The sequence below is a fragment of the Streptomyces sp. NPDC008150 genome (genome assembly GCF_042956945.1).
In the GTDB taxonomy this organism is placed as follows: domain Bacteria; phylum Actinomycetota; class Actinomycetes; order Streptomycetales; family Streptomycetaceae; genus Streptomyces.
On sequence record NZ_JBIBHJ010000025.1, the window covers coordinates 14910 to 69866 of the forward strand.

General features: G+C 72.7%; 53 protein-coding genes and 1 riboswitch (1 of these 54 cut by a window edge). Of the genes, 21 read left to right on the top strand and 32 right to left on the bottom strand.

Translation table 11 applies throughout. From position 1 onward, the window contains the following. Positions 1–104: 104 nt before the first annotated feature. A complete protein-coding gene (locus ACFZA0_RS36670) occupies positions 105–3752 on the bottom strand; it encodes a LamG-like jellyroll fold domain-containing protein (RefSeq protein ID WP_391025085.1) in 3648 nt (1215 codons plus the stop codon). Positions 3753–4366: 614 nt separating this feature from the next. Between ACFZA0_RS36670 and ACFZA0_RS36675 the strand changes: the two genes are divergently transcribed. From ACFZA0_RS36675 to ACFZA0_RS36685, 3 genes are all read left to right on the top strand, one after another. After that, positions 4367–4861, top strand: a complete 495-nt coding sequence (locus ACFZA0_RS36675) for an anti-sigma factor antagonist (RefSeq protein ID WP_391025087.1) — start codon at positions 4367–4369, stop codon at positions 4859–4861. Between the two features lie 368 nt (positions 4862–5229). After that, positions 5230–5595, top strand: a complete 366-nt coding sequence (locus ACFZA0_RS36680) for an anti-sigma factor antagonist (protein WP_391025089.1) — start codon at positions 5230–5232, stop codon at positions 5593–5595. A gap of 41 nt (positions 5596–5636) precedes the next feature. Further along, positions 5637–6053 carry an ANTAR domain-containing protein gene (locus ACFZA0_RS36685; protein ID WP_391025091.1) on the top strand — a complete coding sequence of 139 codons (417 nt, stop codon included), beginning with the start codon at positions 5637–5639 and terminating at the stop codon, positions 6051–6053. A 32-nt stretch (positions 6054–6085) separates the two neighbouring features. On the opposite strand, the gene ACFZA0_RS36690 is transcribed toward ACFZA0_RS36685, so the two are convergent. Continuing rightward, on the bottom strand, positions 6086–6520 hold the full coding sequence (locus ACFZA0_RS36690; protein WP_391025093.1) for an ATP-binding protein: 435 nt from the start codon (positions 6518–6520) through the stop codon (positions 6086–6088). Between the two features lie 279 nt (positions 6521–6799). On the opposite strand from ACFZA0_RS36690, the gene ACFZA0_RS36695 reads away from it, so the two are divergent. Both ACFZA0_RS36695 and ACFZA0_RS36700 read left to right on the top strand, forming a co-directional pair. Continuing rightward, the gene (locus tag ACFZA0_RS36695; protein WP_391025095.1) at positions 6800–8038 is read left to right on the top strand and encodes an MFS transporter; all 1239 of its coding nucleotides are present in this window, start codon (positions 6800–6802) and stop codon (positions 8036–8038) included. Then, on the top strand, positions 8035–9225 hold the full coding sequence (locus ACFZA0_RS36700; RefSeq protein ID WP_391025097.1) for a family 1 glycosylhydrolase: 1191 nt from the start codon (positions 8035–8037) through the stop codon (positions 9223–9225). Before ACFZA0_RS36695 ends, ACFZA0_RS36700 begins: the two co-directional genes overlap by 4 nt. Before the next feature lie 22 nt (positions 9226–9247). Here ACFZA0_RS36700 and ACFZA0_RS36705 read toward each other — a convergent pair whose 3' ends face one another. The 9 genes from ACFZA0_RS36705 to ACFZA0_RS36745 form a co-directional block, all read right to left on the bottom strand. Further along, entirely contained in the window at positions 9248–9799 is a 552-nt protein-coding gene (locus ACFZA0_RS36705; RefSeq protein ID WP_391025099.1) for a TetR family transcriptional regulator, read from the bottom strand. A 212-nt stretch (positions 9800–10011) separates the two neighbouring features. Next, positions 10012–11349, bottom strand: coding sequence for an MFS transporter (locus tag ACFZA0_RS36710; protein WP_391025101.1), 1338 nt, complete (start codon positions 11347–11349; stop codon positions 10012–10014). A gap of 17 nt (positions 11350–11366) precedes the next feature. Beyond that, positions 11367–12722 carry a guanine deaminase gene (gene guaD / locus ACFZA0_RS36715; RefSeq protein ID WP_391025103.1) on the bottom strand — a complete coding sequence of 452 codons (1356 nt, stop codon included), beginning with the start codon at positions 12720–12722 and terminating at the stop codon, positions 11367–11369. A gap of 247 nt (positions 12723–12969) precedes the next feature. Beyond that, on the bottom strand, positions 12970–14709 hold the full coding sequence (locus ACFZA0_RS36720) for a CocE/NonD family hydrolase (protein WP_391025105.1): 1740 nt from the start codon (positions 14707–14709) through the stop codon (positions 12970–12972). Next, a complete protein-coding gene (locus ACFZA0_RS36725) occupies positions 14706–15665 on the bottom strand; it encodes an MBL fold metallo-hydrolase (RefSeq protein ID WP_391025107.1) in 960 nt (319 codons plus the stop codon). Before ACFZA0_RS36725 ends, ACFZA0_RS36720 begins: the two co-directional genes overlap by 4 nt. Before the next feature lie 37 nt (positions 15666–15702). Further along, a complete protein-coding gene (locus tag ACFZA0_RS36730; RefSeq protein ID WP_391025109.1) occupies positions 15703–16626 on the bottom strand; it encodes an alpha/beta hydrolase fold domain-containing protein in 924 nt (307 codons plus the stop codon). A gap of 2 nt (positions 16627–16628) precedes the next feature. After that, positions 16629–17747 carry an FAD-dependent monooxygenase gene (locus ACFZA0_RS36735; protein ID WP_391025111.1) on the bottom strand — a complete coding sequence of 373 codons (1119 nt, stop codon included), beginning with the start codon at positions 17745–17747 and terminating at the stop codon, positions 16629–16631. Between the two features lie 12 nt (positions 17748–17759). Beyond that, positions 17760–18716 (bottom strand): phosphotriesterase, encoded by a 957-nt coding sequence (locus tag ACFZA0_RS36740; RefSeq protein ID WP_391025113.1) that lies wholly within the window; start codon positions 18714–18716, stop codon positions 17760–17762. 48 nt (positions 18717–18764) lie between these two features. After that, complete coding sequence (locus ACFZA0_RS36745; protein WP_391025115.1) at positions 18765–19733, bottom strand: phosphotriesterase; 969 nt, start codon at positions 19731–19733, stop codon at positions 18765–18767. A 246-nt stretch (positions 19734–19979) separates the two neighbouring features. Here ACFZA0_RS36745 and ACFZA0_RS36750 point away from each other — a divergent pair, with 246 nt between their 5' ends. The 4 genes from ACFZA0_RS36750 to ACFZA0_RS36765 are packed head-to-tail and all read left to right on the top strand — an operon-like array spanning position 19980 to position 23407. Continuing rightward, a complete protein-coding gene (locus ACFZA0_RS36750; RefSeq protein ID WP_391025117.1) occupies positions 19980–21152 on the top strand; it encodes a cytochrome P450 in 1173 nt (390 codons plus the stop codon). Further along, positions 21149–21337, top strand: coding sequence for a ferredoxin (locus tag ACFZA0_RS36755; protein WP_391025119.1), 189 nt, complete (start codon positions 21149–21151; stop codon positions 21335–21337). Before ACFZA0_RS36750 ends, ACFZA0_RS36755 begins: the two co-directional genes overlap by 4 nt. Further along, positions 21334–22473, top strand: a complete 1140-nt coding sequence (locus ACFZA0_RS36760; RefSeq protein WP_391025121.1) for an FAD-dependent oxidoreductase — start codon at positions 21334–21336, stop codon at positions 22471–22473. The genes ACFZA0_RS36755 and ACFZA0_RS36760 overlap by 4 nt, the downstream gene beginning before the upstream one ends. A 10-nt stretch (positions 22474–22483) precedes the next feature. Beyond that, on the top strand, positions 22484–23407 hold the full coding sequence (locus tag ACFZA0_RS36765; protein ID WP_391025123.1) for a LysR family transcriptional regulator: 924 nt from the start codon (positions 22484–22486) through the stop codon (positions 23405–23407). A 19-nt stretch (positions 23408–23426) separates the two neighbouring features. Here ACFZA0_RS36765 and ACFZA0_RS36770 read toward each other — a convergent pair whose 3' ends face one another. The 8 genes from ACFZA0_RS36770 to ACFZA0_RS36805 all read right to left on the bottom strand — a co-directional run bounded on the left by ACFZA0_RS36770 (position 23427) and on the right by ACFZA0_RS36805 (position 30601). Then, the gene (locus ACFZA0_RS36770) at positions 23427–24035 is read right to left on the bottom strand and encodes a TetR family transcriptional regulator (RefSeq protein ID WP_391025125.1); all 609 of its coding nucleotides are present in this window, start codon (positions 24033–24035) and stop codon (positions 23427–23429) included. Positions 24036–24155: 120 nt separating this feature from the next. After that, the gene (locus ACFZA0_RS36775) at positions 24156–24818 is read right to left on the bottom strand and encodes a 3-oxoacid CoA-transferase subunit B (RefSeq protein ID WP_391025127.1); all 663 of its coding nucleotides are present in this window, start codon (positions 24816–24818) and stop codon (positions 24156–24158) included. Beyond that, a complete protein-coding gene (locus ACFZA0_RS36780) occupies positions 24818–25510 on the bottom strand; it encodes a 3-oxoacid CoA-transferase subunit A (RefSeq protein ID WP_391025129.1) in 693 nt (230 codons plus the stop codon). The genes ACFZA0_RS36775 and ACFZA0_RS36780 overlap by 1 nt, the downstream gene beginning before the upstream one ends. Beyond that, complete coding sequence (locus ACFZA0_RS36785; protein WP_391025131.1) at positions 25507–26700, bottom strand: acetyl-CoA C-acyltransferase; 1194 nt, start codon at positions 26698–26700, stop codon at positions 25507–25509. Before ACFZA0_RS36785 ends, ACFZA0_RS36780 begins: the two co-directional genes overlap by 4 nt. Beyond that, positions 26697–27950 carry an FAD-dependent monooxygenase gene (locus tag ACFZA0_RS36790; RefSeq protein ID WP_391025187.1) on the bottom strand — a complete coding sequence of 418 codons (1254 nt, stop codon included), beginning with the start codon at positions 27948–27950 and terminating at the stop codon, positions 26697–26699. The genes ACFZA0_RS36785 and ACFZA0_RS36790 overlap by 4 nt, the downstream gene beginning before the upstream one ends. Before the next feature lie 28 nt (positions 27951–27978). Next, on the bottom strand, positions 27979–28614 hold the full coding sequence (locus tag ACFZA0_RS36795) for a maleylpyruvate isomerase N-terminal domain-containing protein (RefSeq protein ID WP_391025133.1): 636 nt from the start codon (positions 28612–28614) through the stop codon (positions 27979–27981). Further along, the gene (locus ACFZA0_RS36800; RefSeq protein WP_391025135.1) at positions 28611–29438 is read right to left on the bottom strand and encodes a fumarylacetoacetate hydrolase family protein; all 828 of its coding nucleotides are present in this window, start codon (positions 29436–29438) and stop codon (positions 28611–28613) included. The genes ACFZA0_RS36795 and ACFZA0_RS36800 overlap by 4 nt, the downstream gene beginning before the upstream one ends. A 2-nt stretch (positions 29439–29440) precedes the next feature. Further along, the gene (locus tag ACFZA0_RS36805) at positions 29441–30601 is read right to left on the bottom strand and encodes a cupin domain-containing protein (protein ID WP_391025137.1); all 1161 of its coding nucleotides are present in this window, start codon (positions 30599–30601) and stop codon (positions 29441–29443) included. A 66-nt stretch (positions 30602–30667) separates the two neighbouring features. On the opposite strand from ACFZA0_RS36805, the gene ACFZA0_RS36810 reads away from it, so the two are divergent. From ACFZA0_RS36810 to ACFZA0_RS36830, 5 genes are all read left to right on the top strand, one after another. Then, a complete protein-coding gene (locus tag ACFZA0_RS36810) occupies positions 30668–31444 on the top strand; it encodes an IclR family transcriptional regulator C-terminal domain-containing protein (RefSeq protein ID WP_391025138.1) in 777 nt (258 codons plus the stop codon). Positions 31445–31677: 233 nt separating this feature from the next. Beyond that, a complete protein-coding gene (locus ACFZA0_RS36815) occupies positions 31678–33324 on the top strand; it encodes an MFS transporter (protein WP_391025140.1) in 1647 nt (548 codons plus the stop codon). Between the two features lie 487 nt (positions 33325–33811). Next, positions 33812–33979, top strand: a complete 168-nt coding sequence (locus ACFZA0_RS36820) for a hydrophobic protein (protein ID WP_391025142.1) — start codon at positions 33812–33814, stop codon at positions 33977–33979. Positions 33980–34463: 484 nt separating this feature from the next. Continuing rightward, positions 34464–34835: a BlaI/MecI/CopY family transcriptional regulator gene (locus ACFZA0_RS36825; protein ID WP_391025144.1), complete on the top strand. Its 372-nt coding sequence runs from the start codon at positions 34464–34466 to the stop codon at positions 34833–34835. Then, positions 34832–35773, top strand: a complete 942-nt coding sequence (locus ACFZA0_RS36830; protein WP_391025145.1) for a M48 family metalloprotease — start codon at positions 34832–34834, stop codon at positions 35771–35773. The genes ACFZA0_RS36825 and ACFZA0_RS36830 overlap by 4 nt, the downstream gene beginning before the upstream one ends. A 165-nt stretch (positions 35774–35938) precedes the next feature. On the opposite strand, the gene ACFZA0_RS36835 is transcribed toward ACFZA0_RS36830, so the two are convergent. Then, positions 35939–36247: a WhiB family transcriptional regulator gene (locus ACFZA0_RS36835; protein WP_391025147.1), complete on the bottom strand. Its 309-nt coding sequence runs from the start codon at positions 36245–36247 to the stop codon at positions 35939–35941. Between the two features lie 395 nt (positions 36248–36642). On the opposite strand from ACFZA0_RS36835, the gene ACFZA0_RS36840 reads away from it, so the two are divergent. The 3 genes from ACFZA0_RS36840 (at position 36643) to ACFZA0_RS36850 (ending at position 40933) form a co-directional block, all read left to right on the top strand. After that, complete coding sequence (locus ACFZA0_RS36840; protein ID WP_391025149.1) at positions 36643–37254, top strand: flavin reductase; 612 nt, start codon at positions 36643–36645, stop codon at positions 37252–37254. 154 nt (positions 37255–37408) lie between these two features. After that, entirely contained in the window at positions 37409–38791 is a 1383-nt protein-coding gene (locus ACFZA0_RS36845; RefSeq protein ID WP_391025151.1) for an ATP-grasp domain-containing protein, read from the top strand. Between the two features lie 90 nt (positions 38792–38881). Then, positions 38882–40933, top strand: coding sequence for a CocE/NonD family hydrolase (locus tag ACFZA0_RS36850; protein ID WP_391025153.1), 2052 nt, complete (start codon positions 38882–38884; stop codon positions 40931–40933). A gap of 101 nt (positions 40934–41034) precedes the next feature. Here the strand turns inward: ACFZA0_RS36850 and ACFZA0_RS36855 are convergent, their stop codons facing one another. Both ACFZA0_RS36855 and ACFZA0_RS36860 read right to left on the bottom strand, forming a co-directional pair. Further along, entirely contained in the window at positions 41035–41568 is a 534-nt protein-coding gene (locus ACFZA0_RS36855) for a DoxX family membrane protein (protein ID WP_391025155.1), read from the bottom strand. A gap of 121 nt (positions 41569–41689) precedes the next feature. Continuing rightward, entirely contained in the window at positions 41690–42187 is a 498-nt protein-coding gene (locus ACFZA0_RS36860; RefSeq protein ID WP_391025156.1) for an ATP-binding protein, read from the bottom strand. 193 nt (positions 42188–42380) lie between these two features. Here ACFZA0_RS36860 and ACFZA0_RS36865 point away from each other — a divergent pair, with 193 nt between their 5' ends. Continuing rightward, positions 42381–42710 (top strand): anti-sigma factor antagonist, encoded by a 330-nt coding sequence (locus tag ACFZA0_RS36865; protein WP_391025158.1) that lies wholly within the window; start codon positions 42381–42383, stop codon positions 42708–42710. Between the two features lie 22 nt (positions 42711–42732). On the opposite strand, the gene ACFZA0_RS36870 is transcribed toward ACFZA0_RS36865, so the two are convergent. From ACFZA0_RS36870 to ACFZA0_RS36880, 3 genes are all read right to left on the bottom strand, one after another. Continuing rightward, positions 42733–43242, bottom strand: coding sequence for an OsmC family protein (locus tag ACFZA0_RS36870; RefSeq protein WP_391025160.1), 510 nt, complete (start codon positions 43240–43242; stop codon positions 42733–42735). Between the two features lie 115 nt (positions 43243–43357). Beyond that, a complete protein-coding gene (locus tag ACFZA0_RS36875) occupies positions 43358–44080 on the bottom strand; it encodes an alpha/beta fold hydrolase (protein ID WP_391025162.1) in 723 nt (240 codons plus the stop codon). Positions 44081–44154: 74 nt separating this feature from the next. Further along, positions 44155–45126, bottom strand: a complete 972-nt coding sequence (locus ACFZA0_RS36880; RefSeq protein WP_391025164.1) for an alpha/beta hydrolase fold domain-containing protein — start codon at positions 45124–45126, stop codon at positions 44155–44157. A gap of 404 nt (positions 45127–45530) precedes the next feature. Between ACFZA0_RS36880 and ACFZA0_RS36885 the strand changes: the two genes are divergently transcribed. Beyond that, positions 45531–46265: a DUF1275 family protein gene (locus ACFZA0_RS36885; protein ID WP_391025166.1), complete on the top strand. Its 735-nt coding sequence runs from the start codon at positions 45531–45533 to the stop codon at positions 46263–46265. On the opposite strand, the gene ACFZA0_RS36890 is transcribed toward ACFZA0_RS36885, so the two are convergent. Beyond that, a complete protein-coding gene (locus ACFZA0_RS36890; protein ID WP_391025168.1) occupies positions 46249–47112 on the bottom strand; it encodes a helix-turn-helix domain-containing protein in 864 nt (287 codons plus the stop codon). The genes ACFZA0_RS36885 and ACFZA0_RS36890 overlap by 17 nt on opposite strands. Before the next feature lie 314 nt (positions 47113–47426). Next, on the bottom strand, positions 47427–48800 hold the full coding sequence (locus ACFZA0_RS36895; protein WP_391025169.1) for a helix-turn-helix domain-containing protein: 1374 nt from the start codon (positions 48798–48800) through the stop codon (positions 47427–47429). A gap of 330 nt (positions 48801–49130) precedes the next feature. On the opposite strand from ACFZA0_RS36895, the gene ACFZA0_RS36900 reads away from it, so the two are divergent. Beyond that, positions 49131–50102 (top strand): pirin family protein, encoded by a 972-nt coding sequence (locus ACFZA0_RS36900; RefSeq protein WP_391025170.1) that lies wholly within the window; start codon positions 49131–49133, stop codon positions 50100–50102. Between the two features lie 144 nt (positions 50103–50246). Here ACFZA0_RS36900 and ACFZA0_RS36905 read toward each other — a convergent pair whose 3' ends face one another. The 3 genes from ACFZA0_RS36905 to ACFZA0_RS36915 form a co-directional block, all read right to left on the bottom strand. Then, positions 50247–51005, bottom strand: a complete 759-nt coding sequence (locus ACFZA0_RS36905; RefSeq protein ID WP_391025172.1) for a CbtA family protein — start codon at positions 51003–51005, stop codon at positions 50247–50249. 21 nt (positions 51006–51026) lie between these two features. Then, complete coding sequence (locus ACFZA0_RS36910; protein WP_391025174.1) at positions 51027–51248, bottom strand: CbtB-domain containing protein; 222 nt, start codon at positions 51246–51248, stop codon at positions 51027–51029. Positions 51249–51284: 36 nt separating this feature from the next. Beyond that, positions 51285–51439, bottom strand: a riboswitch (cobalamin riboswitch). A 25-nt stretch (positions 51440–51464) separates the two neighbouring features. Continuing rightward, complete coding sequence (locus tag ACFZA0_RS36915) at positions 51465–52226, bottom strand: DeoR family transcriptional regulator (protein ID WP_391025175.1); 762 nt, start codon at positions 52224–52226, stop codon at positions 51465–51467. A gap of 89 nt (positions 52227–52315) precedes the next feature. Between ACFZA0_RS36915 and ACFZA0_RS36920 the strand changes: the two genes are divergently transcribed. Then, positions 52316–53551, top strand: a complete 1236-nt coding sequence (locus ACFZA0_RS36920) for an MFS transporter (RefSeq protein ID WP_391025177.1) — start codon at positions 52316–52318, stop codon at positions 53549–53551. Between the two features lie 53 nt (positions 53552–53604). Here the strand turns inward: ACFZA0_RS36920 and ACFZA0_RS36925 are convergent, their stop codons facing one another. Further along, positions 53605–54606 (bottom strand): zinc-binding dehydrogenase, encoded by a 1002-nt coding sequence (locus tag ACFZA0_RS36925; RefSeq protein WP_391025179.1) that lies wholly within the window; start codon positions 54604–54606, stop codon positions 53605–53607. A gap of 87 nt (positions 54607–54693) precedes the next feature. Beyond that, positions 54694–54957, bottom strand: partial view of a TetR family transcriptional regulator gene (locus ACFZA0_RS36930; protein WP_391025181.1) — the end only. 435 nt of this gene lie beyond the right edge of the window; only the last 264 of its 699 coding nucleotides appear in the window; its start codon lies beyond the right edge, outside the window — the gene reads right to left on this strand; it ends in the stop codon at positions 54694–54696.

The window sequence follows — 54957 nt, forward strand, 5'->3', positions numbered from 1 at the left end:
CGGGCGGGGGGGGGGGGGGGGGGGGGGGGGGGGGGGGGGGGGGGGGGGGGGGGGGGGGGGGGGCGGGGGGGGGGGGCCGCCCCCCCCCCCCCCCACCCCGGGGGTCAGTCGCCGTCCAGGGCGCCGACCTGGCTGTCGTTCATCGCGCCGACCCACAGGCGGAGGTCGTCGATCCGGCCGGGCATCCAGTGGCCCCAACCGGTCTCCCCGGCGGCCTGGGCCTCGCCGACGGTGAACAGTCCGCTGCCCGCGTCGGCGGTGTAGGGATGGACGGCGTCGGCACCGTTCTCGCTGTCGCCGAGGTAGAAGTGGACGGCGGCGGACGGACCGTCGTAGGTGCCGGTGAGCCGCACGGGGCTGCCGAGGTCGGCGGGTTCGTCGGACACCACTCCGTCGAAGTTCCCGTCCGCGGTCAGCCTGCCGAAGTACCAGGTGCCGACGGGGACGGTCAGGTCGTCGCCGCCGTCCGGGTCCGGCACGGTCTCGGTGCCGGCCACCTTGTACCAGAAGCCCCACGAGGAGCCGTCCGCGCTGCGCTGCCCGGCGATCTGGACGGTGGTGCCGACCGGTTTCTTCGCCAGCGCGGCCGGGTCCGGGTCGGCGGTCGCGGTCACGGTGAACGAGGCCGTGCCGTCCACCACCGGTCCGGCCGCGGTGGCCGCGCCGCTGCCGCCGTCGAGGACGAGCGAGGAGCCGTCGAGCGAGGCCCCGCCGGACAGCGCGAGCGACCGGGCGTACGGGCTGGTGGTGTCGTTGAGGACGGTGCCGGTGGCGCCGTCCGGGTTCCAGTCCGCCGCCAGGGCGACGGCGGGCGCGCCGTCGGCGTCGGGCAGCCGGTCCTCGGTGGCGATCTCGTCCGGGGTCAACGCCCGCTGCCAGACGGCCACTTCGTCGTCCCGGCCGCGCATGTAGTTGTCGAACACGCCGTAGGTCGAGCTGTTGCGGCCGAACTCCAGGAGTCCGTCCGCGGCGTGCGCGGCGGCCGCGGCGGGCAGCGTGACGGGCGCGCCCTGGAGCCGCCCGTTGACGTAGAGGCCGAGGGTGCCGGCCTCGGAGTCGTAGACGCCGGTGAGGTGGGTCCAGGTCTTCAGCGGTACGCCCGCCGTGCCGTTGGCCCCCAGGTACTTGCGGGCGCCGCCCTCCTGCCAGTTCCAGAGGAAGACCCAGCGCTGGATGTTCGGCGAGTAGTAGAGGGAGAACCCCGAACTGTCGCTGCCGGTCTCGGAGAGCACCGTCCGGAAGGCGGACTCGTCGGTCAGGTAGGCCCACGCGGAGACGGTGAACGACGACTCGGTGTTCACCACGGGCTGCGAAGTGGCCGCGTACCCCTGCTGGTTGGCGGTCACGGAGGTGTCGTTGAGCCACAGCGAACGGTCGCCGGAACCGGTGCGGGCGAAGGACGACCAGCCCGTGCCGGCGGTGTACAGCGTGGCGGGGTGACGGGTCCCCTCGGTCGCCGTGTCGGCGGCCGTGACGACCCCCGAGCCGGGCGCGGCGTCGTCGAAGTGCCAGCGCCCGATGGGGCCCTGGCCCTCCTGGACGTTGAACTTCACCGTCTGGGTCTGCCCCCAGCCGGCCGCGTCCTGGCCCCGCACCAGCAGCAACTGGGTGCCGGCGAGCTGCGGAGTGATCTTCGCCTGTACGGAGTTGCCCTTGATCGCCGCCGACCAGGCCGGGGACGAGGCGAGTTTGTACTCGTAGGCGGTGTTGGTGTCGCCGGAGGCAGGTCCGAAGGAGAAGGTGCCGGGCGTTCCCGGCCCGCCGGCCGCCGCGCAGGCGTCCGCCGTGCACACCGAGTACGGGCTGCCGACCGTCACCACGGGCGGCTTGGGCGCGGTCTTGTCGATCTTGAAGTAGCACCAGCCCTTGGTGGTCAGCGTGGAGTGCGACTGCACGTACCCGCCGTCGTAGTAGGACCGGGTGAAGACCGCCAGCCGGTAGAGGGAGTTCTCCGCGAGGGTGATCGGGGACGGGTCGGTCTCGGTGGTCCCGCTGCCCAGATAGCCGCTCAGGGGCCGCACCGGTTCGGTGGCGACCGCCCAACTGCCGTCGCCCGCCTGCTTCTCCACGTAGAAGTACGCGCGCAGTTGGGCTCCGCTGCCGCCACCGGAGACGGCGGCGACCTTCGCGGTGAAGTCCGGGGTCGCGTCACCGGTGATCTGCGGGTCGGAGGCGCTGGTCTCGCAGGTCACACCACTGCCCGACACGAGCCCGGCGGAGGTCGGCACCGCGGGCAGCCCCACGTAGGTCACCGACAGGACGGCGTCGTCGCGGAACCGCTTCCAGTCGCTGGTCGCGCTCTCGTCGCGTGCCTTGAGCAGCAGCGTCAGCCGGGAGAACCTGCCCGCCGCGAAGTCGGAGACCTGCGTCGTCAGCCGCGAGTCGTGGAACTCGACGGGCGCGGCCGGCTGGGAGGGGCTGCACTCCGAGCCGCGGCCGGCCGACACGTCGCGGCTGGCGACGGTGCCCAGGTTGCTGGGGCGGCCCGCCCAGGTGGTGGCGGAGCTGATGTTGCTGGTCCGTTCGACGTCGACCCAGGAGGCGTCGCAGGTGAACGACCATGACTCGGTGTCCCGGAACGTCGCGTCCAGCACCTTCTTGCCGGCCAGAGTGGTGGGCGCGAACTGGTAGTAGATCCGCTCCGTGTACCCGGTGCCGCAGTAGTAGCCGGCGTACGACGAGCAGTGGCCGACGCCCTTGCCCTCGTTGTTGGTGCCGTTGGTGAACTCGAAGTCGGTGGCGCCGTCCGACCGGATCTGGGTGCGGGCGGTCTGGCTGAGGCCGACGGTGGGGTCGATGTAGAGCGGGTAGGCGGCGGCGTCGGTCCGGGCCAGCATCGCGGCGTCCGGCACGACGGCCAGCGAATCGGCGTCGACCTTCACCGGGAGTACCGCGGAGGCGTCACCGTCGCCGGGCCCCGTGGTCGGGTCGTCGTCGGCGGGGTCCGCCGCGCCGGCCGGGGCAGGGGCGGAGGCGGTCGGCGTGGCGTCCCCGGTGCCCGCGGCGGCGGCCCGCGCGGCGGCCCGGGGCGTCGCCGCCGAGGCCTTCGCGGTGGCCGCGCTCGCGCCCTCCGCCGTGCCGGGACCGCTGGAGTCCCACATGAGGGCCGCGGGTGCGGAGAAGACCGGCGCGGCGGTGTCGGAGTCGACGGCGGTCATGCCGCCTCCGCCGGCCTGCCGGACCGCGAGGCCGTCGGCGCGCACCGAGAACTCGACCCTCGCCAGCGCGGGGTCGGCGGCCGCCTTCGGTGTCCTTACGACGAGCAGTTCCCGGTAGCCCTCCGTGGTCGCGGTCAGCCGCAGGTCCACGTCGGGCAGCACATCGGGGTAGGTGGCGTTCGCCCCGTCCAGCACGGGTTCCGGCAGCGTGCCGGACCACCCCAGCGCCAGCGAGCGGCCGTCGTGGCCGATGTCGACCAGGCCCGCGCCGTCACCGCCGCCGGAGAAGGAAAGCCGCACGACCGCCGCTTTCGGCCCCACCGTTCCGTCGGAACGTCTGACGAGCGTCGTGTCCGGTGCCGTCCAGGCACCGTCACCGGTCCTCACCCGTACGGGCACCGCGGACTGCTCCAGGGTGAAGGAGGTTCCGTCCGGGTCGGCATACGTCGTGTCGTATTCCGTCCGGTCGGCCTCCACCTCCACCCGCTGCCCGGTGGACCGCGCCTCGGCCGCGGCCGCCCGCTCCGCCGGGAGGGGCGCTCCCGTCCCGTCGTCCGCCGCCGCCGGCGCGGCCGCCGGGAGCAACGGGAGCACCGCCGCCAGGACGACGCCGGCCAGGGCAACCGCCGTTCCCCGCCCAGGTCTTGCACCGCGTGTGCCGACCGTGCGACACACTTCGCCCCACCCCATGAATCCCCCACCCAGGTGCCGCAGAAAGCTGATCATCGAAGAGCCAGCGAAATGTAGGTGAGAAATTGATGAGTGGTCCATGGACGCGAATGTCGAATTAGTGGACATGCCGTCACCTGTACGGCCCGCACAAACCTATGACACACATCACAGTAGGGAATGCGGTAAGAAATCCTTACGGAATGCGCGTACACGGCGGACCCGTCGGTTAACCCCGGGAAAACACGCTTCAAAATTGCGGGGCGCCGGGCAAACCGCATTTCCGCGGTCCGGACGGCGGCCACGACCCGGCGCACGGCACGGCACGGGCCGGCGCCGGGGGCCCCGCCGCCCGGCCTCCACCCGAGGGGCCGGGATGTCAAGGTTGTGCAATAAATTCCACTCGCACGGGTGGATGATCGATTGGCGATGACAACGCGCACGCCTGCGTTTCCTACGGTGTGGAGAAGTTGCCCCTGTCCCTGGTGACGGCCCGACAACCACGCCCCTCCATCGGGGGTACCAGGTCAGGAATCACCATGAGTGCTCGGGAGACGAACGGTGCCGCGGGGCAGCATCACGGTCGACGGGATCGGCCCGTGCCGGGGAGGCCGCCGGTACCGGCGAGGCTGCCCGCGCCGGGGAAGCCGCCCGCCCCGGGTCGGCACGCGCGGAGTTACGACGTCCGCGGCCTCACCGTGATCGAACTCCGCGGAGCCATCGACCTGAGCAACGTCCCCGAGATCCGGGCACTCGCCGATGCCGTGACCGCCCGGCCCGGCGTCCGCGTGGTCATGGACCTGCGACCGGTGGAATTCCTCGACGGTTCCACCCTCGGCCTGCTCTGCCGGACCCGCCGCCGGGCCCTCGACCAGGGCGGCCACCTGACCCTCGTCTGCGTCCGGCCCTGGCACCTGCGGATCCTCAGGGCCGCCGGGCTCGGCACGGTCTTCGCGCCGTTCGCCACCCTGGAAGCGGCCCTCGAAGCCACCCTGGGAGCGGCGAGCGGAACGCCGCCACCGCACGGCGGGTAGCCGGTCCCGCGCGGGACGCCCCCTCACCGAGGCGACCGTGCCCACCCACGCCCACTACAGCGACACGCCACGCGCCGAGCGCCATGCACCCACCGCCCGTTGTCCCTCGACCGTGTGAACCGGGCCGGGTGGGTGCCGGGCCCCCGGCAGGCAGGCGGGGAACGGCTTCCGAGGCACCGTCCGGGCGGAGAAGCCCCGCGGACGCACAGGCCACGGCAATAGACTTGTCGCCGTCGGCCGTTCGGACCCAGCGGCCGACCCGCACGTCCCCCTCGGGGACGGGCGGAAGCATTCTGTGTGCGGCACTTGGGAGGGTCCTCCCCGTTCCGGGGCCGTGCGGGAGTCGAAAACGACCTTGCGAGGACCCAGTGCCCCCTGCCGAGAACGGCATCTCTCCCGACAACCTCAGCATCCACACCGCCACCCGCGACGGGATCCAGGTCGTCACCCTGACCGGAGAGATCGACTACCACGTCAGCGGCCCCCTCCACGACGTGCTTCAGGACCACGCGCAGAACACCGGCCGCCTCGTCGTCGACTTCGCGGGCGTCTCCTTCATGGACTCCACCGGTGTCCGCGCGCTGCTGTCGACCGCGCAGTCCCTGTGGGACCGGCCCGACACCTGGATGAGGATCGCCGCTCCCAGCGCCCCCGTGCGGCACGTCCTGGAACTCGTCGGCCTCGACACCGTCCTCGCCGTCTATCCGACGGTGTCCGCGGCCCTCACCGCCTGACGGGGAATTTCGCCCCTCCTCCGCCGGGAGTACGGGAGGGAATGACGGACATGAGGGGTTCGCTGTTCCTTCTCGTCGACGGGCTCGGTGACCTGATGGCCTCCTCGAAGGTGCCCGAGCCCAGCCTCGGCGGACCGCGCGATTCCGACGAACTGGCCGCCGAGGCGGGCCAACTGCGGTCGGAGAACCAGCAGTTGCGCCAGGCACTGGCCACGCACGCTGTCGTCGACCAGGCTGTCGGCGTCGTCGTCGCCCTCGGGCGCGTCAGCGCGGACGACGGCATCGCCGTGCTGCGGGAGGTCTCCCGGCGCACGAGTACCGCGTTGTCGGAGGTCGCCGAGTACCTGCTGGGGTTCGCCCGGGGAGCGTCCCTGCCGGACGCACTGCTGGTCGCGACGAGGTCGGCGATCGCCCGCCGCACGCCGGGCGCCGGGCCCGCGGAAGGTCCCGGCGGCTGAGCACACGGCGCGGCAGGGGCGCGGCAGGGCTTTCAGGCCATGGCGATGTGACCGGTGATCCGTTTGCCCATGCCTTCGGGACGGATCTCGAAGCGCTGGACGAGGGCCTTGACGATCTCCAGCCCGTGCCGTCCGATCCTGCGGGGGTCGGCGGCGCTGACCTGCGGCATGTCCGGGGCGGTGTCCCAGACGGTCACCTGCACCGTCCGGTCCACCACCCTCAGATGCAGCAGGACCAGGCCGGGGGCGTACTTGCGGGCGTTGGTCACCAGCTCACTGACCACGAGCAGGGTGATCTCGACAGCGGGCGACGGCACGGTGATGCCGTGCGTCTCGTGCAGGCGGGCCAGGAAGCCGGCGGCGCGGTGGCGCGCCTCGGAGATCGCCGCGTTGTCCCGCAGGGTGAACGTCACTTCGGGCGCACCGTCCGTCGGACTGCCGCTCTGGTCGCCCGGCCGTGCCTTCACGCAGTCCGCCTCCACACCGTTCCCCCGAAGTCACGCGGCGGGTACCCCTGAAGGAACGGCCTGCACACGCCGGTGCGCCTTTTGAACGCCGAGGCGCCGCTCCCCCTGCGCGGATCGTCGCGCGGGATGCCCGGCCGGGCCGCCCCCGGGCGCCTTCCGCGCCCTCCTCCCGCCGGCACCGGCACAGGCCCCGGACCGACCGCCGCCACGACCTGAGAGGCGACGAAGTCGTCGCACACCCCTTCCGTCCGCGAAAACCAAGTGATACTTAGTTTTAGCATGACGGACATCACCGATCCCTCCACCGACCGCCCCGCGGCCGGGGCTTCGCCGGTGCGGCTTTCCCGCGTCGGGCTGCTTCTCCTGGTCGGGCAGTTGGCCTGGGCGCTGCCCGCGACCGCCTCGGTGACGCTGCTCCAGTCGCTGGCCGACGACGTCGACCCCCTGCACAAGGTGCGGGTGGTGGCCCTGATCGGTACCGCAGGAGCGGTGACCAGCGCGATCGGCACCGTCGGCGGCGGGCTGCTCTCGGACCGGACGCGCAGCAGGCTCGGCCGCAGGTCGCCGTGGCTGATCGGTTCCGCCCTGCTGGCCGCGGCGGCACTCGCGGCCTGCGGGACGACCACGGACCTGGTGGCGGTCGGCGCGTTCTACGCCGTCTTCCAACTGGGCATCGGCACCTGGGTCGCCGCGCTGTCCGCGCTCCTGCCCGACCATGTCGCGCCGGGGTCGACGGGCCGCGCGTCGGCCTTCGCGGGGATCGGCTACCTGCTCGGGCAGACCGCGGGCGGCGTGCTGGGCGGACTGTTCGTCCCGCATCCGGGCCGCGGGATGGCGCTGGCACCCTGGCTGATGGTGCTCGCCGCGCTGCTCGTCGCCGTCCGCCTGCCCGCGGCCGACAACCGGAACGCGCCCCGGCCGCCGCTCCGCGGCAGCGAGCTGCGCCCGCCGGGCACCCGGGACTTCTGGCTGGCCTTCGCGGGACGGTTCCTGTTCATCCTCGCGATCGTCCTGGTCACGCAGTACCTGCTCTACGTGTTCACCGACCACCTCGGGCTGGCCAAGGACGACGCCGGGCGGGCCGCCGCCGCGGCGACCGGGCTCGTCGGGGTGCTCGCCGCCCTCACGACCGTCGGCGGAGGTCTGCTCAGCGACCGGCTCGGCCGGACGAAGATCTTCGTCGGCGGGGCGCCGCTGCTGCTCGCCGCCGGCGCGGTGCCCGTGCTCGTCGCACCCGGCACGGCCACCATGTTCGTCTTCTGCGCCGCCGTCGGCCTGACGCTCGGTACGTACCTCTCCGTCGACCAGGCGCTGATGGTGGCCGTACTGCCGGACGCGGAGAACTCCGCGCGGGACCTCGGCATGCTGCAGATCGGCTCGACCCTGCCCGGTGTCGTCGCGCCCGTCGTGGGCGGCGCGCTGATCGGCTCGGCGGGCTACTCGGTCCTCTTCGTCGTCTCACTCGTCCTGGCCGTCGCCGCGGCGGCCGTGATCACCACCATCAGGAGCGTACGTTGACCAGCGAACCGACCTCGGAATCCCTGCCCTCGTTCCCGCCCGGCTTCCTCTGGGGCACCGCCATCGGCGCACACCAGTCCGAGGGCAACAACCTCGCAAGTGACTGGTGGTTCGCGGAGAACCAGCCCGGCTCACGCGTGGCGGAACGCTCCGGAGACGCGATCGACAGCTACCACCGCTGGCCGGAGGACCTGGACCTGGCCGCGGGGGCGGGCTTCCTCGACCACCGCTTCGGCATCGAGTGGTCCCGCGTCGAACCGGCGGACGGCAGGATCTCGCTCGCCGCGGTCGAGCACTACCGGCGCGTCGTGGAGGGAGCGGTGGCCCGCGGGCTGCGTCCGATGGTGACGCTGCACCACTTCACCGTGCCGCTGTGGTTCGCGGCCGGCGGCGGCTGGACCCGCGAGGACGCGGTGGAGCGCTTCCTCCACTACGTCGACGCGCTGGCACCCGTGCTGGACGCGGGCGCCGTACGGGTCGAGACCATCAACGAGCCCAACATCGTCGCCGTACTGCCGCAGTTGGCGACAGGACAGGCCGATCTCGCCGACGGGCTCCCGCTGCCGGACGAGGCTCTCACCCGGGCCATGATCCGCGTGCACCGCGCCACCGTCGGACGGTTGCGTGCCCGGCACCCCGGGCTCGACGTGGGCTGGGGCGTCTCCGTGCAGGACTACCAGCCCGAGCCGGGGGCCGAGGACGTGACCGAGACGTACTGCGAGCCGCGCGACCAGGTGTTCCTGCGGGCCGCCGAGGGCGACGACTTCATCGGCGTGCAGACGTACACGCGCGGCCGGATCGGCGCCGACGGCCGGGCAGTTCGCGTCGCGGGGGCCCAACTCACGCAGACCGGCTGGGAGTTCTACCCCGCCGCGCTGGGCGGTGCGGTGCGGCGGGTGGCCCGGGTCGTCGGCGGCGTGCCCATCGTCGTCACGGAGAACGGAGTCGCCACCGCCGACGACACCGAGCGCGTCCGGTACGTCACCGGGGCCCTGCGGTCGCTTCGGGCCGCGATGGACGACGGCGTGGACGTGCGCGGTTACTTCCACTGGAGCCTGCTCGACAACTGGGAGTGGGGCCACTGGGGACCCACGTTCGGCCTGGTCGCCGTGGACCGTACGACCTTCGCCCGGACGCCCAGGCCCTCACTGGCCTGGCTCGGCGCGCTCGCCCCGGCGGCGCGGTGACGGGCACGTCGGCGGTCGGCCGCTACACGCTCCCCGCGCGGGCGAACGTCGCGTAGAGCCGCTGGAGGTCACCGACCACGTCCACGGACGGATCACGCAGCCACTGGGCCTGAAGCCCGTCCATGGCGGCCATCAGCACCCGGGCCTGCCACGCGTGCCCCGGGCCCACCGCGCGGGTCATCAACTCCGCGATCCCCTCGGCGCGCCGCTTCATGAAGCCGTGCGCCGGGTGGCCCGGGTCGGCCGCGGCCGCGGTCATGTCGACGAACAGTTTGACCAACCCCGGTGTCCGGATGGTGTGTTCCATCAGGGTCCACACGTCCTCGGGGTCGGTCAGGTCGTACCGCTCGGCGTACGCGCGGTCCCGCTCCTCCAGGATCGCGACGAGCAACTCGTCCTTGCTGTCGAAGTAGTGGAGCACCGCGGCCTCCGTCACCCCGGCCCGCTCCGCGATGCTGCGCAGCGTCGGCCCCTGGCGCCCCGCCGTCTGGTACGCCTCCAGCGCGATCCGCAGGATCTCGGCTCGCCGTGCGATGCCCTTGGCGTACGGTCCCCGGCGGGTCTTGGCGGTCATGCTCGCGAGGCTACCGCCCTGCCGCGCCAACGAGACCGGGCGGCCGCCGGTACCGGGAGCGCGGCGCGTGCGGACAGCGTGGGGGCCACGTGTGCGGGTGGGCCCCCTGTGCGGCGGGGCGTTCCCCGGCCGCAGGCTTCGGCAGCCTTGCCGGACGCCGGACGCCGGACGGGGAGAGCCGGACCCGGCTCGCGGGTCCGGCTCTCCGGGCGCTACGAGGCGGGGGTCGCGGTTTCCTTGATGAAGAAGCCGGCGAGTGCCCCGAGGACCAGCAGGATCGGCATCATGAGCAGCGCGTGGCCGTAGTCGCTGAGCATGGGCGAGTCGGGCAGGATCTTGCTGGGGACGGCCTGGAGCAGTCCGCCGATGATGAAGCAGACGCCGTTGACGATGGCGGCCGAGCTGCCGACGAGCTTGCCGGGCACGGACTCGCCCGCCACGGTGAACCCGAGCATGTGGGCGCCCGCGAACAGGCCCACGCAGAACATGGTGACCACGGAGACGGCGTTGGTCTCCTTGGGCAGGTAGATGAGCAGGCACACGGCCGCCGCCTGGAGCAGCACGCCGACGATGGCGGGGACGCGGCGGTTGTTCCAGTGGTCGGACAGCAGGTTGAACAGGGGTGCGCCGACGGCGAGGCCGAGCCAGGACATGGCGGTCAGGACGGCGGCGAGCGACGTGCCGGCGCCGCGCGACTCCATGACCCGCGGGCCCCACAGCACGCCCATGGCGAGCATCGAGCCGAAGGAGACACCGGCCAGCAGCGAGGAGAGGACGACGTTGCGGTTGCGGAAGCAGGCGCCGAGGTCGTGGAAGATGCTGGAGACGAGCGACGGCCGGGCGGTGGTCCCCGTGGTCCGGGCCAGCTGTTCGGAAGCGTCGGAACCGGTCGAGGGGTTCCGCACGAGGAGGGCGAAGAGCACGATCAGCGCGACGCCCATGGCGCCGAAGCCGTTGAGGAGTTGCTGCCAGCCGACGTGCTGGAGCTGCCAGGAGATCGCCGGCTGGCCGAAGGCGGAGCCGAGCGAGGCGAGGGACTGCACCAGGCCGAACATCAGGCCGTAGCGGGCGGCCGGGAACCACTGGCCACCGATGTATCCGGCACCGACGAACCCGAAGGAGGAACCGACCGCGAGGACGATCTGCGCGGCGATCAGGGTGCCCATGCTGGTGGTCTGCGCGTACAGGAAGGCGCCCGCGGTGACGAAGGCGACGCCGATCGCGAGCAGCGGGCGGGAGCCGAAGCGGTCCAGCAGGGCGCCGGAGAAGAACTGGCACAGCGCGAAGGCCCAGGTGTAGATGGATCCGGCGAGGCCGATCTGGGCGACGGTGAGCGAGGCGGTCTTCTGGATCTCCGGGGAGACCACCGCGTAGCCGGTCTGGATCGAGAACAGCCAGACGACGAAGACGGTGCACAGGCCCCAGATCACCCAGGCCTCGACGCCGCCGATGGTCTTGTGCGGCCCGTGCAGGAAGCGGGCGCCGGGGTGCTTCTTGTACTCGGGTTCGCCGACGGGCGCGGGGCCCGGGGCGGGAGTGATGGTCGCCATGACGTACTCCTGTCGGCTCAGGCGGACGCGCGGTCGCGGTCGTGCGCCAGGGCGCCGTTGACGTAGGTGGCGCGCACGGTGCGGTCGTCGCCCATGACGGCGAGGACGAAGAGCAGTTCGTCGATGTCGCTCACGCGGGACGTGCGCTGGGCCAGCAGGGGGGTGGCCCGGGGGTCCAGGACGACGAAGTCGGCCTCGTGCCCCGGTTCGAGCGATCCGACCTTGTCCTCGATGCCCATCGCCTGGGCGCTGCCGAGGGTGGCGAGGTAGAACGCCTTGACGGAGTCGAGCGGGTAGTTGCTCAACTCGGCGACCTTGTACGCCTCGTTCATCGTGGCGAGCAGCGAGAACGACGTGCCCGCGCCGATGTCGGTGCCCAGCCCCACGTGCATGGGGCGTTTGGCGTCCTTCGCGTCGTGGACGTGGAACAGGCCGCTGCCCAGGAACAGGTTCGAGGTGGGACAGTGCGAGACCGCCGTGCCGGTCTCGGAGCACCGGTCGCGTTCGCGGCCGGTCAGATGCACCCCGTGGGCCAGCACGGCGCCCCGGCCGAGCAGTCCGAAGTGGTCGTAGACGTCGAGGTAGCCCTGCCGGTCCGGGAACAGCGAACGGACCCAGGAGATCTCCCCGGTGTTCTCGGACACGTGGGTGTGCACCAGCGCCTCGGGATGCTCGCGCCACAGCGTGCCCGCCGCCTCCAACTGCTCGGGCGTACTGGTCGGGGCGAACCTCGGCGTGATGGCGTAGAGGTTGCGGTCCTTGCCGTGCCAGCGCTCCAGCAGGGCCTTGGAGTCGTCGTAGGCCGACTGCGGGGTGTCGAGCAGGGCGTCGGGAGCGTTGCGGTCCATCAGGACCTTGCCCGCGGCCATCCGCATGCCGCGCCGGGAGGACTCCTCGAACAGCGCGTCCACGGACTGCGGGTACACCGCGCAGAAGGTCAGGGCCGTCGTCGTCCCGTTGCGCAGCAGCTCGTCGCAGAAGGACGAGGCGACCTGGCGGGCGTAGTCGGCGTCGGAGAAACGCTGTTCCTCGACGAAGGTGTAGTGGTTCAGCCAGTCGATGAGCTGGGAGCCGAACGCCGCGATGATGCCGGTCTGCACGTAGTGGATGTGGGTGTCGATGAAACCGGCCGTGATCACGTGGCCCGGGTAGTGGTCCACCTGGACGCCCTCTGGCAGCCGGTCACGCAGGGCAGCGTGGTCGCCGGCCGCGGTGATGACACCGTCCTCGCAGATCAGAAGGCCGTCGCTCTCGTACACGAAGGCGTCGTCCCGTCCCACCAGGAACGGGTCGTCACGGAACCAGACGAGCGGCCCACGGACAGCTGTGACGTGCGCGGACATGACCACCTCCAGCCGACGGGGTGCGAGCACTTGCCTCCATGCACGCCTGTCCGGGTGATCTCCGCACGCCGGGGCGGCCCGCACGAGTGACGTCGCGGGAGACGCGGGCGATGCCCGGGGCGTCCGGAACACACGGCGGGGACCCGCCCCGGGCGCGCGATGCGGGCGCGCCGTGCCCCGGGGCGGCGGACGCGAGCGGCCAGGCCGGGGCTCCTGCCGGTGCCCGGTGCCGGTGCTCCGGCCGCCGCTCCCCGGGTCTGCCTGGCTCCCGCGACCTCTACCGACGCGCTTCGCCTGCCGGCGGCGTCGTGAAGGGCAGCACCAGGCGGGAGGGGTGTGCCGCGTCCCGGTAGATCTTGTGGGTGACGGGGCGGCCCACCGGCAGGTGGAAGGCGTCCGGCGGCAGCAGCGCGTTGTGCTCGTCGGCCAACGGCTCGTCGTTGGACAGCTCCACGACCAGCCGGTGCCCAGGCAGGAAGGTCGCCGCGAACGGGTAGACGCGCAGCACGTACTCCTCGGTCTTCCCCGGTTCGACCGGCACCGCCCGGGTGTGCGGGTGGTGCGGGTCGCCCTCGGTCGTGCGTTCCTCGTCGAGCTCGCGGTGCGACGCCTTGAGGTAGGCCGTGGTGACGAGCTGCCGGTCACCGCCCGGTCCCTCGTCCCACATGCGCAGGATGAAGTTGGTGTCGGGCTGGTCGATCTCGGCGAAGAGGTGTGCCGCGCCCTGTCCGATCATCTCGGTGGGCTCGGTGAACGGGGCGGTGCGCCAGCTGAGGATCTCCACCTTGTCGGTCACCGTGAGCGGCGCCTGGTAGAAACCGTCGGGAGCGGCGTGCTCGGGGCCCATCGGCTCGGGCTCGAAGGAGAGCGCCCGGCGGGGGCGGAAGTAGAGCGACCGGTACTCGACGTCCTTCGGCGGCCACTGCGTGCCGGTGGCGGTCTCGCGTGATCCCTCGACGTGGACGGTGACGGCGGGCTCGTCCATCACTCCGTTGTCGATGCCCTTGAGCCAGTACTCGTACCAGCGGAACATCTTGTCGTGCTCCTCGACGAAGGGGCGCGACTGCATCGGCGGGTACGGGCCGATGTCGAGCTTCTTCGGTCCCTTCAACGCCTGGTACAGCTCGATGGTGCCGTCCATCGTCCAGCCGCGGCCCTGGTCGATCTGGAGCCAGACGGGGATGTCGATGTTCGGCGCGACGGTGATCGGGTTGCGCTCCTCGTACCAGTCGCCGTCGACCTCGTTCGTGACGATGTCGAACCACGCCTCGTGGTTCTTCGGGTAGTTGAGCACGTGGACGAGGTTGGGCCAGGCGACCACGTCCGGGTCCGCCAGCCGCTCGGCGACGCGCTTCCGGATCTCCTCGGGCGAGTGCGTCTCCAGCATGCGCGACTTGACACCGTCGGTGAACGCCCAGCCGGAGTCGCCGCCGCGGCCCTCGCGGGCGGCGCGCGGCATGAACCACATGACGCCGCCGTGGTAGGTGGTCTCGTAGAAGTCGAAGTGCCCGCCGCTGACGAAGATCGCCTTGAGGCTCGGCGGCCGCTCGGCCGCCGCCAGCACCTGCATCGAGCCGAAGTAGGAGATGCCGATCATGCCGACGTTGCCGTCGCACCACGGCTGCGCGGCGACCCACTCGATGAAGTCGTGGGCGTCCTGGCCGAGCGGGACGCCGCCGGCGTTGTAGTTGCCGATGTGCTCGCCCTCGGAGGCGCCGGAGCCGCGCAGGTCGCCGATGACGTGGGCGTAGCCCTCCTTGACGACGCGCGCGATGTCGCCGGCCTCGATGCAGCCGTCCCACATCGGGCTGGGCCGGCGCTGCGGGGGCGTGGTCAGGGCGAGTGCCTGGAGTTCCTTGCCGTAGGGGCTCAGGGCGACGAGCGCGGGCCGCGGTGTGTCGTCCGCGGGGCCGTAGGTGTCGGCCGCCAGTGTGACGCCGTCGCGCATCGGCACCCGGAGGTCCTTGCGGACGGCGATGGTCTGCCCGCCCGCCTGGATCGTGTGAAGGTCGGTCATGGTGTGGAGCTCCTGTGGTGCGGGTTCCGGTCGCGCGTGCGGTAGCCGTGCATCGAGGTGAAGAACGGCGACGGTTCGAGCGTGGGGTCGCCGGTGTAGCCGAGTTCCTCGGCGGCCCCGGCGAAGGGCGAGTACGGGGAGTCCGTCTCCGTGAGGCCGGCCTCCAGGCAGCGGCGGGCGGCCTCGGCGACGCGGCTCTCCGCCGCGAGGCTCTGGTCGATGGCGTCCCGGGCCTGCGCCGCGTCGAGTTCGACGCCGTACGGGGTGCCGTCGGCCCGCCGGTAGGGGTGCCCGAGGTAGAGGTGGCGCGGGCGGACCTCGTCGCGCAGGTGCTGGAGGCCGGCGCGGTAGGCGGCCGGGTCGGTGTAGCCGGGGAAGCCGTTGGCGGCGCCGTGGGCCTGTACGGCGTCGCCGACGAAGACGGAACGCTGTCCGTCGACGACGTAGGCGACGGACCCGGGGGTGTGCCCCGGGACCGCGTGCACCGAAACGGTGACGTCGCCGCCCAGGGAGAGGGTTTCCCCGCCCTTGACGAGCAGGGTGGGTTCCATCTCCCCGGAGATGACGGCGTGCGCGGCCGCCGCCACCTCGGCCTCGCCGCGGGGGGCGCGGAGGTATTGGCCCCGGCCGGCCCGGTACTCGTCCACGTGTGCCCGCCGGGAGCGGAGCATCGGTGCGTCGGCCTCGTGGATCACCACTCGGGCCCGTCGGCCGGTGAGTTCCCACAGGGCGTACGCGCCGCCGACGTGGTCGATGTGACCGTGCGTCAGCAGAATCCAGCGCACGTCCTCGACACGGCGCCCGATCGCCGCCAGCGCGGGGGCCATTCCCTCGGCGGGCGAGCCGGCGACCCCGGTGTCGACGATCGCCGGTTCGGGCGCGTCGATGAAGAAGCTGTACAGACCGAACCTGCCCCACGGCGAGACCAGGGGGTGGACGGGGACATCGTGTGTCATGGTCCTCTCTCCGAACTTGTGCGCGGCCGGGGCCGGTTCAGCGGCGGGTGAGGAAGTCGCGGGTCTCGGTGAAGACCCGGTGGTACTCGGGGATCCACGAGAAGTGCTGGACGAATCCGTGGCCGGCGCCCTCGTACCGGCTCACCGTCGCCGGCACGCCGGCCTCCCGCAGGCGCCGGCCGTAGAGTTCGCCCTCGTCGCGCAGGGGGTCGAACTCGGCGGTGACGATCAGGGCCGGCGGGAGCCCGCTCAGCTCCTTCCGCCTGACCGGGGAGACCAGCGGGTCCGCCGGGTCGGCGCCGCTGTCGAGGTAGAAGGCGTTGAACGGCTTGAGACCGGCGGTCTCCAGGCCGTGGCCGACCGCGTTCTCGCGCAGCGAGGCGTACCTGTCCTCGTCGAAGTCCAGGTCGAGCGAGGGGTAGTAGAGGATCTGGTGGGTGATCCGGTCGAAGCCGTCGTCGTGCGCCCGCGCCGCGACGGCGGCGACGAAATTGCCGCCGGAGCTGTCGCCGGCGAGGGCGAGGGTCGTACCGTCCCAGCCCAGGCTCTCGCCCTGCTCGGCCGCCCACCGCGTGACCGCGTAGCAGTCGTCGAGACCGGCCGGGAAGGGGGCCTCGGGTGCCCGGCGGTAGCCGACGGAGACGACCTTCAGCCCGGTCTCCCTCGCCAGCGAGCGGGCGACGTGGTCGTGGGTCTCCAGGCTGCCGAGGAAGAACGCGCCGCCGTGGAAGTAGACGAGCAGGCCGTGGCGGTCCGCGTCGGTGGGCGTGTGGACCCGTACCGGCACGTCACCGGAGGCGGTGCGCGCGGTCAGGTCCTCCACCGCGTGCAGCGGCAGCCGTTCCTCGGCCGGCGGCACCTGTGCTTCTTCGCCGGCGCGCATCGCGACCGGGTCGAGAGGGCCCTCGGGCGGGGGCGGGAGGGTGGCGAGGAACGTGGCGATCTCGGGGTGCAGCGGCATGGTCAGCGCTCCTTCGTCGCGGCGGCCGCGGGCTTCTGGCCGGGGAAGACGTCGTTGATCTCGTCCTCGGTCCAGCCCTGGCGCGAGATGGCCTGCAGTTCGTCGGTGACCGGCTTGCGGGTGGCCTGGTACAGGGCGAGGCCCTGCTTCAGGGAGTCCGCCCGGCGCAGGGCGTCGGCGAGCGCGCCGGCGTCCTCGATGGCGGAGTTCGCACCCTGGCCCTGGTGGTGGAGCATCGAGTGCGCGGCGTCGCCGACGAGGACGACGGAGCCGGAGTGCCAGGTGTCGACCGGGTCGATGTCGTAGACGGCGCGGATGTTCACGGTGTCCATGTCGAGGCCGCGCGTGATGGCCACCAGTCGCTCGTCGAAGCCCTCGACGGTGCGCAGCAGGTCCTCCTTGGTGACCTGCGGGGTCCAGGTGCCGTCCGGGCACAGGGCGGTGATGTCGAAGGACACCTGGCCGCGGTGGCGCAGCGGCAGCAGGTAGACCTTCGTGCCGCGGCCGATGTACATGCGCAGGTTGTCGTCGGTGACCAGGCCGTGGGCGTCGTCCACGGAGATGACGGCGCGGTAGGCGTGCTCGCCGGAGAACACCGGGCCCTTGTCGCTGAACAGCTGCCGGCGCACGACCGACTTGATGCCGTCGGCGCCGACGACGAGGTCCGCCTCGGCGGTCGTGCCGCCCGTGAAGGTCAGGACCGAGCGGTCGCCCTTGTCCTCGATCGTCTCCAGCCGGTGGCCGAGGCGCACCATGCCCTCGGGCAGCACGCCGAGCAGGGCCTCGATGAAGTCGCCGCGGTGGATCAGGTGCGTGTGGGTCTGCCCGGCGTCGGCCGGCCACGCCTCCTTCACGATCGGGCCGCCGGTGGCGCTGAGGATCTCGAAGTACTCGCTGGGCGAGCTGACGCGGGCGATCGCGTCGAAGATCCCCCACTCGCGGAACCGGTTCATGGTGACGGGGCGCAGGCCGATCCCGGCACCGACCTCCCGGGTCAGGCTCGCCTGCTCGTAGACGGTGACGTCCGCCCCGAGCAGGCTGAGGGCCTTGGCCGCCGCCGCACCGCCGTATCCCGCGCCGACGATCGCGATCTTCAGGTCTTTCAGGTCGGAGGACTGCATGGTGGGTCTCTCTTACTTCTGGATGGTCAGGAAGTCGGCCGGGTTGCCGACGAAGATCGTCTGGACGGCTGCCTCGTCGAGGCCGGCGGCGCGCAGGTCCGGGACGAGGTCGTCGAAGAGGTAGTTGATGGTGTGGCCCTTGACCCCGGGCCAGCCCAGCGGGGAGCAGTTGGCGTCCGCCGAGGCGAGGACCTGCCGGATGCGGCGGCCCTCGTCGATGAACCGCAGGAAGTGGTCCAGGCGCTCCTTGCGGGGGCGGGCCCAGAACGGCGGGTCGGGCAGCTCCGTCTCGTAGCCGAAGGTGTCGAAGCCGACGCGGCCGCCCTGCTCGGCGATCCAGACGTCCCGGGTCTTGTCGGCGTTCACCCCGTCGTCCACGTGCCCGAACAGGACACGGTCCAGTGGCAGGCCCTCTTCGTTGAAGATCGCCACGGCGTTCTCGGCGTCGATCGCGAGGTGGGTCAGGACGGGGACGCCCGTGGCGAGCGCGGCGCGGGCGGCGGCGCGGTAGATGCGCTTGTCGAGGTCGGTCATGCGACCGCCCCGGCTCACGCCGACCTTGATGACGCCGGCGAGGCCGCCGGTGTCGCCGATGCCGACGGTGATCTCGTGGACGAACTGCCGTGTCAGGTAGTCGACGTCGGCGCGGGCGAAGTGCGGCAGGGCGGTGTCGCCGCCGACGAAGCCGGTGCAGGCGACGATGTGGACTCCGGTCTTCGCCGACAGCGACTTGTAGTAGTCGACGTCGCGGCCGTTGCAGATGCCGGTCGCGTCGACGAAGGTGCCGCCGCCCAGCTCGTGGAAGCGGCGCAGCTTGGGGACGGTCTCCTCGTAGCGCTGTTCGGGCGTCTTCCACCACCGCGTGTCCAGCTCGGAACCGGGCATGCCGTAGCCGATGTGCTCGTGGATCGCCACGAAGCCCAGCTCCTCGGCGGGGATCGGGCCCAGGACGGTGTTCACTCGCGACACAACACTCACCTTCGAAAGAGTTCTTGACGGTCGGTCGGGCCGGCGTGCTCAGCGCACCGCGAGCAGGGCGGCCGGGTTGGCCCCGAGGATGCGCCGCACGTCGCCGTCGCCGACGCCGTGCGCCTTCAGCAGCGGCACGAAGGCCGTCAGCACGTGGCTGTACGGCAGGTCGTTGGCGGGGTGCCCCTTGGCCACCCCGGTCGCGCCGACGGAGAGCAGGATCCGGTCGGCGTGACCGGCGCGCACGAGGCCGGCGACCAGTGCGGCGCGCTCGGCGTCGGTGACGTGCTCGTCGTCCTCGGTGCCGACGTGGTCGAGGAGGACGTGGGCGCCGCGCTCGGCGACCTTCGCGGGTGCGCCGTCGGCGACGGCGTCCTCGCGGTCCAGGCCGCCGACGGCCACCCGGTCGGCCGGGAGCCTCTCGTCCAGGACGACGTCGAGTTCGGCCGCGGCGTCGTCGCCGTACCGGAAGGAGAAGGCCGTCCCGGTGGTGAGCGCCGCGCGGGCGGCGCCGCGCAGCAGGCTCTCGTCGGTGGCCGTCATGCCGGTGCGGGTCACCGCGGTGGTGACCAGTCCGGCCGGGGCGCGGCGCTCCACGCGCGGGACCACCATGCCCTCGGTGATCTCCCGGCCGAAGAGGTCGGCGAACTTCTCGGCCGGCCAGGGGGTCGGCGGGTTGGTCTGCGGGGTGAGGAAGTATCCGCCGAGCAGTTCCTCGGGCCCCTGGCCGGTCGAGGCGACGATGTGCACGCCGGTGGCGCGGGACAGGGCCTCGTAGAGCCGCACGTCGCGGCCGTGGAACATGCCGGTGCTGTCGACGAGCGTGCCGCCGCCGTGGGCGCGGAAGTCGCGCAGTCGGCCGGCGAGCGTCTCGAAGACCTCGGCTCGGTCGAGAGTGATGTCGAAGGCGTGCTCGGCACCCGGAAGCACCGACAGCAGCGCCTCGTGGACCGAGACGACGCCCAGCTCGTCGGTCGGCACCGGGCCCAGAACGGTGTTCACGGTGGTGCTGTTCACGCTGTGCCTGCCTCACGTGTCCGGTGGGGGTGCGACGGTGCACCCTGTGGCTGCCGTCACGGTAGCCATTCGTTTTACACGACGTCAATGAAACGAACACCACGAAAAAACAATGACCTGACAGTTGCGCGAGAGGCGAGGATCAGAGCAAGGAGGAGGCGAGCGGCCCGATATGCATGCTGTGCATGCCGCACCATGCCAATCATTCACTTGATGAATGTGACGCGGACGGCCTTCACTGAGGGCATGCGTAGACCGCCCGCCTCCGACCTCGACCTCTTCGCCGACGAAGTCCTCCTGGATCCCCTGCCCTTCCACGCCGAACTGCGCGAGACGGGCCCCGTCGTACACCTGCCGAAGAACGACGCCTACGCGCTGACGCGCTACGACGTCGTCCGCGACGCCCTCGCCGACTGGGAGTCGTTCTCCTCGACGTCCATCGCCTTCAACCCGGCGGCCGACCAGGCCCTCACCGGCACGTCACTGGCGTCCGACCCGCCGGCGCACACCCCGCTGCGCGCCACCCTCACCGAGAACCTCGCGCCCCGCGCCCTGCGCGGGCTGAAGGGCCGCATCGAGGCGAAGGCCGACGACCTGGTCGCCGCACTCGTCGCGCGGGGCTCCTTCGAGGCCGTCGACGCCCTCGCCCGCGCCTTCCCGCTGGAGGTCGTCGCCGATCTGATCGGCTTCACCGGCCATGTGCGTGACAGCATGCTCCGCTGGGGACAGGCCGCCATGGAGGTCCTCGGCCCGCTGAACCGGCGCACCGCGGAGAGCTTCCCGGTCGCCGGCGAGCTGTACACCTGGTGCGCCGGGGTAACGGCCGACGACCTGGCCGAGGGCTCGGTGGGCCGCGGCATCTTCGACGCCGAGGCGCGCGGCGACATCCCCGCGGGGACGGCCGGCCACATCATCCACCAGTACCTGGGCGCCGGTGTCGACACGACGGTCGCCGCCATCGGCAACATCGTCGCCCTGTTCGCCGCACACCCGGACCAGCTCCACGAAGTGCGCGCCGAACCGTCCCTGGTTCCGGCGGCGTTCAACGAGGTGCTGCGGTACTGGCCCCCCGTCAACGTCTGGGGCCGCGTCACCACCCGGGACGTGCGGGTCGAGGGCGTCCACGTCCCGGCGGGCGCACGGATCGCGGTGCTGTTCGGCGCCGGCAACCACGACCCGCGGCACTACGACAACCCCGACGCCTTCCTGGTCGGGCGCAACCCGGTCGACCACCTGTCGTTCGGCTACGGCCCGCACGGCTGCGCGGGCCAGGGGCTCGCCCGCCTGGAGGCCCACGCCGTGATCCAGGCACTGTCCCGGCGCGTCGAGCGCCTCGTCGTCGGGCCCGAGGTCCGCGTTCCCGCCAACATCACCCGGAGCATCGACCGGCTCCCCGTCCTGGAGGTGATCCCCGCGTGAGGATCGTTCTCGACCGCCCCCGCTGCGAAGGCCACGGCCTGTGCGAGGAGGCAGCACCGCAGCTCATGCACCTCGACGACGACGGCGAGCTGACGCTCGACCGGGAGGAGGTCGAAGGAGGCGACGCCGAACTCGCCCGCGCCGCCGCCCGGGTCTGTCCCGTCGCCGCGCTGAGGGTCGCATGAGCACCGCCGCCCCGAGACGCGTCGTCGTCGTCGGCAACGGCATCGCCGGACTCACGGCAGCCGACACACTCCGCGAGGCCGGGTTCGACGGTGAACTGACCCTCGTCGGCGACGAACCGCGCCCGGCGTACAGCCGGCCCGCCCTGTCGAAGGCGCTGCTGCTCGACGGCGACGACCTGTCCTCGCACACGTTGCCACCGACGTCCCACTGGGCGAGGGAACTGCTCGGCGTCCGCGCGACCGGCCTCGACCCGAACCGGCGCCTGGTCGCGCTCGACGACGGCACCGTCCTGCCGTACGACGGCGTCGTCCTCGCCACCGGCTCCCGGGCCCGGCGGTTGTCCGAGCTGCCCGACGAGGTGACTCTGCGCAGCCTCGACGACGCGCTCGCGCTGCGCCGCCGCCTGGCCGGCCGGCCTTCCGTCCTCGTCGTCGGCGGCGGCCCGCTCGGCATGGAGATCGCCTCGGGATGCCTGGCCGCCGGCTGCCGGGTCACCCTCGTCTCGCGGGGCGGACCGCTGACCGCCCGGCTCGGCCCCCACCTCGCCCGTGTCCTGACCGCCACCGCCCGCGAGCGGGGACTCACCGTGGTCGAGACCGGTCCGGCCCGTGTCGAGGGGCAGCCCGGCGACGCCCGCGTCGCGCTCGGGGACGGCACGGTACTGCGGGCGGACGTCCTGATCACCGCCATCGGCGACGTCCCCAACACCGAGTGGCTCGGCGGCACCGGGCTCGTCGTGAACGGCGCCGTTCCGGTCGACGCGCGCGGCCTCGCCCGCCCCGGCGTCGCGGCCGTCGGCGACCTCGCGGCCCTCCCCACCCCGCGGGGCCCGCGCCGCGTCCCCCTGTGGAGCAGCGCCGTCGACCAGGCGAAGGTCGCCGCGCGGGCGCTCCTCCACGGCGACGACGCCCCACCGCTCTCGTTCCAGCCGTACTTCTGGACCGAGCAGTTCGGGCGGACCCTCAAGGCCGTCGGAGAGCTGCCCGTCGAAGGGGAACCGGAGTACGTGGACGGGGGACCCGACGGCCCCGCGCTGATGACCTGGCGGCAGGGGAACGGCGGCACCACGGCCGTCGCCCTGGACTGCCGCGTCCCCGTCCCCCGGCTGCGCCGCATGACACGGACCGCCGCATAGGGTGTGCGCCATGAACGGCGAGGAGGGCACCACGGCGACATCGGGGCTGGACCGGCTGGCATCGGTCAACCTCAACCTGCTGGTGCCCCTCCTCGCCCTGCTGGAGGAGCGGTCCGTGACCAGGGCCGCGGAACGGGTCGGGCTCTCGCAGCCCGCCATGAGCCACGCCCTGGCCCGGATGCGGCGCCTGCTGGGCGACGACCTCGTGGTCCGGCAGGGCAGTGGCGTCACGCTCACCCCCCGGGCGCTGGAGCTGATCACCCCGCTGCGCGGCGCCCTGCAGCACACGGCGCGGGTCGTCGACTTCCCCTCCTTCGATCCCGCCACCGACAAGCGGGTCCTCACCGTCGCCATGACCAACAGCACCGCGTTCGTCGTAGGCCCCCGGCTGACCCGGCTCGTCGCCGAGCGCGCCCCGCACGCCACCCTGCGGATCCGGACGATCACGGTGCCCACCGAGGCCACCTTCACCGAAGGGGGCGTCGACGTCGTACTGATCTCCGAGGGGCACTTCTCCCCGTATCCGCGCGAACGGCTCTACGACGACCGCTGTGTCGTGGTGGCCTCGCCGGACACCTCCCCGCGGGCGAGCGCCCTCGACCTGCTCACCACCGAGCCGCACGTCGTCGTCGACACCGACCGGCGGGTCTTCCCGTACTCGGTACTGGAGAACGAGGCGATCCCCTACCGCGTCGGGCTGTGGGTCTCCGACTTCCTCCTGGTGCCGTTCCACGTGGCGCGCGCCGGTGGGGTCGCCCTGCTGCGGTACCGGGTCGCCGACACCATGCGCACCCTCGCCGACCTGCGGATCGAGGAGTTCCCGTTCCCGCTCCCCGGGCTCGGCATCGACATGGTGTGGAACCCGCACCTGGCCGACCGGCACTTCGTCGCCTGGCTGCGGGAGTTGCTGCGCGACGCCGCGGCCGAGCGGTGAGACGGCCGGCGGCGCCGGATCAGCCCAGCAGCCGTACCCAGCTGGCGCTCAGCTCGTCGAGCAGCTGATCGCGGGTGACCTTCCAGTCGGTGCGGCCCCAGTGCTGGGCGACGTAGTCCAGCTCGGCCATGGCCAGCACTCCCCGGAAGCGGCGCTGGTGGGGGGCGAGGCGCCCGGCCCGCGTCAGGCCGTCCTCGATGTCGCTGATGGCTTCTTCCAGCCATCGCTCCACCAGGTCGCGCAGCTCGGGATCGACCGCTGCGGCGTCCCGGCCCACACGGATGATCGGCCGGATCTCGGGCCAGCTGTCCGCGGTGCGCCGCAGCCAGGCGCTGATCGCGTCCGACGTCCCGTCGGCCACCGTGGCGACCAGGTCCCGGGCCGTGGAACCGTGCTCCGGGGAACGGACGCGCTGGAGCGCCTCGTTGAGCCGCTCGTCGATGAGCGCTCTCATCAGATCGGTGCGGGAGGGAAAGTAGGCGTAGAAGGTCACCCGGGTGGTGCCCGCGGCGGTCGCGATGTCGTCGACCGTGGTGGCGGCGTAGCCCTTCGTGGTGAACAGTCCGAGCCCGGACTCCAGCAGGAGGCGGCGCGTCATCTGCTTCTGTGCCTGTCGGAGGTTCGCCATGCCGGAGATCCTAGTGCCCTGCCGCGCCCTCGCTGTACGGGCCGGCTCCGCTGCGAACGGCATGTAAAGCGCGCGGGGCCGGCCCGTGCCGCGGGCCGGCCGCCGCACCGGCTCCCGGGGTCAGGCGAGGAGATCGACGGGCAGCCGTCCGCGCAGCTCGGCCACCGTGATGCCGTACGTCTCGCGCACGCGGACCCCGTCCGGACCCGGCTCGAAAACCCCGTGGTCGGTGTACACGAGGCTCACGCAGGCCGCGCCGGTCAGCGGGTACGTGCACGCGGGCACCAGCTTGGAGGCGCCGTCGCGGGCGAACAGCCTCATCATCACCAGCACCCGCCGCGCCCCGACGGCGAGGTCCATCGCGCCGCCCACTGCGGGGACGGCATCGGGGTCGCCGGTGTGCCAGTTGGCCAGGTCACCGTGGTGCGAGACCTGGAACGCCCCGAGGACGCACACGTCGAGGTGGCCTCCGCGCATCATCGCGAAGGAGTCGGCGTGGTGGAAGTACGCCGCCCCGGGCAGCTCGGTGACCGGGACCTTCCCGGCATTGGTGAGGTCCGGGTCGACCTCGTCACCGGTCGCGGCGGGGCCCATGCCGAGCATCCCGTTCTCCGTGTGCAGCACGATCCCGGCGTCCGGTGACAGGTGCTCGGCGATCCGGGTCGGCTGGCCGATGCCGAGGTTGACGTAGGAACCGGCGGGGATGTCGCGGGCGACGCGGGCCGCGAGTTCGTCGGTGGTGAGCGGGCCCCGGTCGGTGTGCTCCGGCACGGTGGTGGTCATCAGCGGGCTCCTTGCACGGTGAGCCGGCGGGCCTCGGCCCGTACCAGGCGGTCGACGTAGATGCCCGGGGTGACCACGCTCTCCGGGTCGATCTCCCCGGCGGGCACGATGTCGGTGACCTGGGCCACGACGGTGGTGGCGGCGGTGGCCATGACGGGGCCGAAGTTCCGGGCCGTCCTGCGGTAGACGAGATTGCCTACGGTGTCCGCGCGGTGTGCGGAGACCAGGGCCAGGTCCCCCTTGATCGGGTGCTCCAGGACATGGGCGCGCCCGTCGATCTCCCGGACCTCCTTGCCGTCCGCCAGCGGGGTGCCGACGCCGACGGGGCTGTAGAAGGCGCCGATGCCCGCCCCGGCGGCCCGCATCCGCTCGGCCAGGGTGCCCTGGGGCACCACCTCCAGCTCCACCAGGCCGGCCCGGTACAGCGCGTCGAAGACGTGGGAGTCGCTCTGCCGCGGGAAGGAGCAGACCATCTTGCGCACCCGGCCCGCCCTGAGCAGTGCGGCCAGGCCGACGTCCCCGTTGCCGGCGTTGTTGGACACCACGGTCAGGTCGCCGGCGCCCTGCCGGATCAGGGCGTCGACGAGGTCGAACGGCATGCCCGCCAGGCCGAAGCCGCCCACCAGGACCGTCGAGCCGTCCTCGGTGCCGGCCACGGCCTCGTCGGCCGTCGTGGTGATGACCGTACTCATCCCCGGCCCACCTCCCCGGTCACGTTCTCCAGCACCACGGCGAGGGCCTGACCCACACCGATGCAGACGGCCGCGACGCCCCAGCGGCGACGCCGTTCGCGCAGCACCTTCGCCAGGGTGCCGAGCAGCCGGCCGCCCGAGGCGCCCAGCGGATGCCCGAGGGCGATGGCGCCGCCGCGGGTGTTGACGATCTCCGGGTCGATGCCCCAGGCGTCCACGCAGGCGAGGGACTGTACGGCGAACGCCTCGTTCAGCTCGACCGCGCCGACGTCGCCCCAGCCGATCCCGGCCCGGCGCAGCGCCTGCTCGGCGGCCTCCACGGGTGCGAAGCCGAACATCCGCGGCTCGACCGCGTGCACGCCGCGGCCGGCGACACGGGCGACGGGGGCCAGCCCGATCCGGTCGGCCGCCGCCCCGGTGCCCAGGAGTAGCGCCGAGGCCCCGTCGCTCAGCGGGGAGGCGTTGCCGGCCGTGATCGTCCCGTCCGGACGGAACGACGGTTTCAGGGCCGCCAGCCTGCCGGGGTCGGTGTCGGGCCGGATGCCCTCGTCGCGGGTGAGCCCCTCGGTGGCGATGACCAGGTCGTCGTAGAAGCCGTCGTCCCAGGCCCGTGCCGCGAGCCGGTGCGAGCGCGCCGCGAACTCGTCCTGGCGCTCACGGGAGATCGAGAACCTCTCCCGGAGCAGTTCGTTGCTCTCCCCCAGCGAGACCGTCCACTCCGTCGGCATCGCGGGGTTGACGAGCCGCCAGCCCAGGGTGGTGGACACGGCCGTGACGTCGCGGGCGGGGAAGGCGCGGTCCGGTTTGGGCAGCACCCAGGGCGCGCGGGTCATGGACTCCACTCCCCCGGCGACGACGACGTCCGCGTCGCCGGACTCCAGGGTGCGCGAGGCGATGATCGCCGCGTCCAGGCCGGAGCCGCACAGCCGGTTCACGGTGGTGGCCGGCACGCTCACCGGCAGCCCGGCCAGCAGTACGGCCATCCGGCCGACGTTGCGGTTGTCCTCGCCGGCGCCGTTGGCGTTGCCCCACACCACGTCGCCGATCGCGGCGCCGTCGAGGTCGGGCGCCTTGGCCAGCAGGCCGGTCAGCGCGGTGGCGGCGAGGTCGTCGGGCCGCACTCCGGCGAGGGCGCCGTTGAACCTGCCGAACGGGGTGCGGACGGCCGCGTAGAGGTAGGCGTCGCTCATGCCGTGCCCCCCGCCGTCACCGTTTCCCCGACGGCCGCTGATGCCGGCGGGACCGGCGTGAACATCTCCGGTTCCTCGCCCGGGGTGAGCGCGGTCGGACCGTACAGCCAGTCCGTGAAGGCGTAGTCGTAGGTGTCGCGGGCGCGCAGCAGCGCGTTGCGCCGCTCGCGGGCGGGACCGTCCAGGTGCCACAGTTCGCCCCACTGGCGGGACGTGGTCAGCACGCGACGGCAGTGCTCCGGGCGGACGGCCTCGTAGGCGGCGAGCGCGGTGCTCCAGTCGACGGTGCCGTCCCCGGCGCGGTTGCGGGCGACGTGCTCGCCCAGGACCCAGCCGTCCTCGATGGCCATGATCGCGCCCTGGGCGATGTACTGCAGCGGCGGGTGCGCGGAATCGCCGAGCAGCGCGATCCGGCCGTGGACCCAGTTCATGACCGGGTCGCGGTCGAACATGCGCCACCACTTGTCCCGCCACATGAAGGGCAGGCCGTCCCGGACGAAGCCGCAGGTCTCGGCGAACGCGGCGTCGAGCTCGTCCGGCGTGCCCCAGTCCTCGCGGCCGGCCAGTGCCTTGGGCGACTCGAAGACCGCGACCTGGTTGAGCATCTCGCCGCCGCGCAGACCGTAGTGGACGAAGTGGCAGCGGGGGCCGACGTGCACCACGATCTCACTGAGGTCGACGGACCTCACACGGGGCTGCTCGGCGGGGACGGTGCCGCGGTAGGCGACGTAGGCCGAGGAGACCGGTTCGTCGTCGACGAACAGCTTGCGGGCGGGAGAGTGCAGGCCGTCGGCGGCGATCACCATGCCGGCCTCGTGGGCCGCGCCGGAGGCGACGGTCACGCGGGCGCCCCCGTCGGTGTTCTCGTACGCGGTCACCCGCGCGTCGTTGACCAGCTCGACACCGGCGCGCCCGCAGGCCCGCAGCAGCAGGCCGTGCAGGTCGCTGCGGTGGATGACCAGGTACGGGTAGCCGTAGCGCCTCTCCAGGTCGCGCAGGTCGAGCCGGGTCAGCTCGGCGCCGTCGACGGCGTCGCGCATGACCATCGCGTCCGGGACGACGCCGAGGCTCTTGGCCTCCTCCAGGAGACCGTAGTCGTCGAGGATGCGGGTGCAGTTGGGGGCGAGCTGGATACCGGCGCCGACCTCGCCGAAGGCGGGGGCACTCTCCAGCAGGCGGACGCTCAGTCCCTGGCGGGTCAGGGAGAACGCCGCACCGAGGCCGCCGATGCCGCCGCCGACGACGATCACGTCAGGGTGGGACACGGGATGCACTCCTCTACAGCCACGGGCCGAGCGCGGGCGCGTCGGCGAGCGAGTGGGGGCGGCCGGCCAGCCAGGCGGCGACCTCGGGCAATGGACCGTCGGGCAGTTCGGTGAGCCCGCGCCGGTCGCTGATCTCGGCGGTCAGGGCGGTCAGGAAGCCCTTCGGGAGGTCGGCGAAGGTGACGACGCCGGTGCCGAGGTCGACGGCGTGGACGCACACCTCGCGGGCGCGCATCCACGGGAGTTCGGTGGCGGGGACGGTCCGGCCCTGGGCGGTGACGACCTCGCGCCGCCACTGCTCGTCGGTGAGCCCGTCCAGTCCCGCCGCCAGCTTGTGCGCGGAAGCCGTCAGCCAGGAGCGGAGTTCGTCGGCGGACAGGGCGGGGCCCCTGGCGATGCCGGCGGCGCGTTCCTCGGCGGAGGCGTACATCGGCGTCTCCTCGCCGGTGGCCGCCCAGTGCACCAGGTTGCCCAGCGCGTCGGCGTTGGCGGCGACGTGCGCGGCGAGGTGCTTCCGGGTCCATTCCGGCAGTGCGCAGGGGGCGGCGAAGGCGGCCTCGTCGAGGTCCGCGACGGCGTCGAGCAGCAGCTCGGTGCCCGTACGGGCCCAGGCGCGCGCGTCGGTGAACGTCCGCGTTCCGTCGGTCATGCCCCGACCACCTTGTTGGTGCAGGCGCCCAGGCCGGTGATCTCGGTGACCACGGTCTGGCCGGGGACCAGGAAGACCTTGGGGTCGCGGGCGTTGCCCACGCCGGCCGGGGTGCCGGTGGCGATGATGTCGCCCGGGTTCAGGGTGATGACGGTGGAGATGTACTGGACCAGGAAGACCGGGTCGAACAGCAGCGTGCCGGTGTCGTCCCGCTGCACGACCTCGCCGTCGACGACCGTCCTCACCTCCAGGCCGGGGCGGACGCCGCCGACCTCGTCGGGGGTGACGACGTAGGGGCCGACCGGGGTGGTGGCCTCCCAGATCTTGCCCTGGGTCCACTCGACGGTGCGGAACTGCCAGTCGCGCGCCGAGATGTCGTTCATGACGGTGAAGCCGGCGATGGCGCCGGCGGCCTGCTCCTCGTCGGCACGGCGCACCCGCTCGCCGATGACGACGGCCAGTTCGACCTCCCAGTCGAGCGCGTCGGTCTCGGCCGGCTTGACGATGTCGTCGTTCGCGCCCAGCAGGGTCTCGGCGAACTTCGGGAAGAGGGTCGGGTGGGTCGGCAGCTCCCGGCCCATCTCCTTGATGTGGTTGGTGTAGTTGTGGCCGACGCAGACGACCTTGGAGGGGTTCGGGACGACCGGGGCGAAGTCCGCGGCGCCGACCGGCCAGGTGGTGCCGGACGCGGCGGCGGCCTTCGCCCGCCAGTCGTCCTCGGCGAACAGCTCGCCCAGGTCGGTGTGTCCGAGGTCGACGAGGAGGTCGCCGTCGAGGCGGACCGCCCGGGTGCCGTCGGCGGTGCGGAGGGTGGCGAGCTTCATGGTCAGGTGTCCTTCTGGGTGCGGTCGAGCTTGAGCGCCTCGAAGACGGGCGCGTCGGAGAACCGGAACAGGTCGAGGGACCCGGAGTCGGAGTCGGTCGTGCCGGCCTCGGACCTGACGGAGAACGGCTCCCAGGACGGGACGACGAACAGGTCGCCGCGGGTCACCGTCCAGGACGTGTCTCCGACGGTCACCACGCCGGAGCCGTCGAAGACCTGGTGGACCGACGAACCGGTCTCCCGCACCGGCGCGGTCTCGGCGCCGCGGGCGACGCGGTGGAACTCGGCACGGATCGTCGGCAGGACGTCGGAGCCGTCGTGCGGGTCGGAGTAGCGCACCGCGGCGTGGCCGGGCTCGACGGTGCCGCCGAAGCCCTCCTTCTCCAGGAGGAGTTGGTCGCGCAGGGCCGCGTCGGTGTACTCCCACTTGTAGGACAGCAGCGGGCTGCCCGGCGTGGCGGGGGCGGCGGACAGCGGGCGCAGGCCCGGGTGGCCCCACAGCCGCTCGGAGCGGGAGCGCTCGGGCGTGGTCCGCTCGGCGTCGGTGATCCCGTCGCGGCCGAACTCGAAGAACTGCGCCTCGGTGACGTACTGGAAGGGGATGTCGAGGCCGTCGATCCAGGCCATCGGCTCGGCGGTGGCGTTGTGGTGCGCGTGCCAGTTCCAGCCCGCCTGCGGGAGGAAGTCGCCGCGGTTCATGGGCACCGGGTCGCCGCCGACGACCGTCCACACGCCCGAGCCCTCGACGACGAAGCGGAAGGCGTGCTGGGTGTGGCGGTGCTCGGGAGCGTCCTCGCCGGGCATGAGGTACTGGATGGCGGCCCACAGGGTCGGGGTGGCGAAGGGCCGGCCACCGAGGGACGGGTTGGCCAGCGCGATCGCGCGGCGCTCCCCGCCCCGACCGACCGGCACGATGTCACCGGCCTGTGCGGCCAGCTCGCGCAGCCGCTCCCAGCGCCACAGGTGCGGCACGGCGCGCGAGCGCGGGTGGGCCGGCATCAGGTCACCGATCTCGGTCCACAGCGGGACGAGAAGTTCCTGCTCGAACCCCCGGTACAGCTCCTCGAGCGCCGGGGTGACCTCGGGCTGCCCCTCTGCGGTGACGGCCTGGAGCCGCACCGGGGAGCCCGTGCCGATGTCTTGGGTGAGGGAGGACTCAGTCACGGAGTCAGCGTGCACGGCGTCTGCTGATGGAACATGGGAATTCTGCACACCAGAATGCGAGGAGCCATGGACAAGCCGCTGAAGACACCGCCGCCCTATCCCATCGCCAGCGTGGACCACGCGCTGCGAGCGGCGGCCATCCTGCAGATGGAGGGCGGCGCGACCGTGGCGCAGCTTGCGGAGCGGCTGGGTGTCGCCCGGTCGACCGCCCACCGCGTTCTCGCGATGCTCGTCTACCGGGACTTCGCCGTACGGGGCGAGGACCGCGTCTACCGCGCGGGCCCGGTGCTGGAACTGGCCGCGCACTCCCAGTCGCTCGTGTCGCGGCTGCGCACGGTGTCCCTTCCCCACCTGGGGCGGCTCGTCGATCTCCTCGACGAGACGGCGAACCTGATCGTGCGCACCGGGGAGACGGCGCGCTTCATCGCCAGCGTCGAGTGCCGGCAGGCCCTCCGGGTCGGGTCCCGGGAGGGGATGGTCTTCCCCGCCCACCGCACCACGGCGGGACTGCTCCTGCTCGCCGACCTGACCGACGAGGAGCTGGAGAGGGTCCACGCCCCCGAGCGCTACCGCGACCGCCCGGCCGACCGTCCCGACCTCGCGCGGCTGCGGACGGAACTCAGACGCTTGCGCCGCAACGGTTTCGCCGTCAACAGGGAGCGGTCCGAGAGCGGGCTCGTCGCCGTCGGCGTCCCGGTGCGCGGCCGGGACGGCACCGCGCTGGCCGGTCTCTCCGTCTCGATGCCCAGCGTGCGTTACGAGCCGCGGCGCCTGCCCTCCCTGGTCGCCACGCTGGAGACCGCGGCGCACGCCCTGGAGGAGGAGCTCGACGACCAGCCGTAGGGCCGGCCCCGCCCGACCCGCCCGACCTGCCCTGGGCTTACCCGAAGAACAGCTTCTGTATTTCCTGCACATTTCCTTGACGTGACGTAAAGCCGAGTGCCATTCTCCACGGCACCGCGCCGGACGCGCCGCGCGCCTTGCCTCCCCCCACCGCGTGCGCGGAGCCGAGCGCTTCCACGCTTCGGGTTCCCGCTTCCGGGAGCCCCGAAGTCCCCAGTCAGGGAGAACCACCAATGACGCTCAACAACGGGACGGCGACGTCCCCGGGCCCAACCGCGGGGGCCGCCCGGAAGCCGGGCTACGCGGGAACATTGGCTGCCGCCTGCGGGGCGGTCTTCGTGGCCCAGGTCGCGAACGCGCTGCCGGCCTCGCTGAACGGACTGTTCCAGCAGGACCTGAACACCCACGGCTCGCAACTGACCTGGATCACCTCCGCGTTCATGATCGCGGTGGTGTGCTTCGAGTTCACCTTCGGCGTTCTCGGCGACCTGTTCGGCCGCCGAAGGCTCGTCGTCGGGGGCACCGCTCTGGTCGCCGTCGGCAGCAGCGTCGCCGCACTCGCCCCGAACGTCCAGGTGCTGTGGCTCGGCGCCGCACTGAACGGACTGGGCGCCGGGGCCATGTTCCCCGGCTCCCTCACCGCGCTGACCGCCGTCACCCGGGACGTGCGGCAGCGAGGGCACGCCGTCGCGGTGTGGAGCGGGTTCCTGTCCGCCGGCGCCGCCGTATCCCCCCTGCTCGGCGGCGTGTTCGCCAAGATCGGGTCGTGGCGCGGGTCCTTCTGGGTGCTCGTCGGACTCGCCCTGATCAGCATGGTGCTCACCGCGACGCTGGCCGCGGAGTCGAAGGCGCCCGAGGGCCGCAGGTTCGACGTGGCCGGCCAGGTCACCTTCGCCCTCGGTCTCGTCCTGGTGCTGTACGGCGCCGTCGAAGGCCCCGAGGCCGGATGGACGACGCTGCCCGTCCTGCTCTCCCTCACCCTCGGCGCGATGATCCTCGCGGCATTCGTCGTGGTGGAACTGGGGGCGGAATCCCCCATATTCGACCTGCGGTTGTTCCGCAATCGCGCCTTCACCGTGTCGTCCGTCGCCGCGGTCATCGGCATGCTCGCCTTCCTCGGCGCCTGTTTCGCGACGAGCATGTGGCTGGGCCCGGTGCAGCACCAGGACCCGATCCGGGTGGCCATCCCCTTCCTGCTCCTGCAGGGACCCGCCTTCCTGCTCATCCCCGTCGTCTCACGACTGCTGCACCGAGTCGCGCCGTCCTGGCTGCTGACCTCGGGGTTCGCGCTGATGGCGGCCGGCTGCCTGCTGTGCGCCCGGCTGGACGTCACCGACCCGCGGCTCGGCGCGTTCGTGGCGCCGACCCTGCTGATCGGCGTCGGATTCGCCCTGACCGTCAGCTCCGTCACGGCCGTGGCACTGGGCAGCGTGCCCCCGCGCCTGGCGGGCATGGCGAGCGCCACCACCAACATGCTGCGCGACCTCGGGTTCGCCCTCGGTCCGGTCGTCGTCGGCGCGGTCGCCCTCAGCAGCGCGGGTTCGGCGTTCGCGAGGAACCTCTCCGGCACGGTCCTGCCGGGCGCCGACACCGCGGCAGCGCGGGAGATCGCCGCGGCGGGCGGCCCCCTCGCCGTGAACAGCCTGCCGCAGGGCGCACCGGGGTCCGCCGCCCACAACATTGCCCTGGACGCCATGGGCAGCGGCTTCAGCACCGCGTTCCTCGTGTGCGCCGCGGCGGCCGCCGTCGCCGCGGCACTCACCGCCTTCGGCATGATCGGCCTCCACACCGACGCCGCCTCCGGGGACGGTGCACCCTCTCCCGCGCCGCCCGGCCACGGCGGCCGGGCGGAGGGTGCCTCGAGTGCCGCGCTTCTGTAGACGAGGGGCGTTCGCCGCCGGTGGTGCAGGGAGACGATGGAGGACCAGGGCCGTGCGGGCGTCGGCGCGGCATGGATAACCTGCGCGGGTGATGCGGATTCAGCGGGCGGCCGGCGCGGTCGTCGGTTCAGGGTGCCAGTGCGCTGCGGGCTGCGGGCTGCGGGCTGCGGCGAAGTGGTCTGCTCCTTCTGTGGTGTTCGATGTTCCGCGGCCGGCGGTGACGGATACCGTGTCCGGCCATTCGCGCCCACGGATGCCGTGCACGTCCGTGTGCTGCTCGAAGCCGCCGTGGCTGAGCAGACGGTGGGCGAAAGCCGTCACCGCCGGTGGCGATGACGGCCCTCAACGGATGCCGAACGAGCCCGGCACAGAAGCAACTTCCCCAACGGCAGCCATGGGGGCCGGCGGCAGCCTCGTCCCCGTCGTGCCGGTGGGCACGTTTGAAGATCGCGGCGGGGAGCAGACGGTCGCTCGGAGGTTGATAACAATGGTTCCCCTGCTTCTCGTTCTTCTGCTGGCCCTGATTCTCTTCGGTGCGGGTTTCGCGCTGAAGGCCCTGTGGTGGATCGCGGTGATCGTGCTCATCGTGTGGGTGCTCGGCTTCGTGATCAAGCCGTCCGGCAGTGGCCGCAAGGGCCGCTGGTACCGGTGGTGACGATCGCCTTCCGCTGAAGGACGACAACGACGCACCGACCGGTGCTGCATGAACATGAAGGGGTATGCCCAACACGGGCATACCCCTTCCGTGTTGCCCCGGCCGTACCGGAAGCCGGCTTCACCTCGGGAACCCGGCGCTCCGGCGCCTCGGGCTCAACTCAAGTCTCCGTACGCCTGAACACAGCCGCCGAGCGCGACCGAAGCAGGCCAACGGCCCCCGCAGGGTGGAGGCGCAAGGTTCCCATGCTGTCCTGCGAGGGCCGATGCCGCACCCATTACCCCCGAAGACATCCGGTACGCCCCGTTCGATGCCTTTGTCGCCCACAGCGCCCCCTCGCCGTCGGAATGCCCGGCCGACGCAGACGCCTGCGCGCCCCCTTCAGCCAGGCGCAGCGGGCGCGTCGCGGCAGTACCCGACCAGCGACTACAATCCTGTAGACGGTCTACTGAACTGTAGACGCCAATGGTTGAGGATCGTTCTTGTGACCGACCCGAAAGACGAACGCCGCATGGCCGGCGAGCTCGAAGCAGCGGTGATGGCCGCCCTGTGGGCCGCCGGCGAACCGCTCACCCCGGTGCAGGTCCAGGCCGAACTTTCCGCCGGCCTCGCCCGGACGACGGTGGTGACGATTTTGTCCCGCCTCTACGACAAGGGCGTCGTCGACCGCGAGCGGCATGGGCGCGGCTACGCGTACGTCCCGGTGCAGGACGCCCCGGGGCTGACCGCCCGGCGCATGCACACCGAACTCGACCAGGACGCCGACCGCGAGACGGTCCTCGCCCGCTTCGTCGCCCAGCTCGGCCCGGACGACGGGGAACTGTTGCGCCATCTGCTGGAGGCCGACGAGCGATGATCGCCCTCCTTCTGATTCCACTCCTGCTGCCCTTCACCCTGCCGGTTCTGGCCCGTCGCGCCCTCACACGCCTCGACCCGGTCACCGTCCTGCGCGCGCTGACGTCCTGCGCTCTGGCCTGCGCCGGTGCATGCGTTGCCGCCCTCGGCGCCCTCGTGCTGATCGGACTGCTCAAGCTCTCCCCCTTCGCGTCACTGGGCGACCTCGTCCACCCCCTGCGCACCCCCTCAGACGTGATCGTCCTGCCGGCCGCCACGCTCGCCACGGGCGCGCTCAGCCTCGGCGCCTGGACGCTCGCACGCTCAGCGGTGCGTCAGGTGAGGGCCTTCCGCACCGCTCGCACGGAGGCCGACCGGCGCCCCGCCGCCGGGGACCTGTGCGTGGTCGACTCACCGCACCCGGACGCGTACGCGCTGCCCGGCAGACCCCACAGGATCGTCGTCACCACCGCGATGCTCCGCGGCCTCGGCCCCGCCGAACGGGAAGCCCTCTTCGCCCACGAGCGGGCCCACAATGCAGGCGGCCACCACTACTTCCTGGCAGCCGCTGAACTCGCCGCCCACTGCCACCCCGCGCTCCACGCCACACGCGCCACCATCCGGCTTGCAGCGGAACGCGCCGCCGACGAGAGCGCTGCCGCAGCCGTCGGCGATCGCCGCCTCCTGGCGCAGGCCATCGCCCGCGCCGCCCTCGCGGGGAACGCCCAGTCGTCCACCCGCCCGGGCTTCGCCCCCGCAGCGACCACGGGCCCCGTCCCCCAGCGGGTTGCCGCCCTCCTCGCCCCCGGCGACGACCGCTCGAACACCAGGCGATGGATCGCCCTGCTCGTCACCGTCTGCGCGATCCTGCCCGCCGCGGCCGCAACCACCGGCGTGGTGGCCCTGCACCACGAGGTCGAGGTCGCCCAGGGCGAGCAGACCGCAGCGCGCGTACGGTGACGGCATCCGGCGCCGTGTCCCGACAGATCGACGGCGACGATCAGCGGCTCGGGGCGTCGCACCGCACCGGGTCGTCGTGCCGGCGCTGACGGGGTGTATCCGTTCGAACCGGGCATTCCCGCGCGCGTCCCGGGGGCGGCGGACGGTCACCACCGCCCGCCCGTCCTACTCGCCGACGACGCGACGTGCCCGCGCGGAGGCAGGGGCGGCCGGGGCCGGCAGCAGACCGGCCCGCTCCTTGGTCGACATGCCGCCCCACACCCCGTAGCGCTCCCCCGCCCGCAAGGCCATGGCGGCGCACTGGTCGACAACCTCGCAGCCGACGCAAATCCTGCGGGCCCGCTCCTCCCGCTCCCTTCGCCTGCTGCCCCGCTCGCCCGACGGGGAGAAAAACGCGGAGCTGCTCATGCCGCGGCACGAGGCCCGAGCCTGCCATTCCCAGTCGGCCAGCAGCGGCTTCAACGATGTCCTCACTGTCCTCCTCCTTCCTCTGATCGCATGCCACGGCTCACACTTCACGCCCCGGGCACGCGAGGCATCTGTCCCGTTCATCGTCGTTCCGCCCGCGGCTCACCGCATCGGTCAGATGACCAACACGGGCCGCCTTCCGTGACACCGCCGCTCGGTCACTCGGTCGCCCGGTCAAACGGCTTGCCCACGACCACCGTGCAGGCCGCCCCGGACGCGGCCAGGAAGGGGTTCGGCGTTGGGCCGAGGACGTTCTGTCGAAGTGGCCGAAGCACCGCTCGACGCGCTCCAGGAGCGCTGTACTCGAACGTCCGGCCCCCGGAATCCTGGAGCGGGAGTCCGGGGGCGGCGCTCGCGAGCGCCGCTGGGATCCGTGGCCGCCACTGGCGATACTTGCCGGTATGCGCATCGACTTCGATCCCGAGAGCATGGCCGGCGGCAGCTTCTACAAGCTGCTGACCGCCGTGGTCGTCCCCCGCCCGATCGCCTGGGTGTCCACGCTGTCCGTCCGTTCCGTCGCCAACCTGGCGCCGCACTCCTTCTTCACCGTCTCCTGTGTCAACCCGCCGATGGTGCAGTTCACTTCGGTCGGGCGCAAGGACACCCTGAGCAACGTCGAGGCCTCCGGGGAGTTCGTCGTGAACCTCGCGCCCGAGGCGTTGTTCGAGAAGGTCAACGAGACGGCGACCGACTTCCCGCCGGAGAACGGGGAGTTCGAGGCGGTCGGTCTGGAGCGGGAGCCCAGCGTGCGGGTGAAGCCGCCGCGGGTCGCCGCCTCGCCCGTCGCGCTGGAGTGCGTCCTGCACAGCACCCTGCGGCTGGGCGACTCGACCGTGGTCATCGGCCGCGTGGTGCACGCCTCCGTGAAGGAGGACGTACTCGACGACGGGCACCCGGAGTTCGAGCGGCTGCGTCCGCTGTCGCGACTCGGCAAGAACGAGTGGGGTGTTGGCGGCGACGTCCTCGAACTGGCCCGCACCCCCTACGAGGAGTGGCGCCGCAACCAGGGGTGAGTGCGGGCGGCCGTGCGCGGGCGCGGCAATCCGCCCTCTGTACTGGGGGTTTCCGGGCCGGCACCGCGACGCGATCAAGGTCGGCCGCGTAGGACGGTGCGGCCTGGGCACCCGGACGGCCGCCCAAGTCCCCTACGAAGGAGAGCCGGAATCCATGGCCGACCGAACCCGCACCGCGACCCGACCGTCCGCCGGAACGAACGAGGCGGCAGACGCGAGGACGCGCGAGAAGAACGTCTTCGTGGTCGGTCTCGACGACGCCAACCTGCCCACGCTCCGTGCCGCCCGCGGGGGTGAACACATACGTTTCCACCCCCTCCTGAGCATCGACCGTCTTCAGCACGGCGAGGTGTCGGTGGCCGAACTCAGGGCGGAGGCCGAGGAGATACTCGACGGCTTCGACGAGCCGATCGACGCGATCGTCGGCTACTGGGACTTCCCGGTGTCGACCCTCGTCCCGCTGCTCGCCGAACGCTACGGAACGCGCGCCACGTCGCTCGACTCCGTCGTCAAGTGCGAGCACAAGTACTGGAGCCGGCTGGAGCAGGCCGCCGTCGTCGACGACCACCCGCGCTTCGGACAGGTCGACCTGGGCGCCGACGAGCCGCTTCCGCCCGAGGGCATGAACTTCCCCATGTGGGTCAAGCCCGCCCTGTCGTACTCCTCCGAACTCGCCTTCGGGGTCGGGAACCAGGAGGAGTTCGCCGCGGCGGTCGCCCGCATACGGGACGGCGTCGCCCGCGTGGGCAGGCCGTTCGAGTACATCCTCGACCAGGTGTCGACTCCCCCGGAAATGGCGGGAGTCGGCGGTCAGGTGTGTCTCGCGGAGGAGACCATGACCGGTGTCCAGGCCGCGGTCGAGGGCTACGTCCACAACGGTGAGGTCACCGTCTACGGCGTGCTCGACTCGATCAACTACCCCGACTCTTCCAGCTTCCTGCGCCACCAGTACCCCTCCCGGCTGCCCGAGGACGTGATCCGGCGGCTGCACGACATCTCGGGACGGGTGATGCGGCGCATCGGCATGGAGGGCGCCACCTTCAGCATCGAGTACTTCTACGACCCGGAGACCGGCGACATCGGCCTGCTGGAGATCAACCCCCGCCACTCGCAGTCCCACGCCGAGCTGTTCGAGTACGTCGACGGTGTCCCGAACCACCACGTCATGCTGGGCCTCGCCCTCGGCACCGACCACACCATGCCGTTCCGCGAGGGCGAGTACGCCATGGCGGCCAAGTGGTACTACCGCCGCTTCTCCGACGCCGCCGTGCACGAGGTGCCCACCCCCGCGGACATCGCGCGCATCGAGATGGACATCCCCGGGGTGCGCATCGACGTCCGCCCGCACGAGGGCGAGCGCCTCGGTGAGCTTCCCGAACAGGACAGCTACAGCTACGAGGTGGCCCACATCTTCACCGGGGGCCGCGACGAGGACGAGCTGCGGGAGAAGTACGACCGGGTCGTCGCCGCCCTCGACCTGGACTTCGCCGAACCGGTCGGCGGCACCAGCACAAACACCAGCACCAGCACCGACTGAGCAGCGGGTCCGCACCTTCTGGCCCGCACCGCACGACCGCGCCTACCGGGCGTCCCGTCGGGACGTCACCGAGAGGAGCAGCATCCCCCCATGCGCACCGTGAGCAGCCTTCCGTACGCGACGAAGGAAGAGGACCACGTCATCGTCCCCATGCGGGACGGTGTGCGGCTGTCCGCCAGGATCTGGCGGCCCGTCAGTTCCGACGCGCAGCCGGTTCCGGCGATTTTGGAGTACATCCCGTACCGCAAGGGCGACTTGACGTCGGTACGCGACTCGATCCACCACCCGTACATCGCCGGGCACGGCTACGCCTGTGTCCGGGTGGACCTGCGGGGCACCGGCGACTCCGAGGGCGTCCTGCGCGACGAGTACCTCGAACAGGAGCAGCAGGACGCCGAGGACGTCCTCGCCTGGCTCGCCGGGCAGTCCTGGTGCGACGGCAGCACCGGGATGATGGGCATCTCCTGGGGCGCCTTCGCCGCCCTCCAGGTGGCCGCCCGGCGCCCGCCGAGTCTGAAGGCGCTCGTCATCGCGTCGTTCACCGACGACCGCTACGCCGACGACATGCACTACCTCGGCGGCGCCATGCTGTCCGACAACCTCGCGGAGGCGGGCACGATGTTCGCCTACGCGACCTGTCCCCCCGACCCGGCCGCCGTCGGCGAGCGGTGGCGGGAGATGTGGCACGAGCGGCTGGAGGAGACCCGCCCATGGGTGCTCCAGTGGCTGCGCCACCAGCGCCGCGACGACTACTGGCGACACGCGTCGGTCTGCGAGGACTACGGCGCGGTCCGTACGCCGGTGCTCGCGTCGAGCGGCTGGGCCGACGGGTACTCCAACGCGGTCACCCGGCTCCTCGCCCGGCTCGACGTGCCACGCAAGGGACTTGTGGGTCCCTGGTCGCACAAGTTCCCGCACCTCGGGGAGCCCGGACCGGCCATCGGCTACCTCCAGGAGGTCGTGCGGTGGTGGGACCACTGGCTCAAGGGCGAGGGCAACGGCGTGATGGACGGCCCGATGCTGCGGGCGTGGATGCAGGACAGCGTGCCGCCGTCCACGGCGTACGAGGAGCGGCCCGGACGCTGGGTCGGCGAACCGTGCTGGCCCTCGCCGCACATCGTCGAGCGGCGGCATCCGCTGTCCCGGCACACCATCGGCGAGCCCGGCACGGAGCCGCCGGACGGCGGGCCCATGACGGTCCAGTCGCCCCTGTCGGTGGGGCAGTTCGCGGGGAAGTGGGCCTCCTACAACGCCCCGCCCGACCTGCCCTACGACCAACGCGAGGAGGACGGCGGCTCGTTGGTGTTCGAGACCGAGCCGCTGGCGGAGCCGGTGGAGATCCTCGGTTCGCCCTTCGTGGAGGTGGACGTGTCGACCAGCAGGCCGGTCGCGCAGCTCGTCGCCCGCCTCTCCGACGTCGCGCCGGACGGCCGCGCCACCCGGGTCACCTACGGCCTCGTCAACCTCGCCCGCGCGGCGCAGAGTTCGGACGAGAGCAGTTCCGCCGAGGCGGTTTCGCACGCCCCCGGCCCCGGGGTGTCCCGCGCGGCCACGGTCCGGCTGAACGGTGTGGCGCAGGCGTTCCCGGCCGGCCACCGGATACGGCTCTCGCTGTCGACGTCGTACTGGCCGCTCGCGTGGCCGCCTCCGCACCCCGTGCGGGCCGAGATCGGCGCGGGGGCGCTCACCCTGCCGGTGAGGCCCGCGGACGGGCACGGCGAGCAGCCGCGCGAGCCGTTCGGCGAGCCGGAGGGCGCCGAGCCCGCGCCCACCACCCGCGTCGAGCCGCCCGAGCAGCGCTGGGACGTCAAGCGCGACCTGATCGGGTACGGCGCCGAGCTGGAGATCGTCAAGGACTCGGGTGTCGTCCGGTACGAGGAGCCGGGCATCGAGGTCGGGCTGCGCGCGTACGAGCGGTACACGTCCGTCGCGGACGACTTCTCCTCCCCGACCGGCGAGGCGGCGTGGCGCATGCGGTTCGCCCGGCCCGACCGGGACTGGGACGTGCGCGTGGAGACCCGTACCGTCCTGCGTTGCGACGAGAGGTCCTTCCACGTCGACGCGACCCTCGACGGGTACGAGAACGACCGCCGGGTCTTCTCGCGGACCTGGAACGAGACGGTGCCGCGCGACGAGCTGTAGGACGGGCCACGACAAGGTGCCCTGGTCCGCCGGACGAGTCGTCCGGCGGACCAGGGCACCTTTTCCCTGCGTACGCGTTTCCCCGGGTGCGGGGGCGGTGGTCAGCCCGGCAGCTTCGCCTTCAGCGCGCCGACGGTCGCCGCGGGGCGGGCGCCGGCCCGCACGGAGCGGCGCACCAGCCTGGCCTCGCGGCGCAGCTCGTGGGCACTGTGCCGGCCGCGCCAGAGCAGCGACGGGGCGGCGCCGGTGTCGTCGGCGGCGACGAGCAGGCCGCCGAGCATCGACATGTTCTTCAGGAAGTGGGTGCGCTGCCGGGAGCGCTCCGCCGGGTCCTCCTCCTCCCAGAAGCGGTGTCCCGCCAGGGTGGTCGGCACGAGGGTGGTGGCGAGCGCGAGGGCCGCCAGGCGGGGCATGCGGCCGGTGGCGAGCAGCAGGCCCGCCCCCACCTGCACGGCCCCGTTCAGCCGGACGGACTGCTCGGTACGGTCCGGCAGCACGTCGATCCGGTCGGTGACCGGCTGCACCACGGGTTCCGCAAGGGGTGCCACGGCTTTCGGGTCGCGCAGGGTCTTGATCCCCCCGGCGATGAACATCGAGGCCAGCATGGGGCGGCCGACCCATCGCAGCAGACTCATGGTGCTCTCCGTAAATTGTCTCGGTGCGTACGGCCCTCACCGTGTTCCCCGTCCTGACCGGCGTAGTCGGTCAGGAGGCCGTGGGCGCCGCCGTCCGCACCGGTGGGCGCCGGAAGCGCCCCTACTCCGGCCGGAGCACGGCGCCGCCCGCGCCGTTGCTCAGCACGCCGCCCGGCGCGTCCGTCAGCGCCACCCGTGCCGTGACGCGCTTGCCGACCGGTTCGCGGCTCGCCTCGAAGCTGCGGGCGACGGCGAGGACGATCTCCAGCCCGTGCCGCCCCACCCGCTCCGGGTCGGCCGCCTCCCCCACCGGCAGCACCGGGTCGGTGTCCCAGACGGTGATCTCGACGACGTCCTCCACGACGCGCAGTTCGAGGAGCAGCGGGCCGGGCGCGTACTTCAGGGCGTTGGTGGTCAGCTCGCTCACGACGAGCTGGGCGCATTCCAGGGCACGCGGGGACACCGCCCGGTGGAACTCCACCCGGGCTCTGGTCAGGAACGTACGGGTGAAGCGGCGGGCCTCCGCGATGCAGCCGGGCTCTCCCTCCAGTGCCTCCGTGGCGTGGAGGTCGACAGCCTCCGACGCCGGCCGTTCTTCCCCCGTGGCAGCACCATCCATGCATCCCGCTTTCCCTTGTCCCCCGTTCCCGGCCGCCGGTACCCCCATTCCCGCGACGTATGCCACCCACGGGGCGTACCACCTGATGGTGGGAGGCTCTAGCATCGTGACCGTGAGCCACCAGCTTGATCAGTCTTCCAGCGAACGCGAGGCAAGCGTGACAAACACCGAAGGAGCAGCGACCGGACGGCTGATGATCACTTCTTCCACCAGGGGCCAGGGCGTCAGCGTCGTCGCGCTCGACGGCGAGATCGACCACAACAGCAGTACGGAACTGCGTGACACGCTGCTGTCGCAGCTGAGCCGGACCCCGCACACGGTGGTCGACTTCAGCCGGGTCACCTTCATGGACTCCAGCGGCATCAACGCGCTGATCGCCGCCCACCAGGCCGCCGACGCCGCTCCCGGCGGCTCGCTGCGGCTGGCGGCGCCGCAGGCCGCCGTGCAGCGCCTGCTGAACCTCGTGGGCGTCGACGCCCTCATTCCCTGTTACGACACCCTGGAGCTCGCGCTCACGGTGTGAGGCGGGCGGCGGGGCGCGCGGCTCAGGCGCGTTCCTCGTCGGTGTCGATGCGGATCCCGGCGCGCACGGCGAGGGTCACGGGGGTGCGCTCGGCGACCTCCAGGAGGCGGGCGCGCCGGGCGTCGTCCAGGTCGCCGAACAGGGTGATGCGCCGCCGGACGCGGGCAACCGCGCCGGCGGCGTCGCCGTCCCCGCCCGGCGCGCCGTCCGTCTCGTAGACCAGCCGCACGCGGATCTCGTCCAGGGCCACGTCGTGACGGCCCGCGTACGTCCGCAGGGTCATGACGGTGCACGCGCCCAGGGCGCAGAGCAGCAGCCCGAACGGGGAGGGGCCGGCGTCCGAGCCGCCCTCGCAGGGGAGTCCGTCGGACGTCAGCAGGTGCCGGCCGGCCCGGATCTCCACCCGGTGGCCGTCGGCGGCACCGTGCGCGACGACCGCCGCGACGGACACCGTCCGGTGCGCGGGGTCGGGCACGGCGGCCGCCGCGGGGTCGGGCGCGGCACGGGTCCCGGCGCCGTCAGGGGTGTTCACGCCTCTGCCTCCGTTCGGCCGGCGAACACGAGCCGTGCGGAGGACGGGCCGTCGGCCCGTCCTCCGCACGGTCGGCGGTGCCACCGGGGGCGGTCGACGCCCCCGGGGCGGGTGTTCAGCCCGCCGTGGCGCGGACGGCCTCGGCGATCAGGTCGGCGACGTCCTTCGGGCGGGACACCGCGACGGCGTGCGAGGCACCCTCGATCTCGACGGTGGTGGCACCGGCGCGCTGCGCGCCGAACCGCTCCACCTCGGGGTTGATGGCCCGGTCGCCGCCGGAGACGAGGGCCCACGCGGGCTTCGTCTTCCACGCGGCCGCCGCGGCCGGCTCGCCGAACGCACCGGCGGCGAGCGGGCGCTGGGCCGCCGCCAGCACCTTGGTGACCTCGGCGGGCACGTCGGCGGCGAACACCGACGGGAACGCGTCCTCGGTGATGGTCAGTTCGACGGCGGGCTCGCCGCCCTCCACCGGGTACGTCCACTGCTTGAGGCTCGTCGCGAGCGGCGAGTCGGGGAAGCCGCCCTGGAGTTCACCGAGGCTCTCGCCCTCCTCCAGGACGTACGCGGCCACGTAGACGAGGCCGACGACGTTCTCCTGCGCGCCGGCCACCGTGATGACGGCACCGCCGTAGGAGTGCCCGGCCAGGACGACGGGACCGTCGATCTGCGCCGCGACGGACGCCACGTACGCGGCGTCGGAGGCGAGACCGCGCAGCGGGTTCGGCGGGGCGAGGACCGGGATGCCCCGGGCCTGGAGTTCGGTGACGACGCCTGCCCAGCTCGCGGCGTCGGCGAACGCCCCGTGGACGAGGACGACCGTGGGAGTGGTCGTGGTCATGTGCTGTCTCCTGACTGTGGGTTGCGCTCCGGAGGGGGACCGGCCGGCGCCGCGCGGGCGCCGGCCCGGGGCGGTCAGGCGCTGTGGAGCGCCGAACGCAGGGTGGCGACGGCCAGGTTGATGGCGGCCTCGGCGGCGTGCGTCCCGCGCAGGGCGTTGAGCATCACGAAGTCGTGGATGACGGCCTGGAAGCGCACGGCGGTGACCGCGACACCGGCCTCGCGCAGCTTGTTGGCGTACGCCTCGCCCTCGTCGCGCAGCACGTCGGCCTCGCCGGTGATCACGAGCGCGGGCGGCAGGTCGGCGAGCTGCTCGGTGGTGGCGCGCAGCGGCGAGGCGGTGATCTGGGCGCGCTCGGCCTCGTCGGTCGTGTACTGGTCCCAGAACCACTGCATGCCGTCGCGGCGCAGGAAGTAGCCGGTGGCGAACTGGTGGTACGAACCGGTGTCGAAGGAGGCGTCGGTGACCGGGTAGAACAGCACCTGCTGGACCAGGGGCACGTCGCCGCGCTCCTTGGCCATCAGGGTCAGCGCGGCGCTCATGTTGCCGCCGACCGAGTCGCCTGCGACGGCGATGCGCGAGGCGTCGAGGCCCTTGTCGGCGCCCTCGCGGACGACCCACTGCGCGACGGTGTAGTTCTGCTCGATGGCGACCGGGTAACGCGCCTCGGGAGACAGGTCGTACTCGGGGAAGACGACGGCGGCGTTCGCGCCGACGGCGAGTTCGCGCACCAGGCGGTCGTGGGTGTGGGCGTTGCCGAAGACCCAGCCGGCGCCGTGGATGTAGAGGACGACGGGGAGGGTGCCCTCGGCCCCGGCGGGCTTGACGATCCGTGCGCGGACGCTGCCGGTGGGGCCGCCGGAGACGGTGATCCACTCCTCGTCGACGGCCGGCTTCTCGATGTCGCCGGACTGCACCTCGTCGACGGCCCTGCGGCCTTCGGCCGGGGCGAGTTCGAACAGGAACGGGTGACCGGCGGTGGCCTCGGCGAAGGCGGCTGCGGCGGGCTCAAGCACGGGCTGGACCGGCTCGACGGCTTCGGACATGGTGAACTCCTGAACAAGCTTGTGCGGTGCGCCGGTCGGTGCCGGCGAAGCGGCCCCGTGGGTGCGCAGAGCGCGCTTGCCGCCGGGAACAACGCTAGGAGCGGGCCGCGGGCCGCAGTTGCCCGCCCGTGCACCGGCACTGGTCCGAGAGCGCACGAAGGACGGCGCGGGGTGTGCGGGGCGGCGGTCCTGGCGGAGGCTGGACACACCCGGCGCGTCCGGGAGCAGGTGGCGGCGACGGGTGCCGTCGCGCTCCCGGACGACACGTCGGCCCCGGGTGCGCCGTGGCTGCGCGGCGGTGGTGGGTGTCCGCGCGATGCTGGGCACCGCCCGGGGCCGCCGGCCGGGCGGCGCCCGCCGGTTCGCCCGACCTCCGCTCTCGAACGTCAAGGAGTCCGTGCCCCATGAGCAAGCTGCTCACCGACGTGGCCCGCACGCTGGTGCCGCCGCGCGGCGACCCGCACGGGCCGCTGCCGCCCCTGCTGGTCGTGCTGACCGTGGTGACGGGAGTGGTGGACGCCGTGAGTTATCTGGCGCTCGGGCACGTCTTCGTCGCCAACATGACCGGCAACGTGGTCTTCCTCGGGTTCGCGCTGGCCGGTGCGTCGGGGCTGTCGGCACCGTCGTCGCTCGCCGCCATGTCGGCGTTCCTGGTGGGCGCCCTCGCGGGCGGTCGGCCGGCGCGACGGTTCGCCGCGCACCGCGGGAAGCTGCTGGCCCTGTCGACCTCGCTCCAGACGGTCCTGGTCGCCGCCGCCCTCGTCGTCTCCGCGGCCGCGCACGCGAAGGTGACCGACGGCGTCCAGTACACCCTGATCGTGCTGCTGGGCCTGGGCATGGGGCTCCAGAACGCCGTGGTGCGCGGGATCGGCGTGCCGGACCTGAACACCACGGTGCTGACGATGACGCTGACCGGGCTGGCCGCCGACTCGGCCCCCGGCGGCGACCCGGGTCACCCCGGGCGCCGGGTGCTGTCCGTCCTCGCGATGTTCACGGGCGCCTTCCTCGGTGCCCAACTCCTGTTGCACACACGGCTGGAGGCACCGCTCGGCCTGGCCCTGCTGCTGCTCGCGGCCGTGTCCGCGACCGCGCTGCGGCTGTCCCGGGGCGGGCCCGGCCGGCTCACTCCGCCGGGGTGATCCGCGCGGCGAGCCCCGACCCGGCCGGGCCTGCGGGCGTGCGGAGTCCGGCGGCCGCGCGTTCCTGCCACGCGCGGGGCGACATCCCGTAGGCGTCCCGGAAGGCGCGGCTGAAGTGGGACGGGCTGGTGAAGCCCCAGCGGTGCGCCACGGCGGCCACGGTCGGCCGCCGGCCGGCGGGTCCGCCCAGGTCGCGGCGGCAGGACTCCAGGCGCCGCGACCTGATCCAGCGGCCCACGGTGACGCCCTCGCCCTGGAAGAGCTTGTGCAGATGGCGGACGGAGATGTGGTGCGCGCGGGCGATCGTCTCCGGCGACAGGTCCGGGTCGGCGAGGTGCTCCTCGACGAAGACGCGGACGCGCGCGAGGAGGGCCGCCGCGCCGTCGCCCTCACGGCTCCCGGCGACGCGGGGCATGCCGTCGAGGAGCTGGGTGACGAGCACGGCGACGAGGTCCACCGCGTTGCGGGCGAGGAGTTCGCCGACCCGGGACCGGCGCAGTTCCTCGTCCTCGGCGGCGAGGGACGTCAGGAACGCCGACACCAGCGCGCCCACGCCCTCTCCGCCCGGCACGTGGCAGCCCGCGAGGCGGTCCAGCTCGGCGTCCGTCGCGCCCAGGCAGGCGCGGGGCACGCGGACGAAGGTCATCCGGGCGTCCGGGGCGAGCCGCAGCGGATCCGCCTCCGGGCGCCCGCGGAAGACCAGGTCGCCGGGGGCGAGGACGATCTCGTCGTCGCCGCGGAGCACGACGGCGCGGCCCCGGACGTGCACACCGAGTCGGAGCAGGCCGTCCGTGCCGGTGCCCGTCCCCGCGTCGCGCTCGGTGTCGAGTTCCGCCGTGCGGGTCACGGTGACCGTCCGCCCGGCGGGTCGCCCCGCCGCCACGGGTCCGCCCGGTCGGGTCGGTCCGCTCGTTGTCCTCAATGCGCCACTCACCGTTCGCCGTTGGCCGTTCGCACGGCACGGCGTGCTGGACGCCGCCCGTTCCGGATGGGTGCCACGTCGCATCCCGACGGCCGGTCACGCGTACGAGCGCCCCACGCCGTCTGTCCGACATTCTCGCTTTTGGGCGAAGGGCCGCACCACCGCGCGACGTAGCGATCCGCCGGGCACCCTTCCTCCCTTTGTAGAAAACAGCTGGTGAAAGGCGGCGCCCGGGGCGGTCAGACGGGGTCGGCGGTGCCGGTGGCACCGGGGGGTCCGGCGGACCCCGCGGGCGCTCCGGAAGCGGCCGGAGCACCGGTGCCGGAGGGCGCCCGGGACACCGCCACGTACGTGCCGTGTCCGTCGCGCGTGCCCCGCCCCCGCTCCCCCGCGGCCGTCAACTCCTCGATCCGCAGGCCGAGATGGAGGACCAGCCGGTGGGATCCGTTGTCGAGGTCGAGCCCGGTGATCTCCTGTATCCGGCGCAGCCGGTGGTACAGCGAGGTGCGGTGGATCCCCAGGGCGGCTGCCGTGCGCGGGACCGACCCGGCGTGTTCGAGGTAGCTGCGCAGGGTCTGCCGCAGCCGGGCGCCGCCGTTCTCGGCCAGCACGCGCAGCGGCTTGGGGACGAGGGCCTCGGTCAGGGCGTGTTCGGGCAGTTGCAGCAGCACGGCGAACTCGCCGAGCTCCTCCCAGTCGGCCACCCCGCCGAGCGACGGCAGCCGGGCGGCGCCGGAGAGCGCGACGAGGGCCTGCTCGTACGACGTCCACGCGTCGGCGAGGTGCGCCTGCCGGCCGCCGACGCCGACCACGGGGCCGGCGTCGGGGTGCAGGAAGGTGCCGAGGGCGTCGAGGATCCGCCGGGACTGTTCGGCCAGTTCACCGGGGGCCGGGGGCCGGTCGCGGACCTGGAGGAGGACGGCGCGGTCCTGGTCCACGGCGGTGAGACCGTGCGCGGAACGGGTGCGCCGGAACACGTCCACCGCGCCGCGCAGCGCCAACTCCACCTGTCCGGGCGGCTCGTGGCAGCGGGCGACCTGGACGACGGTGACCACGCTGTGCGGGGCGTCCCGCAACAGCCCGGAGTTCAGGACGCGTTGGCGGGCGGCGGCGCGGCCGGCCGGGCCGGTGCCGAGCAGGTCGAGCAGGAGGTCGCGGGTGCCGGTCTCCTCCGCGCTCCCGGCGAAGTGCTCCGTCCAGAGCTGGGCGGTCATGGCGCCGGCCGCGCGTCCGACCGACTCGGTCTCCCGGGCGGTCAGTTCGGACTGCGGGGCGATGACCATCAACAGCCCGAGCAGATGGCCGCGTTCACGCAGCGGCACGCAGTAGCGGGGCAGCAGCCCCAGCTCGTCGCTCCCGTCGAGGAAGCCGGGCCGGGACCACCGGGTGACACCCTGCGCGAGGACGAAGCGGATGGGTTCGTTGTCGGCGACGCCCTGGAGCAGGCTGCGCACCCGTACGGGGTCCTCGTCGCCGTAGTGGCGGCTGGAGCACACCATCCGCACCAGGGGGTCGTCGACCACGACGGAGCGGCCGATGTCCTCGGCGAGCTGGTCGACGAGCGTCTGGAGCGCGGCGCTGCCGGGCCTGGCCCGCTGGAGCCGCTCACCCATCCCTGCCCGTCCTTTCGGTCCCGCTCGCGTCCTGCTCGCGTTCCGCTCGTGTCCTGGTGCTCTCGTGCCCAGGTGCTCGCGGGCGCGCGGGCCACCGGGCCGACAGATCGACTTTCCCAACGTGACGCGCCCGATCATGATTCCCACTGTGTCCGGGATCTCGTCGCCCGTCGGCCCGTCGTCCCCGCTCCGCGCGGTCCGCTCACCGTGGACGGATCTCCCGTCCGGCGGTCGCCGTCCGCCGCGGCCTAGGATCGGTGGCGTACCGGCGCGGGCGGGCGGACCGCCCGGCCGAGGGACCGGTCCGGCGGTCGAGGGAAGGCGCGCGCAGTGAGCAACGTCGAGAAGGAACCGGCCGCGGTCCGGTGCGGTGCGGCGGACGAGACCGGGGGGACGCCCCGCACGGAGGTGCTGACCCCACGGGCGGTTCCGCTGGGCGGTCCGCGGGCGATGACCGTGCGCCGCACCCTTCCGCAGCGCTCCCGGTCGCTGATCGGCGCGTGGTGCTTCGCCGACCACTACGGTCCCGACGACGTCGCGGAGACGGGCGGCATGGTGGTGCCCCCGCACCCGCACACCGGGCTCCAGACGGTGAGCTGGCTGTTCAGCGGAGAGATCGAGCACCGCGACAGCCTGGGCAGCCACGCGTTCGTGCGGCCGGGCGAGCTGAACCTGATGACCGGCGGCCACGGCATCAGCCACTCGGAGGTCTCCACGGCGGCGACCACCCTGCTGCACGGGGTGCAGCTCTGGGTCGCGCTGCCCGACGAGCACCGGCACACGGGGAGCGCGTTCCAGCACCACGTCCCGGCGGCCGTGCGGGTCGACGGGGCGGAGATCCGGGTGTTCCTCGGCTCGCTGGCCGGCGAGACCTCGCCGGTGCCGACGTTCACACCGCTGCTCGGCGCGGAGATCCTGCTCGAACCGGGTGCGGTGGTGTCCCTCGCGGTGGACCCGGCGTTCGAGCACGGCCTGCTCGTCGACCACGGGGACGTCCGCCTCGGGGACACCCGGCTGCGCCCCGCCGAGCTGGGCTACCACTCCCCCGGCACACGGACCCTCACGCTCACGAACGACTCGCCCGACACGGCGCGGACGGTTCTGCTGGGCGGCCCGCCGTTCGGCGAGGACCTCCTCATGTGGTGGAACTTCGTCGGCAGGACCAACGAGGACATCGTCCGCGCCCGCGAGGACTGGACGAACGGGACGCGGTTCGGCGAGGTGACGGGCTACGACGGCGCCCGGCTGCCCGCGCCCGAGCTGCCGAACGTCCCCCTGAAGCCGCGCGGCAGGCCCCACTGAGCGTCTGCGTGGCGCCGCCGCGGCGGTGAGACCCGGGGCGGCCCGTCGCCAACTCCGGCGCGCACGGCCCGTGTTGCCGATCGACGCGACGCCGGGAGAGGACCCGCGGACGCGTCCGCGGGTCCTCTCCCGGCGTGCGGTGTCTCAGTGCGCGGCGGTGACCGCCCGCCCCGAAGTGGCCTGCGCCGACTTCGGGTTGATCAGCCTTTCGGCCAACTCACCGAAGACGAGGCCGAATCCGCCCCACAGCACGGCCTGGACGGCCAGCGCGGAGAGCCGGAACCGCCACAGCAGGGCCGCCGGGAAGTCGGCCGGCACCTCGTTGACCACCGGCAGGAACGCGTAGGCGGTCCCGACGACGACCGCGAAGGCGGCCAGCGCCGCCACCGTCGCCCACCACGCCCCCAGCCGCGGCGCGAGACGCCTGCCGAGCAGGGTGGCGCCGACCGCGAGGAGCACGCTCAGCACCATCATCAGGAAGTACAGGCCGGTCCGCCGGCCGATGGTGTCGGGGTCGCCGACCGAGGGCGGGTTGGCCGGGTACTTCAGGAACGGCACGACGTACACCGCGAGCAGCGCGCTGCCGGAGAGCAGCAGCGCGGTCGCGCGCGGGGAGAAGCGGCCGACACGGCCCAGCGCGAAGCAGAACGCGAGGGCCGCGATGCCGCCGAAGGCCACACCGTAGACGAGAACGCCCGTGGCGAGACCGGCGGTCGACTGGAGCGAGCGCGAGACGACTTCCACCTCGTGCTCGTGGGAGTGGGCGTGGGACTCCTCGAAGCTGATCGCGCTGTCCACGCTCGGCTCACCGAGCAGATAGGCGACGACCAGGGCGAGCACGCCGGCCGCGAGACCGGCGAGCATGCCCCGTACGAGGAGGTTTCTGACAGTTGCGGAGTTCATGGTTGTCCGGCGTCCCTCGGGTCAGTGGCAGGGGAAGCCGAGAAGGTGGCGGGCGTCGTGCACCCATTCATGAACGTCCGTGCCGCTGAACACGGAGGTGGCGCCCTGCTCGGCGCCGACGAAGTACAGCAGGACCAGCATCAGGATGCCGGCGAAGACGGCCCACGGGGCTATCGCCTTCAGCGGCAGCTTGGCGGGGAGTGCGGGGGTGGTGACTGACGGCGGTGCGACATGCTGCGCCATGGGCAGACCCTCCTCTGGGAGTTCGCGTCCCAACTCGGTGGTGCACTGGACGACGGCTACGGGTCTGACTCACGGGCAACTCCCTTCGGGAGGTGCCTCGTTCACAGTGGCGCGACCGTGCCGGACTTCCACCGGCTTCCGTTCTTGCGTCGTCGATTCCCGATGACGGTACCGCCTGGCACGTTCCCGTCCAAGAGCGCCCGCGACAGGGACCGTTCAGACGATCCTGAGCGTCGTGCCCGCGTTCTCGAACGCCGCGGTCTCCTCGGCGGGTGCCGTGGTGTCGGTGACCAGGACGTCGACGAGGCCGGCGGGGCCCACGTGGGCGTGGGCGGTGCGGCCGAGTTTGCTGCCGTCGGCGGCGGCGACGACGCGGCGCGACGACGAGACGGCGGCCTTCTTCACCGCCGCCTCGTCGAGGTCGTACGCGGTCATGCCGTCGGCCGCGGTCAGGCCGCAGCAGCCCAGCACGGCGGTGTCGAAGCGCAGCGCCGCCAGGGAGGCGAGGGTGAGGGGGCCGGTGAGGGCGCCCTCGGTGGCGCGGGGCCGGCCGCCGGGGACCAGCAGGGCGGTCTGTTCGGGGGCGTCGGCGAGGACGTTCAGTGCCTGCAACGACAGTGGCATGACGGTGAGTTGGCGTCCGCGCAGCAGGCGGGCGACTTCGAGACAGGTCGTGCCGCTGTCCAGCAGGACGGTCTCCCCGTCGGCGACGAGCGAGGCCACCTCCGCCGCGATGCGTCGCTTGGCGTCGACGGCCTCGTGGGCGCGCAGCGCGAAGGGCGGCTCGTCCCCCCTCAGCAGGAGGGTGCGGGCACCGCCGCGCATTCGTTCGAGGACGCCCTGTGCGGCCAGGTGGTCGAGGTCGCGGCGGACGGTCATCTCCGAGGCACCCGTCAGCGCGGCGAGTTCGCCGACCGTGACCGTCCCTTCCTCCTGGACGGCCTGGGCGATCAGACGATGGCGCTCCGCGGTGCTCATGCGGCGATTCAACACCACCGTCGGCAAACAGTGAAGCTGTTCGAAGTGAGGTGTATCGAACAGATAATTTGTTCGTTACTGTGTCCGGCATGGAAAGAGCGCTGCGCGTTGCTCGCGCTGTGACATTCGTGTATTTCGTCCTCAACGGCACGCTGCTGGGCATGTGGGTGGTCCAGATCCCGGCCGTCGAGGAGCGGGTGGGCATCAGTCACGCGGCACTGGGAGGCTTCCTCGTCCTGCTCGGGGCCGGGGCCTTCCTCGGCATGCAACTGGGCGGCAGGCTGTCCGACCGGCTCGGCACCCGCACGGTCGTCCCGCTGGCCGGGGTGCTGTGCAGCGCGACGCTGGTGCTGCCCGGTCTGGCCCGCGAGCCCTGGGTCCTCGGAGCGGCCCTGCTGGTCTTCGGCTTCGGCAACGGCACCCTCGACGTCAGCATGAACGCGCACGCGGTGCAGGTGGAGAAGGCCTACGGGCGCCCCGTCATGTCCGCCTTCCACGCCACGTTCTCCGTCGGCGGGGTACTGGCGGCCCTCGTCGGCGCGGCGGCCGTGGACGTCGGCTGGGGAACGGCCGCGACGCTGAGCGCGGCCGCGTGCGCCGGCGTCGTCGTTGCCCTGGTCTCGGCACGGGGGCTGCTGCCCGCCGAGGGCGCGGCGGAGGCGCCCGGGACCGGGACGGAGGCCGGGGAGAACCCCGGCGGCGGGACCGGCGGGCGTGCGGTTCCCGCCCGGATCTGGTTCCTGGCCGTCCTGGCGCTCCTCGTCATGCTGTGCGAGGGCGCCGCCAACGACTGGAGCGTCCTGCACCTCAAGACCGTCCTGGGCGCGTCGGAGAGCACCGCCGCCTTCGCCTACGGGACCTTCGCGGCGACGATGACCGTCGGCAGGCTCCTGGCGGACCGGGTCTCCGCGCGGTTCGGGACGGTCGCGGTCCTGCGGTACGGCGCGGCCCTGGCCTGCGCCGGCATCACGCTGGTGGCCCTGTCGCCGTGGATCTGGGCGGCGCTGGTGGGCTGGGGCCTGTTCGGGCTGGGGCTGTCGGGCTGTGTCCCGCAGTTGTTCAGCGCCGCCGGGCACACCGATCCCGCCGCCGCCGGCACCAACGTCTCGCGCGTCGCCGGACTCGGCTACATCGGCATGCTCGCCGGGCCCGCGGTCATCGGCTGGATGACCCATGTCATGGCCCTCAACCACACGTTCCTGCTCCCGGCGCTGTTCTGCGCGACCGCCGCCGCGGCGGCCGGGGTCCTGCGCACGCCGGCGCCCGGGGGCGACCCGTCCGGCGCGCTCGCGGACCGGCCGGACACCCTGGAGACGACCTCCTGACCCGACGGGTCCGGAACGCCCGCCCGGCACGGCAGATGCCCGTGCCGGGTGTCTCAGTGCCGGACCCGGACGACGAGCTTGCCCGTCGCGCGGTTGTTCTCCATGTCGTCGTGCGCCCGGGCCACGTGCTCCAGGCCGTCGTAGACACGGTCCACGGGAAAGGCGAGCCGACCGGCGGCGACCGCGTCGACGATCTCCTGGAAGTCCTCGCGGGGAAGGTCGGAGGCGTCGCCGAAGTAGCCGGCGAGCCGGACCCCTCTCGGCAGGTACTCGTTCGGGGAGAAGTCCGGCACCGTCCACTGGTTGGAGAGACTCCCGCCGAAACAGCCCGTACCGTGCACGCGCACCGCCCGCAGGGTGTCCTGCAAGGTCGGGGCGCCGACGAGGTCGAGGGCGGCGTCGACGCCGTCCGGGTACAACTCCCGCACGGCGTTGGCCACTTCACCGGTGTCCAGCACCGGGTGGTCGACACCGTGCTCCTTCAGCAGGGTGAGGCGGTCGGCCCGCCGGGTGGTGGACAGCACGGTGGCTCCGCGCCACGCCGCGAGGGCGGCGGCGGCCAGGCCCACCGAGGAGGTACCGCCGCGGATCAGCAGGGACTGGCCCGGCCTCAGGTCCAGGCCGACGGTGAGCGAACCGTGGGCGGTCTGCACCATCTCCGGCAGGGCGCCCAGCACTTCCCACGGGAGGTCCGTGTCGACCGGGACGACCTGGGCCAGCGGCACCGAGGTGTACTCGGCGTAGCCGCCGTCGTAGCGGCGCCCCATGTCCCCCATCATCGCGACGACCTTCCGGCCGCGCGCCAGCCCGCTGCCGGGCGGGGCGTGGTCGACGGTACCGGCGGCCTCGATGCCCGGCACCCGCGGGAAACTGACGCCGACCCCCAGCCCCAGCCGGAGCTTCAGCTCCGAACGGTTGACCCCGAAGGCCTCGACCCGGATCCGTACCCAGCCGTCCCGCTCGGGCGGCAGGGGAAGCCTGGTCAGCCGCAGATTGTCCACCGGCCCCGGGCCGGAGAGGCGGACGGCGCGCATCGTGGTCGCCGAGGTCGTCATCGTGTGCCTCTTCCGGAGAGCCGAGGGGGACCGTCGGCGGTCGTCAACGTGCGGCCGGGGGCACGCATTCCCACGCGCCTTCGTGGCTCAGCCGCCGAACGGCCCTTTCCCGGCGGCGACTTGGGCGAAGAGGCCGTCGACCAGGGCTTCGAGGCCCTCCCCGTACGTGTCCCGTGAGGCCAGTTCGTGCCAGCGGGCGCCGACCCTCGCCAGGTGCGGGACCCGGGTCGCGTCGAAGCTCTCGCGCCGGAACAGGGGCTCCTCGTCCTTCGGCACCAGCGCCGTGTGGGCGCGGACCAGGATCTCGCCCACCGTGTAGTACCAGATCGCCCGGAAGACGCCGACGGACTG

What these genes read in the sequence shown, in the direction of transcription:
- ACFZA0_RS36675 (WP_391025087.1), top strand. Translation starts at nt 4,367, where the DNA reads ATGAGTGCTCGGGAGACGAACGGTGCCGCGGGGCAGCATCACGGTCGA.
- ACFZA0_RS36685 (WP_391025091.1), top strand. Translation starts at nt 5,637, where the DNA reads ATGACGGACATGAGGGGTTCGCTGTTCCTTCTCGTCGACGGGCTCGGT.
- ACFZA0_RS36695 (WP_391025095.1), top strand. Translation starts at nt 6,800, where the DNA reads ATGACGGACATCACCGATCCCTCCACCGACCGCCCCGCGGCCGGGGCT.
- ACFZA0_RS36705 (WP_391025099.1), bottom strand. Translation starts at nt 9,799, where the DNA reads ATGACCGCCAAGACCCGCCGGGGACCGTACGCCAAGGGCATCGCACGG.
- ACFZA0_RS36710 (WP_391025101.1), bottom strand. Translation starts at nt 11,349, where the DNA reads ATGGCGACCATCACTCCCGCCCCGGGCCCCGCGCCCGTCGGCGAACCC.
- ACFZA0_RS36720 (WP_391025105.1), bottom strand. Translation starts at nt 14,709, where the DNA reads ATGACCGACCTTCACACGATCCAGGCGGGCGGGCAGACCATCGCCGTC.
- ACFZA0_RS36725 (WP_391025107.1), bottom strand. Translation starts at nt 15,665, where the DNA reads ATGACACACGATGTCCCCGTCCACCCCCTGGTCTCGCCGTGGGGCAGG.
- ACFZA0_RS36730 (WP_391025109.1), bottom strand. Translation starts at nt 16,626, where the DNA reads ATGCCGCTGCACCCCGAGATCGCCACGTTCCTCGCCACCCTCCCGCCC.
- ACFZA0_RS36735 (WP_391025111.1), bottom strand. Translation starts at nt 17,747, where the DNA reads ATGCAGTCCTCCGACCTGAAAGACCTGAAGATCGCGATCGTCGGCGCG.
- ACFZA0_RS36750 (WP_391025117.1), top strand. Translation starts at nt 19,980, where the DNA reads ATGCGTAGACCGCCCGCCTCCGACCTCGACCTCTTCGCCGACGAAGTC.
- ACFZA0_RS36760 (WP_391025121.1), top strand. Translation starts at nt 21,334, where the DNA reads ATGAGCACCGCCGCCCCGAGACGCGTCGTCGTCGTCGGCAACGGCATC.
- ACFZA0_RS36765 (WP_391025123.1), top strand. Translation starts at nt 22,484, where the DNA reads ATGAACGGCGAGGAGGGCACCACGGCGACATCGGGGCTGGACCGGCTG.
- ACFZA0_RS36770 (WP_391025125.1), bottom strand. Translation starts at nt 24,035, where the DNA reads ATGGCGAACCTCCGACAGGCACAGAAGCAGATGACGCGCCGCCTCCTG.
- ACFZA0_RS36775 (WP_391025127.1), bottom strand. Translation starts at nt 24,818, where the DNA reads ATGACCACCACCGTGCCGGAGCACACCGACCGGGGCCCGCTCACCACC.
- ACFZA0_RS36780 (WP_391025129.1), bottom strand. Translation starts at nt 25,510, where the DNA reads ATGAGTACGGTCATCACCACGACGGCCGACGAGGCCGTGGCCGGCACC.
- ACFZA0_RS36785 (WP_391025131.1), bottom strand. Translation starts at nt 26,700, where the DNA reads ATGAGCGACGCCTACCTCTACGCGGCCGTCCGCACCCCGTTCGGCAGG.
- ACFZA0_RS36795 (WP_391025133.1), bottom strand. Translation starts at nt 28,614, where the DNA reads ATGACCGACGGAACGCGGACGTTCACCGACGCGCGCGCCTGGGCCCGT.
- ACFZA0_RS36800 (WP_391025135.1), bottom strand. Translation starts at nt 29,438, where the DNA reads ATGAAGCTCGCCACCCTCCGCACCGCCGACGGCACCCGGGCGGTCCGC.
- ACFZA0_RS36810 (WP_391025138.1), top strand. Translation starts at nt 30,668, where the DNA reads ATGGACAAGCCGCTGAAGACACCGCCGCCCTATCCCATCGCCAGCGTG.
- ACFZA0_RS36815 (WP_391025140.1), top strand. Translation starts at nt 31,678, where the DNA reads ATGACGCTCAACAACGGGACGGCGACGTCCCCGGGCCCAACCGCGGGG.
- ACFZA0_RS36820 (WP_391025142.1), top strand. Translation starts at nt 33,812, where the DNA reads ATGGTTCCCCTGCTTCTCGTTCTTCTGCTGGCCCTGATTCTCTTCGGT.
- ACFZA0_RS36830 (WP_391025145.1), top strand. Translation starts at nt 34,832, where the DNA reads ATGATCGCCCTCCTTCTGATTCCACTCCTGCTGCCCTTCACCCTGCCG.
- ACFZA0_RS36840 (WP_391025149.1), top strand. Translation starts at nt 36,643, where the DNA reads ATGCGCATCGACTTCGATCCCGAGAGCATGGCCGGCGGCAGCTTCTAC.
- ACFZA0_RS36845 (WP_391025151.1), top strand. Translation starts at nt 37,409, where the DNA reads ATGGCCGACCGAACCCGCACCGCGACCCGACCGTCCGCCGGAACGAAC.
- ACFZA0_RS36850 (WP_391025153.1), top strand. Translation starts at nt 38,882, where the DNA reads ATGCGCACCGTGAGCAGCCTTCCGTACGCGACGAAGGAAGAGGACCAC.
- ACFZA0_RS36855 (WP_391025155.1), bottom strand. Translation starts at nt 41,568, where the DNA reads ATGAGTCTGCTGCGATGGGTCGGCCGCCCCATGCTGGCCTCGATGTTC.
- ACFZA0_RS36860 (WP_391025156.1), bottom strand. Translation starts at nt 42,187, where the DNA reads ATGGATGGTGCTGCCACGGGGGAAGAACGGCCGGCGTCGGAGGCTGTC.
- ACFZA0_RS36865 (WP_391025158.1), top strand. Translation starts at nt 42,381, where the DNA reads ATGATCACTTCTTCCACCAGGGGCCAGGGCGTCAGCGTCGTCGCGCTC.
- ACFZA0_RS36875 (WP_391025162.1), bottom strand. Translation starts at nt 44,080, where the DNA reads ATGACCACGACCACTCCCACGGTCGTCCTCGTCCACGGGGCGTTCGCC.
- ACFZA0_RS36880 (WP_391025164.1), bottom strand. Translation starts at nt 45,126, where the DNA reads ATGTCCGAAGCCGTCGAGCCGGTCCAGCCCGTGCTTGAGCCCGCCGCA.
- ACFZA0_RS36885 (WP_391025166.1), top strand. Translation starts at nt 45,531, where the DNA reads ATGAGCAAGCTGCTCACCGACGTGGCCCGCACGCTGGTGCCGCCGCGC.
- ACFZA0_RS36895 (WP_391025169.1), bottom strand. Translation starts at nt 48,800, where the DNA reads ATGGGTGAGCGGCTCCAGCGGGCCAGGCCCGGCAGCGCCGCGCTCCAG.
- ACFZA0_RS36905 (WP_391025172.1), bottom strand. Translation starts at nt 51,005, where the DNA reads ATGAACTCCGCAACTGTCAGAAACCTCCTCGTACGGGGCATGCTCGCC.
- ACFZA0_RS36910 (WP_391025174.1), bottom strand. Translation starts at nt 51,248, where the DNA reads ATGGCGCAGCATGTCGCACCGCCGTCAGTCACCACCCCCGCACTCCCC.
- ACFZA0_RS36915 (WP_391025175.1), bottom strand. Translation starts at nt 52,226, where the DNA reads ATGAGCACCGCGGAGCGCCATCGTCTGATCGCCCAGGCCGTCCAGGAG.
- ACFZA0_RS36920 (WP_391025177.1), top strand. Translation starts at nt 52,316, where the DNA reads ATGGAAAGAGCGCTGCGCGTTGCTCGCGCTGTGACATTCGTGTATTTC.
- ACFZA0_RS36925 (WP_391025179.1), bottom strand. Translation starts at nt 54,606, where the DNA reads ATGACGACCTCGGCGACCACGATGCGCGCCGTCCGCCTCTCCGGCCCG.